The 57,671-nt window shown below is 37.6% G+C and carries 47 protein-coding genes; 18 read left to right on the plus strand and 29 right to left on the minus strand.

The genetic code is table 11. The features are described 5' to 3' along the window. Positions 1-1,151 precede the first annotated feature (1,151 nt). The 3 genes from CRT24_RS04035 to sucC form a co-directional block, all read right to left on the minus strand. Positions 1,152-1,964 carry a hypothetical protein gene (locus CRT24_RS04035; protein WP_099369965.1) on the minus strand — a complete coding sequence of 271 codons (813 nt, stop codon included), beginning with the start codon at positions 1,962-1,964 and terminating at the stop codon, positions 1,152-1,154. Between the two features lie 67 nt (positions 1,965-2,031). Then, on the minus strand, positions 2,032-3,345 hold the full coding sequence (hemL, locus tag CRT24_RS04040; RefSeq protein WP_099369966.1) for a glutamate-1-semialdehyde 2,1-aminomutase: 1,314 nt from the start codon (positions 3,343-3,345) through the stop codon (positions 2,032-2,034). A 327-nt stretch (positions 3,346-3,672) separates the two neighbouring features. After that, positions 3,673-4,872: an ADP-forming succinate--CoA ligase subunit beta gene (gene sucC, locus CRT24_RS04045; RefSeq protein ID WP_099369967.1), complete on the minus strand. Its 1,200-nt coding sequence runs from the start codon at positions 4,870-4,872 to the stop codon at positions 3,673-3,675. A 149-nt stretch (positions 4,873-5,021) separates the two neighbouring features. Here sucC and CRT24_RS04050 point away from each other — a divergent pair, with 149 nt between their 5' ends. The 6 genes from CRT24_RS04050 (at position 5,022) to CRT24_RS04075 (ending at position 10,747) form a co-directional block, all read left to right on the plus strand. Continuing rightward, positions 5,022-5,672 carry an ABC transporter ATP-binding protein gene (locus tag CRT24_RS04050; protein ID WP_373604699.1) on the plus strand — a complete coding sequence of 217 codons (651 nt, stop codon included), beginning with the start codon at positions 5,022-5,024 and terminating at the stop codon, positions 5,670-5,672. 1 nt (position 5,673) lies between these two features. Then, positions 5,674-6,141 carry a hypothetical protein gene (locus CRT24_RS04055; protein ID WP_099369968.1) on the plus strand — a complete coding sequence of 156 codons (468 nt, stop codon included), beginning with the start codon at positions 5,674-5,676 and terminating at the stop codon, positions 6,139-6,141. Position 6,142: 1 nt separating this feature from the next. Further along, entirely contained in the window at positions 6,143-6,691 is a 549-nt protein-coding gene (locus CRT24_RS04060) for an HAD hydrolase-like protein (protein WP_099369969.1), read from the plus strand. A gap of 7 nt (positions 6,692-6,698) precedes the next feature. Next, a complete protein-coding gene (locus CRT24_RS04065; protein ID WP_099369970.1) occupies positions 6,699-8,198 on the plus strand; it encodes a S41 family peptidase in 1,500 nt (499 codons plus the stop codon). Positions 8,199-8,268: 70 nt separating this feature from the next. Beyond that, positions 8,269-9,705 (plus strand): S41 family peptidase, encoded by a 1,437-nt coding sequence (locus CRT24_RS04070; RefSeq protein ID WP_099369971.1) that lies wholly within the window; start codon positions 8,269-8,271, stop codon positions 9,703-9,705. 31 nt (positions 9,706-9,736) lie between these two features. Beyond that, positions 9,737-10,747: a LacI family DNA-binding transcriptional regulator gene (locus CRT24_RS04075; protein ID WP_099369972.1), complete on the plus strand. Its 1,011-nt coding sequence runs from the start codon at positions 9,737-9,739 to the stop codon at positions 10,745-10,747. Between the two features lie 4 nt (positions 10,748-10,751). On the opposite strand, the gene CRT24_RS04080 is transcribed toward CRT24_RS04075, so the two are convergent. From CRT24_RS04080 to CRT24_RS04090, 3 genes are all read right to left on the minus strand, one after another. Continuing rightward, a complete protein-coding gene (locus CRT24_RS04080; protein ID WP_099369973.1) occupies positions 10,752-11,168 on the minus strand; it encodes an OsmC family protein in 417 nt (138 codons plus the stop codon). Positions 11,169-11,337: 169 nt separating this feature from the next. Further along, positions 11,338-12,642, minus strand: a complete 1,305-nt coding sequence (locus CRT24_RS04085) for an SGNH/GDSL hydrolase family protein (protein WP_099370074.1) — start codon at positions 12,640-12,642, stop codon at positions 11,338-11,340. Between the two features lie 19 nt (positions 12,643-12,661). After that, positions 12,662-13,882, minus strand: a complete 1,221-nt coding sequence (locus CRT24_RS04090) for an OmpP1/FadL family transporter (RefSeq protein WP_099369974.1) — start codon at positions 13,880-13,882, stop codon at positions 12,662-12,664. A 173-nt stretch (positions 13,883-14,055) separates the two neighbouring features. Here CRT24_RS04090 and tpx point away from each other — a divergent pair, with 173 nt between their 5' ends. Continuing rightward, positions 14,056-14,553, plus strand: coding sequence for a thiol peroxidase (tpx, locus tag CRT24_RS04095; RefSeq protein WP_099369975.1), 498 nt, complete (start codon positions 14,056-14,058; stop codon positions 14,551-14,553). 111 nt (positions 14,554-14,664) lie between these two features. On the opposite strand, the gene CRT24_RS04100 is transcribed toward tpx, so the two are convergent. Continuing rightward, positions 14,665-15,846, minus strand: a complete 1,182-nt coding sequence (locus tag CRT24_RS04100) for a PLP-dependent aspartate aminotransferase family protein (RefSeq protein WP_099369976.1) — start codon at positions 15,844-15,846, stop codon at positions 14,665-14,667. Between the two features lie 204 nt (positions 15,847-16,050). Between CRT24_RS04100 and CRT24_RS04105 the strand changes: the two genes are divergently transcribed. The 4 genes from CRT24_RS04105 (at position 16,051) to CRT24_RS04120 (ending at position 23,110) form a co-directional block, all read left to right on the plus strand. Next, a complete protein-coding gene (locus CRT24_RS04105; protein WP_099369977.1) occupies positions 16,051-17,955 on the plus strand; it encodes an alpha-L-fucosidase in 1,905 nt (634 codons plus the stop codon). Between the two features lie 2 nt (positions 17,956-17,957). Continuing rightward, positions 17,958-20,279: a glycoside hydrolase N-terminal domain-containing protein gene (locus CRT24_RS04110; RefSeq protein WP_099369978.1), complete on the plus strand. Its 2,322-nt coding sequence runs from the start codon at positions 17,958-17,960 to the stop codon at positions 20,277-20,279. Between the two features lie 158 nt (positions 20,280-20,437). Continuing rightward, positions 20,438-21,922: a hypothetical protein gene (locus CRT24_RS04115; RefSeq protein WP_099369979.1), complete on the plus strand. Its 1,485-nt coding sequence runs from the start codon at positions 20,438-20,440 to the stop codon at positions 21,920-21,922. Positions 21,923-22,090: 168 nt separating this feature from the next. Further along, a complete protein-coding gene (locus tag CRT24_RS04120; RefSeq protein ID WP_144034504.1) occupies positions 22,091-23,110 on the plus strand; it encodes a hypothetical protein in 1,020 nt (339 codons plus the stop codon). A gap of 81 nt (positions 23,111-23,191) precedes the next feature. On the opposite strand, the gene CRT24_RS04125 is transcribed toward CRT24_RS04120, so the two are convergent. The 4 genes from CRT24_RS04125 to CRT24_RS04140 are packed head-to-tail and all read right to left on the minus strand — an operon-like array spanning position 23,192 to position 27,502. Continuing rightward, complete coding sequence (locus CRT24_RS04125) at positions 23,192-24,661, minus strand: glycine--tRNA ligase (protein ID WP_099369981.1); 1,470 nt, start codon at positions 24,659-24,661, stop codon at positions 23,192-23,194. 29 nt (positions 24,662-24,690) lie between these two features. Continuing rightward, complete coding sequence (bcp, locus tag CRT24_RS04130) at positions 24,691-25,155, minus strand: thioredoxin-dependent thiol peroxidase (protein WP_099369982.1); 465 nt, start codon at positions 25,153-25,155, stop codon at positions 24,691-24,693. Between the two features lie 12 nt (positions 25,156-25,167). Continuing rightward, on the minus strand, positions 25,168-26,889 hold the full coding sequence (locus tag CRT24_RS04135; RefSeq protein WP_099369983.1) for a M23 family metallopeptidase: 1,722 nt from the start codon (positions 26,887-26,889) through the stop codon (positions 25,168-25,170). A gap of 1 nt (position 26,890) precedes the next feature. After that, entirely contained in the window at positions 26,891-27,502 is a 612-nt protein-coding gene (locus CRT24_RS04140; RefSeq protein WP_099369984.1) for a fumarylacetoacetate hydrolase family protein, read from the minus strand. A 175-nt stretch (positions 27,503-27,677) separates the two neighbouring features. On the opposite strand from CRT24_RS04140, the gene CRT24_RS04145 reads away from it, so the two are divergent. The 6 genes from CRT24_RS04145 to CRT24_RS04170 all read left to right on the plus strand — a co-directional run bounded on the left by CRT24_RS04145 (position 27,678) and on the right by CRT24_RS04170 (position 36,833). Further along, on the plus strand, positions 27,678-28,337 hold the full coding sequence (locus CRT24_RS04145) for an HAD family phosphatase (protein WP_099369985.1): 660 nt from the start codon (positions 27,678-27,680) through the stop codon (positions 28,335-28,337). Between the two features lie 51 nt (positions 28,338-28,388). Next, positions 28,389-28,868: a gluconate 2-dehydrogenase subunit 3 family protein gene (locus CRT24_RS04150; RefSeq protein ID WP_099369986.1), complete on the plus strand. Its 480-nt coding sequence runs from the start codon at positions 28,389-28,391 to the stop codon at positions 28,866-28,868. Next, positions 28,868-30,583: a GMC oxidoreductase gene (locus CRT24_RS04155; RefSeq protein ID WP_099369987.1), complete on the plus strand. Its 1,716-nt coding sequence runs from the start codon at positions 28,868-28,870 to the stop codon at positions 30,581-30,583. The genes CRT24_RS04150 and CRT24_RS04155 overlap by 1 nt, the downstream gene beginning before the upstream one ends. A 123-nt stretch (positions 30,584-30,706) precedes the next feature. Further along, a complete protein-coding gene (locus tag CRT24_RS04160) occupies positions 30,707-31,885 on the plus strand; it encodes a glycoside hydrolase family 76 protein (protein ID WP_099369988.1) in 1,179 nt (392 codons plus the stop codon). Positions 31,886-32,141: 256 nt separating this feature from the next. Then, positions 32,142-35,186, plus strand: coding sequence for a TonB-dependent receptor (locus CRT24_RS04165; RefSeq protein WP_099369989.1), 3,045 nt, complete (start codon positions 32,142-32,144; stop codon positions 35,184-35,186). 12 nt (positions 35,187-35,198) lie between these two features. After that, on the plus strand, positions 35,199-36,833 hold the full coding sequence (locus tag CRT24_RS04170) for a RagB/SusD family nutrient uptake outer membrane protein (RefSeq protein ID WP_099369990.1): 1,635 nt from the start codon (positions 35,199-35,201) through the stop codon (positions 36,831-36,833). A 145-nt stretch (positions 36,834-36,978) separates the two neighbouring features. Here CRT24_RS04170 and nrdF read toward each other — a convergent pair whose 3' ends face one another. The 4 genes from nrdF to CRT24_RS04190 form a co-directional block, all read right to left on the minus strand. Further along, entirely contained in the window at positions 36,979-37,965 is a 987-nt protein-coding gene (gene nrdF, locus CRT24_RS04175) for a class 1b ribonucleoside-diphosphate reductase subunit beta (protein WP_099369991.1), read from the minus strand. A 101-nt stretch (positions 37,966-38,066) separates the two neighbouring features. Further along, positions 38,067-40,172: a class 1b ribonucleoside-diphosphate reductase subunit alpha gene (nrdE, locus tag CRT24_RS04180; RefSeq protein WP_099369992.1), complete on the minus strand. Its 2,106-nt coding sequence runs from the start codon at positions 40,170-40,172 to the stop codon at positions 38,067-38,069. Continuing rightward, the gene (nrdI, locus tag CRT24_RS04185; protein ID WP_099369993.1) at positions 40,132-40,539 is read right to left on the minus strand and encodes a class Ib ribonucleoside-diphosphate reductase assembly flavoprotein NrdI; all 408 of its coding nucleotides are present in this window, start codon (positions 40,537-40,539) and stop codon (positions 40,132-40,134) included. The genes nrdE and nrdI overlap by 41 nt, the downstream gene beginning before the upstream one ends. Before the next feature lie 23 nt (positions 40,540-40,562). Further along, on the minus strand, positions 40,563-40,796 hold the full coding sequence (locus CRT24_RS04190; RefSeq protein WP_099369994.1) for a glutaredoxin domain-containing protein: 234 nt from the start codon (positions 40,794-40,796) through the stop codon (positions 40,563-40,565). 495 nt (positions 40,797-41,291) lie between these two features. Between CRT24_RS04190 and CRT24_RS04195 the strand changes: the two genes are divergently transcribed. Next, the gene (locus tag CRT24_RS04195) at positions 41,292-41,750 is read left to right on the plus strand and encodes a GNAT family N-acetyltransferase (protein WP_099369995.1); all 459 of its coding nucleotides are present in this window, start codon (positions 41,292-41,294) and stop codon (positions 41,748-41,750) included. 62 nt (positions 41,751-41,812) lie between these two features. On the opposite strand, the gene CRT24_RS04200 is transcribed toward CRT24_RS04195, so the two are convergent. The 14 genes from CRT24_RS04200 to atpC all read right to left on the minus strand — a co-directional run bounded on the left by CRT24_RS04200 (position 41,813) and on the right by atpC (position 57,636). Then, positions 41,813-42,334 carry a DUF2911 domain-containing protein gene (locus CRT24_RS04200; protein ID WP_099369996.1) on the minus strand — a complete coding sequence of 174 codons (522 nt, stop codon included), beginning with the start codon at positions 42,332-42,334 and terminating at the stop codon, positions 41,813-41,815. A 400-nt stretch (positions 42,335-42,734) separates the two neighbouring features. Beyond that, the gene (ilvA, locus tag CRT24_RS04205; protein WP_099369997.1) at positions 42,735-43,988 is read right to left on the minus strand and encodes a threonine ammonia-lyase IlvA; all 1,254 of its coding nucleotides are present in this window, start codon (positions 43,986-43,988) and stop codon (positions 42,735-42,737) included. 57 nt (positions 43,989-44,045) lie between these two features. After that, positions 44,046-45,206, minus strand: coding sequence for a 2-isopropylmalate synthase (locus tag CRT24_RS04210; protein WP_099369998.1), 1,161 nt, complete (start codon positions 45,204-45,206; stop codon positions 44,046-44,048). A 35-nt stretch (positions 45,207-45,241) separates the two neighbouring features. Further along, complete coding sequence (leuB, locus tag CRT24_RS04215; protein ID WP_099369999.1) at positions 45,242-46,315, minus strand: 3-isopropylmalate dehydrogenase; 1,074 nt, start codon at positions 46,313-46,315, stop codon at positions 45,242-45,244. A gap of 3 nt (positions 46,316-46,318) precedes the next feature. Next, complete coding sequence (locus CRT24_RS04220) at positions 46,319-47,782, minus strand: ATP-binding cassette domain-containing protein (protein ID WP_180269063.1); 1,464 nt, start codon at positions 47,780-47,782, stop codon at positions 46,319-46,321. Further along, positions 47,782-48,366, minus strand: coding sequence for a 3-isopropylmalate dehydratase small subunit (gene leuD, locus CRT24_RS04225; RefSeq protein ID WP_099370001.1), 585 nt, complete (start codon positions 48,364-48,366; stop codon positions 47,782-47,784). The genes CRT24_RS04220 and leuD overlap by 1 nt, the downstream gene beginning before the upstream one ends. Before the next feature lie 12 nt (positions 48,367-48,378). Next, on the minus strand, positions 48,379-49,776 hold the full coding sequence (gene leuC / locus CRT24_RS04230) for a 3-isopropylmalate dehydratase large subunit (protein WP_099370002.1): 1,398 nt from the start codon (positions 49,774-49,776) through the stop codon (positions 48,379-48,381). Positions 49,777-49,873: 97 nt separating this feature from the next. Then, positions 49,874-51,355, minus strand: coding sequence for a ketol-acid reductoisomerase (gene ilvC, locus CRT24_RS04235; RefSeq protein WP_099370003.1), 1,482 nt, complete (start codon positions 51,353-51,355; stop codon positions 49,874-49,876). Positions 51,356-51,395: 40 nt separating this feature from the next. Next, a complete protein-coding gene (locus CRT24_RS04240) occupies positions 51,396-51,866 on the minus strand; it encodes a DinB family protein (protein ID WP_099370004.1) in 471 nt (156 codons plus the stop codon). 14 nt (positions 51,867-51,880) lie between these two features. After that, entirely contained in the window at positions 51,881-52,471 is a 591-nt protein-coding gene (gene ilvN, locus CRT24_RS04245) for an acetolactate synthase small subunit (protein ID WP_099370005.1), read from the minus strand. A gap of 2 nt (positions 52,472-52,473) precedes the next feature. Beyond that, complete coding sequence (gene ilvB / locus CRT24_RS04250) at positions 52,474-54,216, minus strand: biosynthetic-type acetolactate synthase large subunit (RefSeq protein ID WP_099370006.1); 1,743 nt, start codon at positions 54,214-54,216, stop codon at positions 52,474-52,476. Between the two features lie 228 nt (positions 54,217-54,444). Continuing rightward, positions 54,445-56,145: a dihydroxy-acid dehydratase gene (gene ilvD / locus CRT24_RS04255; RefSeq protein ID WP_099370007.1), complete on the minus strand. Its 1,701-nt coding sequence runs from the start codon at positions 56,143-56,145 to the stop codon at positions 54,445-54,447. Beyond that, positions 56,129-57,019 (minus strand): branched-chain amino acid transaminase, encoded by an 891-nt coding sequence (locus CRT24_RS04260; RefSeq protein ID WP_099370008.1) that lies wholly within the window; start codon positions 57,017-57,019, stop codon positions 56,129-56,131. Before CRT24_RS04260 ends, ilvD begins: the two co-directional genes overlap by 17 nt. 368 nt (positions 57,020-57,387) lie before the next feature. Continuing rightward, positions 57,388-57,636: an ATP synthase F1 subunit epsilon gene (atpC, locus tag CRT24_RS04265; protein ID WP_099370009.1), complete on the minus strand. Its 249-nt coding sequence runs from the start codon at positions 57,634-57,636 to the stop codon at positions 57,388-57,390. Positions 57,637-57,671: the final 35 nt, after the last annotated feature.

The following is a 57,671-nucleotide window of genomic DNA, read 5'->3' on the forward strand; positions in this document are numbered from 1 at the left end:
TGACGGTACTTGGATAGACACATAAAATGGGTGACCGCTATACACCCCTTGCGGCATTGCGTCCGCTCTCATTGTAGTTTGCGGCACCCATACTTTACAAACTGAAAAAGACACTGCAGCCATAGGTCTGCTCATAGAAGGCTGTTTGAAAAGTAACTGTCATTTGGCTACCGGCGGAAAATCCGTCGGGCGGAAGGTCTATGGCCCAAAGCAAGGGAAAGGGAACGGAAAAACAACCATAGAGGCAAATAATCAAAAAAAAAAATTTGGAATACAACATAGAAGGGGTGTAACTATTACATAGACCAAAATTCCACACATAAAACCCCAGAGGGGTGTAACTATTATAGAAATGGAAATACGGCGTCCGCCAACCCTGTAGGGGTGGCACTATTACATAGACCAAAATTCCACACTATAAAACCCCAGAAGGGTGTAACTATAAATTTATATTTAATAAAGAATCCATCTAAAAGACATAACTTTTTAACAAACATGCCACACCTACGGCGTTGGTTTTAGAGGCGATTTTTAAATCTATAAATATGTCATGCCGATGGCATTTAAGAGATATTTCATGCCTCCGGCATTTAACCCCGATGGGGTTTGTGGGGATTATGGTCTATTATTTTTATAATAGTGTCACCCCTAGCGGGGTTCTGTTTTTTGGTGTAACATTTTTCTATAATAGTTGCACCCCTAGCGGGGTTACATGGATTGAAATTATTGATGGGGTTACATGGATTGAAATTATTGATGGGGTTACATGGATTGAAAATAATTGATGGGGTTACATGGAATGAAAATAATTGATGGGGTAACATGGAGTAAATAATTGGTGGGATTACATGGATTGAAATTATTGATGGGGTTACATGGATTGAAAATAATTGATGGGATTACATGGAATGAAAATAATTTATGGGGTAACATGGAGGAAATAATTGGTGGGATTACATTGTATGGAATGATTGATGGGAAATAATTGATAGAATTACATAGAATGAAAATAATTGATGGGGTAACATGGAGGAAATAATTGGTTGGATTATTTAGGGTAAGGGTTATAGGGCTAAAGATGGGATTAGTTATTAGAGCAATAAAAAGGCGGAATGAAAATTCCGCCTTTTTATTGTGATTTTAAAAGAGCTTTAGTTCTCTAATAAATTAACTTTTCTTTCAACTGATACGTTGTCACCAGTTACAGCGTTTCCGTCTTTGTCTACAAGTGTTAATTTCACTGTAGCTTCACCAAGCGGAAGGTTAAGTACTTCGTAAGGCACCCATTGGTCTAGAGTGAATTCTTGACCGTTGATGTTTGCTTTTACTTTGTATGAGTCAGCACCTAAAGTTGCGTTTGATACGAAGAAGTCTAACAATAAAGTTTTTGTTTCATCGCCTTTGTAATCACCTTTTGGTCTACTGTAGAAGATTGATGGTTCCGTAGGAGCTGGAAGCTCAGTGATTTTTCCATCACCTTCAACTTTGAACTTGATTAATTTTGAAGCATCTGCTGTTTTCAATGACTCGTGGAAAGAACGAGAAAGGAAAGACATCAGGTAATGCTCAGAATTAACTGGTACAGTGAAAGTATGCTCTGGTTTGTATAGCGCTACATAAGGAGTGTTATCCAAGATAAAGTGGATATGCTGTCCATCATGAGAGTTTGCCATATGGTGAGTATGTTCAGTTTGTTCAGTTAATTTGAAGTTCTGAACGTCATATTTTACCGTGATTTTAGCTGAGTCAGTTCCAAGTTTTTCTGAAGTTATAGAAGATACTTTCAGAGTTGCACCTGGGAAGTCCTTAGCATGAGAAAGTGGGTTTACTGCGATTGCACCAACAGAATCTGCTAATGCAGTTGAGTCTTTCACTTCACCTTCTTGATTTTTAGTTGGGGTATTGCAAGAAGCAAGTACCGCTGTTGCAGCTAATACTGCTAATGCTGATTTGATTGTTCTCATCTTTTAATTAATATTTAGTCGAAATATGTTAATACTTAAACAAATATAAGCCTTAATTGTTTGATTTTTATTGAAAAACGATATCTAAGGCTTCTTTTATCGCATTTAATGTTATTTTAAGGTCTTCAGGAGTATGAGCGGCGGAAATAAATCCTACTTCATACCCTGATGGGCCAAAATAAATTCCTCTATTCAACAATTCTCTATGCATTACTTTGTATTTGTCCATTGATGCTGGATCGATTTCATCCGCTCTTTGGATTTTTTCTTTCGTTGTAAATGCAAACCAGAAAATAGAACCTATTGTGGTCAATGTTACCTCGTAACCTTTTTCTTGAATGTATGAACGTAATTCTTGAACAAACTGTTGGGTTGTTTGTTCTAATTTTTCGTAAAAATCTGGTTGTGCTAAGATTTGTAATGCTGCGATTCCTGCAGCCATTGCCACTGGGTTTCCAGACAATGTTCCTGCTTGGTATACTGCACCATCAGGGGAGATGCAAGCCATTAATTCTTTTGAAGCCCCGTAAGCACCTACAGGCATTCCGCCACCAATGATCTTTCCATAGGTTAAGATATCAGGTTGGATATCGTAATATTTTGAAGCACCTTCAAATCCCAATCTAAAGCCTGTTATGACTTCGTCCATGATCAGTAGAGCTCCATTTTGTTTTGTGATGTCTCTAAGGAAGTGTATGTAATCTTTATCTTGAATTAGAAGGCCATTATTTGCAGGGACTCCTTCGATAATTACTGCAGCAATTTGATCTTTAAAATCTGCGAACACTTTTTCGAGTGCTTCTTTATCATTTAAAGCGATGACTATTGTTTCATCAGCAAATGCTTTAGGTACACCTGCGGATGATGTTTCACCGAAAGTTACCAATCCTGATCCTGCTTTTACTAGTAGTGAATCAGAGTGTCCATGATAGCATCCTTCGAATTTTACAATCTTATCTCTTTTTGTATATCCTCTTGCCAAACGAATTGCTGACATGACAGCTTCAGTTCCTGAGCTAACGAATCGAATTTTTTCGATTTTTTTGTTGTTTTTCAGGATTAATTCCGCCAATTCATTTTCCAAGGCAGTTGGTGCTCCAAAGCTTAATCCTTTTCCCAATTGATCTTGAACTGCTTGTCGAATTTCTGGGGTATTGTGTCCCAAAATCAATGGGCCCCAAGAACAGCAATAATCAATAAATTCATTTCCATCAGCATCCCAAAGGTGAGCTTTATCACCACGTTCAATAAATAAAGGAGTTCCGTATACTGATTTGAATGCACGAACAGGGGAGTTTACACCGCCAGGGAAATATTCCTTAGCTTTCTCAAATAACTTCGCTGACTTCTCACGTGAAATATCCGAAGTAGATGTTGTCATAGTCTTTAAAATTTGTGTTTATACAAAAGTAGTATAATTATAGACATTAGACATAAGACACAAGACATAAGAATTGGAATGGGGGAAATTTATTTCATATTATAGACATTAGACATAAGACATTAGACACAAGACATAAGACATTAGACATTAGACACAAGACATCAGAATTGGTATGGGGGTAAATTTATTTCAGAACAATCAAGATAACAAGCGTTAAGAATTGTGCTAATAGCGGAACATTCAATTTGTCTAATGTCTGGTGTCTATTGTCTACAAAAAAAGCCGGGCTTCTTTTGAAAGCCCGGCTTTTTTTTGTGTTTAATTTTATTTTCCTTCTTCTAGTACTTTAGTTACTAGTTCAGCAGCTTCTTTTAAAAGGATTGCTGAGTAAACTTTAAGTCCTGAATTGTCGATTAATTCTTTAGCTTCTTTAGCGTTAGTACCTTGTAGGCGTACGATAATTGGCACTGGGATGTTTCCAATTTCGTTGTATGCATCGATTACACCTTGCGCAACACGGTCACAACGAACGATACCACCGAAGATATTGATTAAGATAGCTTTAACGTTAGGGTCTTTTAAGATGATATTGAAACCAGCTTTTACAGTTTCCGCATTAGCAGTACCACCTACGTCTAGGAAGTTTGCAGGTTCACCACCAGCGATTTTAATGATGTCCATAGTTGCCATTGCAAGTCCGGCACCATTCACCATACATCCTACGTTTCCATCTAATTTCACATAGTTCAAGTTGAATTCACCTGCTTCTACTTCCGTAGGATCTTCTTCAGTAATATCGCGTAAAGCTGCGATTTCTGGGTGACGGTAAAGTGCGTTCTCATCTAAGTTAACTTTAGCGTCTACGGCAAGAATTTTGTCGTCAGAAGTTTTCAATACTGGGTTAATTTCAAACATAGAAGCATCGATAGAATCGTAAGCTTTGTAAAGCGCTGCTACGAATTTCACCATGTCTTTGTGAGCTGCACCAGACAGTCCTAAGTTGAAAGCAATTTTACGAGCTTGGAAACCTTGAAGACCTACTTTAGGGTCGATTTCTTCTTTGAAAATTAAGTGTGGAGTTTTTTCTGCAACTTCTTCGATATCCATACCACCTTCTGTAGAGTACATAATGATGTTACGACCAGTAGCACGGTCTAATAATACGGACATATAGAATTCTTTGGTTTCGCTATCACCTGGATAATATACATCTTGGGCGATTAAAACCTTGTTAACTTTTTTACCTTCTGGACCAGTTTGTGGAGTTACTAGTTGCATTCCGATGATGTCAGTAGAGCGTTGCAATACTTCGTCATGGTTTTTAGCTAATTTTACGCCACCACCTTTACCACGGCCACCCGCATGGATTTGTGCTTTTACCACAACCCAATCCGAGTTGAATTCTTCTTTCATTCTCTTAGCAGCTTCAACAGCCTGCTCTGGGGTTTCAGCAACAATACCTTCTTGTACTCTTACTCCGAAACTCTTAAGTATTTCTTTTCCTTGATATTCGTGAATGTTCATTGATAAAAAAATTTGCAGTAAAAATAGCGTATTTATTCGGAAGGGACAAGTTATTATTACGATAAAATTGAGTCTCCGTGTTCGTCATCATATTTATAATCTCAGGTATGGGATTGGATGTTTTTGTTTTTTATTATTTTCGCAATATGATATTGAAAGCAAATAATGTTTTTAAGTCCTATGGAGACCTTGAAATCTTAAAAGGAGTTAGTATTTCAGTTAAAAAGGGAGAGATTGTATCTATCGTTGGTGCTTCTGGTGCTGGTAAAAGTACGCTACTTCATATCATCGGAACTTTGGATAAGCCTGATAAAGGTACGGTTTTGATAGAGGGTGAGGATGTTTTTGCGTTGAATGAAAAGCAACTTAGTGATTTCAGGAACAGACATATTGGATTTGTCTTTCAATTTCATCATTTATTGCCTGAGTTTACAGCCTTGGAGAATGTTTGTATTCCAGGATTTATCGCTGGTCAGGACAAGAAATCTGTTGAGAAGCGCGCTTTGGATTTACTAGATATTTTAGGAGTTTCACATCGTGCCAACCATAAGCCATCCGCGATGTCTGGTGGTGAACAACAACGCGTTTCGGTAGCTCGAGCACTGATCAACAATCCTACTTTGATTTTGGCGGATGAGCCATCAGGTAACCTTGACTCTGAAAATGCAACTGCGCTGCATCAGTTGTTTTTCGACCTACGCGAGAAGATGCAACAAACCTTTATCATAGTTACTCACAACGAGGAGTTGGCAAGAATATCTGATCGTACTATTCATATGCGAGACGGCTTAATCTATTAATATGCAAAAGCTTTTAATAACCTTTGGTACCAGGCCTTTGGCGCAGAGGATTTCCAAAATGCTCCAGGACAAATTTGAGATTCTTTTTTCTACTTCTGAGGAAGTGCCTAGTTTTTTGGCTTCCAATTATCTTAAGATTCCGACAGGAGTAAATCCTACATATGCCCATGAGATATTGAAATTGAGCCTTGACAGGCAGGTTGATCATGTGCTACCTTTAGGTATTTCGGAAATTCAAACTATTTCAGAGGCAAAGATTTTATTTGAGGAATATGGGATTCAATTGCTCTGTCCAGATAGGGAAACCTTAGAAGAGGTTGTTGTCTTGGAAAACCCGAATTCTTCTGTTGAGCTTTCCTTATTCTTTAATGGAAAAAGCTTGAATAATACAAAAGATTTTGATGGTGGTATTAGTGGATTGTATGCTGTTTCAGATGAAGGCGATGATGTAGCTTTATGTACGATTTAATATGATTGATATTTCTAAAATTCCATTAGATAAGAAACTTTATTTATTCGAAGTCGATGATGTCCTAATTCCTAAGAAGGATTATCTGTTACAAATCTATTATTTGTTTGCTCAATTTGTTGAGTTTACTGAAGGTAAGACAATGGCTACAGATATGGTTTCTTTTATGAAGAATGTTTATCTTGAGAAGGGTGAGGATGCGGTCTATGAATTGACTTCGGAGCGGTTCGGATTTAGCAATGATTATAAGGAGAATTTTGAGCGTTTGATGGTAAATGGGCATCTTCCACTAAAGCTTTACCTTTTCAACGAAATAAAATTATTGTTTGCATCTATATTGGAAAGAGGTTCTTCAATTGCGATTTTAACAAAAGGCAACCCTGCTTTGCAATTGAATAAAGTAAAACATATTGACTGGCAAGGATTTGATAAGAATGTTAAAATCTATTTTATCGATGAGTTAAGTTTTCGAAATATTGAGCCATTTAGCTATATTGCTTCAGAAAATCAAATAACCGAGAGTGATTTGATTTTCATTCAAGACAACTAGCTAAATTATGATGAAAAGATTTATTGCCTTTGCCTTTCTTGCTACACTTATCTTTTGTGTAGGCTGTAAAAAAGATTCTGTAAAACCAGAAGAAGATGATGGTCGCGACCCTGCTAAAGAGATTTTGTTGAGGGATTCCACGTATTTTTATTCTCTTTTATTTTCGCTTTGGGAGGATAAATTGCCTCAGCCAAAGGCTGGTAGTGATAATAAGGCAGATCTTAAAGCATTTACGGGTTCCTTTCAGTCTTCCGAGGAAGTATTTGCGGCCTTAAGAAAATATGCACCTGATGACCGTTTCAGTTTTGTGGATCGAGCAGGAACTGTGAGTGAAGAAATACAGCAAGGAGTTTATAAGGAAACTGGTATTACCCCGATTTATATTTCTGTAACAGATCAGAACAACAACACTCAGACGAATCTTTACGTTAAGGTAGTTCAGAAGGGTTCACCAGCAGAGAAAGCTGGTTTAATTCGTGGGATGAAGATTTTAAGTATCAATGGTGATTCCAAGATTGACTACGATACCGACGAAAAACAAGATTTCAAGAACTTTTATAAAGTTATGACTGGCGAGGGTGCTCTTGAATTAGTTGTACAAGCACCTGGAGAAACTGCCACTAAAAAAATAACAGTATCGGCAGCAGCATACAACATCGATCCAATATTGATCAAAAAAATCTTTACTGTCAATGGCAAAAAAGTGGGATACCTATTTTATACCTCTTTTGTCAATGTTTTCAGTAACTCTAAACCAAATGCTTATTATGATGCGATGTTGGATGCTTTCAAAGAGTTTGAAACGGCAAACATCAATGAATTGGTTGTAGACTTAAGGTACAATGGTGGTGGCTCTACAAGTTCAGCAGAGTTTATGGCGAATTTAATTGCGCCTGTTTCAGCCGGGAAAGGTAAGATGTATGACTATAAGGTAAATAAAAACCTTGCTGAGGCTGGTTGGAATGATAATTCGAATCCTGAAGCGCCGTTTCAATCTGTGAACTTTAATAAGACCAATAGCTTGAATTTATCGAGAGTTTATTTCTTGGGTACGACTAGTACGGCATCCGCGAGTGAATTGGTGATCAATGTTCTGAAACCTTATATGACTGTAGAACTAATTACGACTAATGGAAGAGGAACATACGGTAAACCTGTTGGCTTTTTTGGATGGCCAACTGTCAATGGGTATGCTGATTTATATATTACTTCTTTCCAAATGAACAATAAGGATGGTTATGGTGATTATTTCAGTGGATTGACTGGTCAGAAGAAAGATGCTAGAGATGGTTTCTTGACTCAACTGGGTGATGAAAGCGAGAGTTTGCTTGCTGCAGCATTAGATCATATTGCTACAGGTTCATATTCTGCAAGGGCTTCTGCACGGAGGTCAAAAACAGGTTTAGATGTTATTCAAACGCCACAACAACCTGAGATGAAATCTTACAGAAACAACATGTACAAGTTTTCTAAAGATAAGATGCCATCATTGCCCATTAAGGATTAATCTTTTTGTTCAATTTTGAGTCAATTATTGGAATCAAATTTGTATAATTCGAGATTACTTAATAATTCAGATGAAAAACATATTACTGGGAAAGATAATAATCCTTGCAACCGTTATCTTATTTGTTGGTTGTAAAAAGGACCTTAAAGATATAGACCCACCACCGAGACCCGGTGGTGATGGGACTAGGACTGCTGCTCAACAAGTTCTGGACAGTGTATATTCCAAATACAAGTATTTGTCTTATTGGGAATCATCCATTGAGGTGGCTAATCCAATTTCGACCTTGACAGATAAATATGATGATGCAGATGCGTTATTGGGATATTTAATGAGTCAGACTCCGAAGAAGACAAATTATATCTATCATCTAGATTATAATGGTCCAATGGATAGGTTTTCATGGATTGAAGATTTGAGTTCAGGCTCTGATGCTTCATCACGTGCAGATGTGGCGGATGGTTATGGTCTTTATATGGCCTTTGATGGTGATAGGCAGGATAGCTTATTTGTGATGTTTGTTGAGGGTGGTTCACCTGGGGAGCGAGCTGGCATAAAAAGAGGGGATAGGGTATTAGAGATGGAAGGTGATAAAAATATGGTTTATGCTAATCAATCGAAAGTGGATGAATACATCGAAAGAAAAACCTTAAATATTACTGTCCAAAGTATAAATGGCACAAAGAAAACTCATAACCTTAATTATGAGACCTACGACATTCAACCCTTTATGTTAGGAAAGGTTTTCACTGATAATAGCACTAAAGTAGGTTATATTGCATTGTCATCCTTTGAAGAGCTGAGGTCTGGTGGTTCGGACTCCAAGATGAAAAAAGGAATTGATTCTACATTCACTGTATTTGGAGCTCAACAGGTCAAAAAGCTCATTGTAGATTTACGCTATAATGGTGGTGGTTATGTAAGTTCAGCGATCTATCTATTGAATAAAATCATCAACAGCAGTGGTGATAAAAAAGTCATGTTCAAATATGATGTGAATAAAAACCTGGAGAGAGAGCGGAATGAAGGTAGTACAGAATTTGTCAATGAGATCTTTGAAAGGAATAATAATGGTCTAGAAGTGACCGATGTTGTTTTTCTAGTAAGCGACTATACCGCCTCTGCGAGTGAGATCGTTATCTCAGCATTAATGCCATATATGAAAGTTCAGTTGGTAGGATATGAGAAATCGACCTATGGCAAGCCAGTGGGTTTCTTTAGGGAGGATATTTCAGATGATGTTGGTCTATGGGCAGCCTCATTTAAGATCATCAATGCGCAAGGTTTTACGGATTATTGGGATGGTATTACCGCTAATTTCCAGGCTAACGACAATATTCATAAGCTACTTGGAGATCCTTCAGAAGATATGACACAAAAAGGACTTTCGTTGTTGGGTGCATCAAATGCGAAGGCATCTGCAAGGGTTACGTCAAGCGTGAAAACAAATCGGAGCCAGATTCGGGAATTGAATAAAATCCCTCGCCGCAATATGATAAAGGATTAATAAATCATTTTATAATTATTAACTTTGATGCATGGCAGGCAATAAACCCACGACTATCAAGGAAATCGCAAGGAAGCTTAAAATTTCCCCTTCTACTGTTTCACGAGCATTGAATGACCATCCAAGTATTGGTTTGGTTACGACGATGCGTGTTAAGAAAATGGCGGAGGAGATGGCTTATGAGCCTAACCAAACTGCCATATTTTTTAAACAGCGGAAGACATTTACCATTGGGGTAATTTTGCCAAAATTATCTGAGCCATTTTTCTCGGAAGCAATTTCTGCTATTGAAAATGTGGCTGAAGAGAGAAAATATACGGTACTATTGGGTCAATCCCTGGATGACGAAAATAGGGAGCTGAATATTATCCAAACTTTTAAAAAACATCGTGTCGATGGTATCTTAATTTCTATGAGCAAGAATACCGGCGATACGGACTTTTTAGATATCCTTGCCAAAACAGAAATTCCTATTGTGTTTTTTGACTGTGTGCCGGATATGCCCAATGTGCATAAAGTCTACAGTGATCTAGCGTCAGGAATGATCGAAGCGATTGATGCTTTTGTGGACCGAGGTCATCAAAAGATAGCCTTGATCAATGGTCCTGAATCTCTATTGGCTTCGAAGGAAAGAGCTGAGGCTTTTAAAGTAGCTATGGACAAAAATGGGATAGAATATGATGCTAGTTATGTTGTGAATACTGATTTAACAGAAGCAGGGAACGAGGAAGCCATGGAAAAGATTTGCACCTTGGTAGACCGTCCATCAGCATTGATTTCATTCAATGATTTTGTGACTTTGGATTTAATCCGTTATGCGAAACAACGTGGCATTATTCTAAATCAAGATATGTTTTTTATCAGTTATGCCAACTATCCTTTGTGGAAGTATATGGATAATCCGCCTATGGGTAGTATCGAACAATATCCAGAAAAACAAGCACATAAAGCTGCTGAAATATTGTTCGATATTATAGATAAGAAAGAATATACCGATACTGCACAAGAAGTGGTATATCCCTCAAAATTAGTCCTTAAATAATTCTCTAGTTGATTTGTAGGCTATAGGTAATTTCAATTCCGCCATTAGCCAACATATCATGCACTGAGCAATATTTCTTTACAGCCAATTCAGCTGCTCTTTCTGCTTTTGCAGGATCGATTTCACCTTTTAATTTAAAAGCTATGTGAATCTTAGTGAAGATATTTGGGATCTCTTCACGACGTTCTCCCTGTACCTCTACATCAATATCTTGTATATCCTGGCGTTGCTTTTGCAAGATTGTAGTTAAGTCGAATACACTGCAGGAACCCAATGCCATCAATACCAATTCCATAGGTCTCACACCCTTTCCTTCGCCACCAATGGATTCCGGTCCATCAATATTCACCTTTACTGAAGACAACTCGCTAGATGCTTCAAAATGTACTCCTTGATTCTGTCTTTTTAAATGAACTTTCATGTTTTTTGATTTATGGTGTAAAGGTAGGGAATAGACATTAGACAAAAGACAAAAGACAATAGAAATGGTATGTCTTTTATAAATAACCCCTGTCTTTAAGTCTGTTGTCTTATGTCTTATGTCTAATAAAAAAGAAAACCCTCTTAGAGGGTTTTCTTTTTTATTAATATTAATTCGGAAACTTAACTCCTCGGTATTGACTGACGTCAATTTTGCCGATTTTGGAGTTGTATTTAGCGTTTATAGCGTCGATAAATACGTTAGCTACGATTGCATTTCCCATTGGGGTTAGGTGGACGCCATCTAGTGAGAAGGCATTACCAGTTATAAATGCTGCTGAGATATGTACACCATTATAGTTGTATCCTGATTTTACTTTGTTTAAGAACGTATATACGTCAGCTACAGCTAGGTCATTTGCTCCAGCAATTGCTTTGATTTTTTCGTTGAAAGCTTTTACTCTGTTCGATACTTCTACCACTTCATCTTTGTCCAATACATAGTTATCGGCAATTGGATTCCTAGGATCAATACCGTATGGAAATCCGGCTTCATTTGGTTGTCCCAATAGGGCAGTCGGGAAAGTCAACATAAATAAATCAGCATCTGTTGCTACTCTTGGTCCTTTTTTCGTTGCGATATATACATTTTTTGCTTGACCTTGAGTTGCAGCTTCAACGGCAGCATTTAAGCGAGCTGTTGTTAAGGTATTCAACACTGGGATGGCGGTAACATCAGGGATTGTTGCTACGACACCTTTAGCTCCAGTTCCAACAAGTGCTTTCACAAATGCATTATACGCAGATTCGAATGTTGGGAGATCTAATAATTTTTTTGTTGGATCCTCAGTTGCGGCAGCACCATTTGTAGCATAACCAAGCACATCGTTATTTCCTAACCAAAAGGTAAAGAAGGTATGCTCGTGACTGGCAGCATATTCTACATATTTCAAGGTTGCTGGTGTTCCTTCAGGTAAAAGACGTTCGAAATATGGGTTTCCCATAACTGTTCCGACATAAGGAGCCATAGACATATCAAGGCGCATTCCAGGTACACCTAAGTTTTGGATAGGATCTGTGTATTTGGTGTACAATGGTTTTCCCTCAGGATTTAGTCCTCTTACGGCTAATTTATCTGTAACAGGTTCCATCACTGGGTTGCCATTTGTATCAAATCCACCGAATTTAATGTAACCAGAACCATTTTCTTGGTCTTGGCTAAAGAATGGGGAAGTAAATTCTCCACCACCAACTTCTTTTAACTGTTCAGCGATTAAATTTGGGAATGCTACTTTTTGTCCTTCAAGGTATAATCCATTATCTGCATATCCAGAAGTCAAGGAGTTACCTACTGCGATAAATTTTGAGAAGTCGGCAGTACCTTTACTTGGTTCAAATTCATCCAATGAGGGAGCACATGAGCTTGCAAGTCCTATTAATGCAAGTCCAATATATAGTTTGAAATTCTTTTTCATTGTTTTCATAATTTAAGTCCTACCAATAATAAGATACAGAAATACCTGGTGCATGTATATTAGTTTCATACGCACCTCTTAATTGCGTTTCAGCATTTGTGGTTGTTCTCTTCAATATTTTTTGGAATACATATGCTGCGGACATTTGCCAATTAGGGTTGAATTTATAGGTTAAACCACCAGCGGCCATTACACGGTTATTATCTGGAGTTTCAGGATATACATATTTTGCTTGCACAGGAGTATAAACATAACCAGCACCTAATCGAAGATCTAATTTATCATTTACTTCGTAGTTGATACCTGCTTTTCCAGAGAATGCATTTTGATATCTTTTTTCAGAACGGGTATCCTGTAACACTGGCGTGTTGTTTTCATAATCGAACACCAATTCTTTGTAAATGCTGTAATTGATTAAAGATCCATCAATAGCTGCATCGACTTTTTCAGAAAGTGGGAATGTGATACCTACGTTGAATGAAGATGGCAAAGGCAATTCAGCGTCAAATTTACCATTCGGGAAATTCGCTGCCAAAGAAGATGGCACTTCAAAAGTAGCGTCACCACCTTCTAGTTTAGTAACGACCTTCGAACGGTAATTTACAGAAAGAGCAAATGTTTCATCCAAAGTATAGTGTACACCTAAGTTGTATCCCATTCCAGTTCCAGTACCTTTAAGAGTTGCTTGTCCATTTCTTCCATCTGGATAAAAAACAGGCAATGCTCTTCCAAGATCTACAAGACCGATGTTGTATACAAATCCACCACCGACGCTGAACTGTTCTGTTAATTTAAAACTAACTGTTGGTTGGATATAGATTGCTCGCATGGAAAGGTGAGTCAAGGAAAATCTTCCTGGCCATTCAGTTCCCCAATCCACAGATCCTCCAAAAGGGGTATATACTCCGATCCCTGCTTTCCACCAAGAGCCTTTAGGTCCGAAAGTGGCATAAGCTCCGAAGGGGGGAGAGATTTGAAATCTGGTGTTATGTACGTCTGGACTTCCTGCTTCTTGGAATTGAGATCTGTACATGATGGCGCTACCACCTATTTGTACCCCATTGTTTTCCATTTTTACCAAAGCGCCCGGGTTGTATACGATTGAAGTTTCATCGATAAAAAGTGCGGACCCTGCGCCCGCCATACCCACTGCTTTTTGGCTTTGGGTATTAACTTGAGAACCCTGAGCAAATAAAAGGGAAGGGGAAGCTAATAACAAACTGAGTAATAATCGTTTCATAGTAATTATTGATTAGCGTTTTTCAAAAACTATTTGATATGCTAACATAGTAAAATTTTGTTAATTAATATAAAATTTTTGTCAATTATTAATAAATAAAGGACAATTGTTTTTAATCAAAACATAAATGAGGTATATTGGTTTTGAATATAAACATATATAAAAAACTATTTATGGCTCAAGTATCATTTAAAGGTAATGCAGTGCATACCAGCGGAGAATTACCTAAAGTAGGTGAGACAGCTCCAGATTTTACACTTACAGCTGGCGATTTGTCACAAAAATCATTGAAAGATTTTGCAGGAAAGAAAGTTATCCTAAATATATTTCCAAGTATTGATACCGGAACATGTGCCATGTCAGTACGTCAATTTAACGAGAAGGCTTCAGGCTTAGACAATACAGTTGTATTGTGTATTTCTAAGGATCTTCCATTTGCTCAAAGTCGTTTTTGTGCGGCCGAAGGTTTAGAAAACGTGATTACTTTATCGGATTTTAAAGATGAATCCTTCGCGAATGCTTATGGTGTGAAATTCACTGATGGACCATTGACAGGATTGTTAAGCCGTTCAGTGGTGGTGGTTGACGAAAATGGCAAAGTGAAATATACAGAGCAAATCGCAGAAACTACAGAAGAACCTAACTATGAAGCAGCTTTAGCGGCGGTTTAGAGGAATTAGATTTGGGATTTGAGATGTGAGATATGAGATATATATAGTTTAATACCTATATCCTCACATGTCATTTCCCAAATCCCATATCTCATATCTCATATCTGATATCTATTTATATTTTGCAGAAGCATCCAATGCTTGTAAGATATCTTGAATGATATCATTTTGGTCTTCAATACCTATAGACAGTCTAATAGTTCCAGGTCTGATTCCTAATTTTTCTCTTTCTTCTTCTGTAAGTTTTGAGTGTGTTGTAGAAGCAGGATGGGTTGCAATACTGCGGGAATCACCAAGGTTTGAAGTATATAAAATCATTTTTAGGGCATCCAAAAATTGGAATGCTCTTTCTTTTCCGCCTTTAACTTCAATTGTAACAATACCACCTCCAGCTTTCATTTGTTTTTTAGCTAATTCATATTGAGGGTGGGAAGGAAGAAAAGGATATTTTACATCTAGTATTTCTTTATTTTTTTCTAATTCTTGAGCTAGTGCTAACGCATTTGAACAGTGTCTGTCCATTCTCAATCCTAGTGTTTCTATACTTTTTGAAAGCACCCAAGCATTGAATGGTGACATTGCTGGACCTGTATGACGAATCAAGAACATCATTTTTTCAATCAGTTCTTCTTTTCCAACTACTACACCGCCTAATACACGGCCTTGACCATCCATGTATTTTGTTGCTGAATGGATTGATAGGTCAAAACCATAAGGTAATGGTTTCTGCAGATAAGGTGTTGCGAAACAATTGTCTATGGCAAAAATGATGTTCGGATATTTTTTCTTCAATCCACCTAACCATTCTAGATCTACTAGTTCCAGGCCTGGGTTTGAAGGAGATTCTAAAAAGATGAACTTGGTATTAGGTTGTATTGCTTTTTCCCATTCTTCTTGATTAATAGCATCGACATAAGTTGTCGTGACGCCCCAACGAGGGAATAGCTGAGTAAACAATTGATGTGTTGATCCAAATATTGCCCTTGAAGATACGATATGGTCACCTTGTTGCATAAAAGCGGCGAAAGTAGCAAATATAGCTCCCATTCCAGAGGCGAAAGCAAGACCTGCTTCAGCATCCTCTAGAAGGCAAACTTTGTTGATAAATTCTGTGGTATTCGGGTTTGCATAGCGCGAGTAAACCATTGCTTCCTCTTCGTCTGCAAATACAGCGCGTCCTTGTTCGGCACTGTCAAAGATGAAACTTGAAGTCAGGTATAATGGAACCGAATGTTCTCTAAGTGAAGAACGTTGGGCTTGTTCACGTATTATTTTGGATTGTTCGTTATTCATGATCAGCAAATTTATTCACTTTTCAATAAAAAGCACTAAGTCAACCAGATAATTTTCGGGTTTTTCGTATTTATCTATAAAATTAAATGATTTTTCTACGTGGGATGAATTTTTCGAATGTTGTAAAGAAAATGGTGAAATGTTGGATTTTCTTGTTGAATCTTTACATATTTCTGTATCTTGAGAATTTATTAAGCTCAATTTATGAAAAGATCTAAACTTCTATCTTTAGCATTATTATGCCCTTTACTAACAATTGCACAGACAGAACCTGCTCCATATGGAGTTTTACCTAGCGAACGCCAATTAAAATGGCATGAGATGGAAATGTACACTTTAATTCACTTCACTCCGACGACCTTCCAAAATAAGGAATGGGGTTTTGGAGATGCAGATCCTAAGATTTTCAATCCTGGCAAATTCGATCCGAATCAGATTGCGAAAGCTGCTGCTTCAGGAGGATTTAAAGGTTTGATTTCAGTTGCCAAACATCATGATGGATTTTGTTTATGGCCAACTAAAACTACTACATACAGCGTTGCCAGTTCACCATGGAAAGATGGGAAGGGTGATATGGTAAAAGATTTTATGCAAGCTTCCCACGATCATGGTCTTGAATTTGGAGTTTATCTATCTGCTTGGGATAGAAATGACACGAGATATGGTACTAAAGCATATGCTGACGCCTATAGAGAGCAATTGACCGAATTGATGACGAATTATGGGGAGTTATTCACCTCTTGGCATGATGGGGCCAATGGTGGTGATGGCTATTACGGTGGCAAAAACGAAAAACGTACTATTGACCGTTCGACTTATTATGAGTGGCATGAAAAGACATGGCCGATCGTTCGGAAGTTACAGCCGATGGCAATGATTTTTTCTGATGTTGGTCCGGATATGAGATGGGTAGGCAATGAGCATGGTTTTGCGGCAGAGACCAGTTGGGCGACACTTACGCCAAAGAGCATTGAACCTGGAAAACCGCCAGTACCTGGAGAGGTTGACAATTCTAATTTACCAACCGGCACTAGGGGTGGGGAGTTTTGGATTCCTGCAGAATGTGATGTTCCTCAACGTCCAGGATGGTTTTACCATGAGGACCAAAATGATAAAGTTAAGACACCAAATCAATTGTTTGAAATCTACTTGAAATCAGTAGGTCGAGGTGGTAACATGAACCTTGGTTTGGCACCTATGCCAAATGGTATGCTACATGACAATGATGTGAAATCGTTAGCGGCATTTGGAGAGAAGGTCAAAGCAACATTTTCGGACAATTTAGCAGCAGGTGCTACCGCGAAAGCAAGTAATGTACGAGAAAACAATGCATTGTTCTCAGAAAAAAACCTTTTTGACAATGACCGTTATAGCTATTATGCTTCAGATGACAATGTTTTAAATCCAAGTATTGAAATTACTTTGGCACATGATCAAGAATTCGATTTGATCAGGTTAAGGGAAAACATCAAATTGGGTCAGCGAATTGACAGTGTTCAAGTGGATGTTTGGGCAAATGGATTGTGGAAACCATTGGCATCAGCAACAAGTATTGGTGCTAATAGGTTGATCAAATTAGCAGAGCCAGTTCGGGCAACAAAACTGAGAGTTCATCTTTATGCACCTGTTGCTCCAACATTGAGTGATTTTGCATTGTTTAAAGAAGCAAAATCAGATTTTAAATTTGACCAATCAGACCGCAAGAAAATAGCAAAAGATCAGCTTAACATAATTAGTGGAGATAAACATTCGAAAAAAGCAGTAGATAACGATGATAAAACTGTTTGGGAGACAATTCTCAGCAGTCAGAAATTCGTAGAAATTAGGTTGCCAAAAACGGAGTTGATTACAGGTATGAGTTATATGCCTAGACAGGACCGCAAGATTAAAGGTGTTCCATCGAAATATGAAATTCAAACTAGTATTGATGGTAAAGAATGGAAAACCGTTGCATCTGGGGAATTTTCGAATATTAGAGCGAATGCTACTGAGCAAAGTATAACTTTTGATACTGCACAGGAAGCTCACTACATCAGATTTATTCCTAATGAAGTACTAAGCGAGGACAAGGAGTTTTCGGTGGCAGAGTTTGATGTTTATTTAAAATAATAATGAGAAAGATTTTAGGGATATTTTGTTGCCTACTCGTTGGGAAGTTACAAGGTCAGGATTTGAAGTTGTGGTATGATCGTCCCGGAGAAAAATGGGAAGAAACCCTTCCATTGGGAAATGGACTGATTGGTATGATGCCTAATGGTAGTATTAACGATGAGTCTATTGTGTTAAATGAAATCTCGATGTGGTCTGGATCACCTCAAGATGCTAATAACTACAACGCGAAGAATTCTGTTTTGGATATTCAGCGCTTGTTGTTTGAAGGAAAGAATGATGAGGCTGAAGCACTGGTCAATAAGAATTTTGTTTGTGTAGGAGCTGGTTCAGGTCAAGGTGACGGGGCGAATGTTCCTTATGGAAGCTTTCAAAACTTTGGGTTTATGAACTTTTTGTTTTTTCATGAAGGCGAAACCAAAGACTACAAGCGGTGGCTAGACATAAGTAATGCAACTGCTGGAACAAGTTTTACCAACAATGGCACAAAGTTTTTAAGGGAATATTTTACTTCTTTTGACAATAATGTAGGAGTTGTTAGGCTATCTGCTGATAAGAAAAAGTCTATTGAATTTGCGATGCATTTCTATCGTGAAGAGAACATCGAAGAGTATAAAGTCAATGGAAATGAAATCACGATTTCAGGTTCACTCCCTGATGGCAAGGGCGGAAAAGGCATTCAATTTGCGGCCAAATTTAAGGTTCTTACGAAAGGGGGGACCTTAATGGATCATGACAATGAAATAATCGTGAAAGGTGCAAATGAAGCTATTGTATTATTTTCAGCCTCTACGAGCTACTATGGGCATGATCCTAAAGAAGTAGTTTCAACAGAAATTAAAAAGGTGGAAAAGATGAATTTTTCTGCTTTGAAACAATCCCATCATCGTAAATATAAACCATTATTTGAGCGAGTTTCCCTAGAAATTACGGATTCATTATCTAAGTCTGATATTCCTACGGATAAGCGTTTATCTGCATTTTATAATGATCCAGGACAGGACAATGGTTTGGCAACATTATATTACCAATTCGGGAGATACTTAACTCTTTCAAGTTCAGCGCCAGGTGTTTCAAAAGCTTTGCCACCCAATTTACAAGGGCTATGGGCACACCAAATACAAACTCCTTGGAATGGAGATTATCATTTGAACATCAATGCTCAAATGAACCATTGGGGAGTTGAGGTGAATAATCTATCCGAATATCATAAACCTTTTATAGAGATGATAAAAAACATTTCCAAGGAAGGTGTTAAAACTGCCAAGGCATATTACGATGCTCCAGGATGGGTAGTTTATATGATGAATAATATTTGGGGATATACGGCACCAGGCGAGCATGCTTCATGGGGATCCAGTACTGCTTCTGGATGGTTGTGCAATCATCTTTGGGAGCATTACCAATTTACTAAGGATGAAAATTACCTGAAGGAAATTTATCCCGTACTCAAGGATGCTGCGGTATTTTATAAGGCTACCATGGTGAAGGATCCTAAGACAGGTTGGTTAGTTACCTCGCCTTCTGTATCACCAGAAAACGGATTTAAACTACCAAATGGAAAAAGAGCAGCAGTAGTAATGGGACCTACAATCGATAATCAGATTGTGCGAGAGTTATACGGATCTGTTATTGCGGCAAATGAAATCTTAAGTTTAAATGATGACTTTGCGAAGCAATTAGAAGTTGATCTTACCTCTTTGCCTCCTGCAGTAGTGGTTAGTAAATCAGGTAGAGTGATGGAATGGCTCGAAGACTATGAGGAAACAGAACCTCAGCATAGACATGTTTCACATTTATATGGATTGTATCCGGCGAATTTCATTTCACCAGTTACGAGTCCGGAATGGGCTGATGCGGCAAAGAAAACGTTGGCAATAAGGGGTGATGAGGGAACAGGATGGTCTAGGGCATGGAAGATTTTGTTTTGGGCAAGATTACATGATGGCGATCATTCTCTTGAAATCTTAAGGCAGTTGTTGCAGCCTGCATTTGAACAAAGCACTACTTATGGGGGAGCTGGAGCAGGAACTTATCCAAATCTTTTTTGTGCTCATCCACCATTTCAGATTGATGGAAATTTTGGGGGTTCAGCGGGTATAGCGGAGATGCTAATTCAGAGTCATGATGGTTATATTCACTTACTGCCAGCTTTGCCTCAAGCTTGGAAGGATGGAAATGTAAAGGGTCTCAAAGCTAGAGGAAATTACACCGTAGATTTTGAATGGAAAAATGGAAAAGTTACAAAGTACAGTGTAATTGGAAAAAAAGGAGAAAAGGTAAATTTATTAGTCAATGGTGAAAAAAAAGTCCAGACACTTTAGAACCTAAAGGCATTTAAAATTAGTACGTTATCAATTGGATAGGTTTGTATCTGATTGATTTATAAGGAGATAATTAACTTTAAGATTATCTCCTTTTTATTTTTAATTCATTCATAAATATTAATTTATTATAAATTATTTTAACTAAATAAATATTTATGAACACTTTAAATTTTGTTTCCAGATGCTTACTGTTATTAATCAGTATTTCATTTTCACTTATTTCTTGCAAAAAAAATCATTCCATTGTTGACCGTGGCGAGGGTCCTGTGAGACAAGTTATCTTTAATTTTGAAGATTTTAAAAAAGAGATCAAACCTTTTAATTCTCCTATCATTACCAAATCCACTTCAACTTCGGGAGCTGTGACTGAAAATCCTGAGCGTCTTGAACTCCTTATGTTTGGGGATTTTAATGGACCGGGAATTTTTCCGAACTATTTGCGTGAAGGCATAAAATTCAGATGGGGAACTCACTTTTTGCCATTAATAAAGAAAGTTAATAGGCCATTGTCCTTAAACGCATTCGGCGATAGTGTTTTGACCTTTAAGGGTACTAATTTAGGATTTTTCTTTTTTTTGGATACTACGTCAATTGGGAAATTAGGCAGGATTGAATTTGATGTATCCACGAATAAAATAGGCAAGGATACGATTTATTTTGTACTGGGAGAGAACAAACCAAATAGTTATTATAAAGGAAGAGATCACTTTGAGTTAATAGTTAATTCAGATGATGTTCCTAAAAATGGATTGCGAACTTTTTCTTTAGATATTCAAGGAAGAAATGATATACTAAGATCGAACCTTGTTAAAGGAGAATTTCAATTTACATTATATCGAGATAATTTTGAATATTTTTATTTCTTAGATAATTTTAGATTTTATGGGAGAACAAATAATTCTATTAACCCCAATAAACCCAAAAACTTCAATCTGAATTATTTTATTTTTAATCAGGAGAATGGTAATCTTGTGAATTTAGGCCATTTTATTCCAAACAGCTCTACTAATAACCTATTGCTTGATTTACCAGAAGGCAAGTATTATTCGACTTTGTTTTACAGTGAATTAAATGAACCCTTATCCTATCCGAGAGAAGTTAAGCATATTCGAGATTTTTATATTGGAACCTCATTCAAAGATAAGTTTGCTCGGACATTTGCTGTGCTAGACTCCTTTGAATTGAAGGAAAGTATAGAGAAAAAAGTCAATTTTCAACGCGCCTATAGTATGGTTACCTTGGATTTTACAGATCTAAAGGATTTATCTGAAATCAAAAAAATTATTGTTAAACCTATGATGGCGCCGATTAGATGGAGTCCCTTTAACCCAAATCTGGAAATTTTCATCCCCAAATCGGAAGATAATGTCATTGAATTCGTTCAAAATTTTCACATCCATAAAGAAATATCATTTAATCAATTTATAGGCATGAGGTCTGATGAAATGCCTTTGCATTATGAATTTGAAGTTTGGGATGATACCAAAATGGTTAGGAAGTTTAGGCTAAATGCTGCGGTGAAAAATAATGTCAAGTTAATTTTCAAAGGTGATCTCTATCCGAGTGGAATGGTTAACAAAATATTTGAGATCATAATAGATGAGGAATGGGATGATACTAAGATTGTTGAATTTAAATAATGCTGGATGAGGTTTAAAAAAAGTTAAACTTAACGACACCTTTTTAATTTCTTAATACTAGTATTTTATTATTGTTATATGGCTTATTTGCTGGCACTAACTGTCACCCAGGTATTAATAGTGATTCTATATCTAAAGATTAGAACCATCCGCGATGAAAGAGGAGAGATGATAAGATTTCTCTTGTTGACAGGGGCAGTTATCTTAATGGTTAAATATTTTGTTCCGGTATTGAATTCACACATCGGGATTTTATTTACTGCTACAAGTAGTTTGTGTTTGGTTTCCATAACCTCTTTATATCTTAGGAATATAGCGCTAGAAACCCGAACATCAATCTATCTATTTTTATTAGCTCTTTTCCCTTTTATATTATTTTATGTGTTCTATCTGTTGTTCAATATCTATTCTTCTCAAATTACTGATGGGATGATTTATGATTATTTGGACTTTTTTTATCAGAAGTCAAGAACAATTTTGTTTTTCATATCCGTAGTATATGATTTATTTATACTATGGCCTTGGAGAAGGAAGGTTGGGAATTTAGTAAATTCTATTGATGGACAGTTAGCATTTTACTTCTTTTCAGCTAAGATCTTAACATTAGGTATTATTCTCAGCCGTGGTCTTTTCATCGATTCAGATCTATTTTTTGAGTTTCTTGATGGTCTATTTACAGTAATGATATTTTTGGGGATCATATATTACCGATATTATCATGTCCTCAATATTTATTTTGGATACTTGTTCAAGACAAATGCTATGGTAAAGCAGTATGAAGAAGAACAATCTCAATTGAAACAGACTGAGCTGATATTTTATATCAGTGCGATAGACCAATTAATTGATCAAGAAAATCTCTTTAAAAATCCGGATTTAAAGCTTTCAGATTTTAAGAAATTCATGCCGATATCTGAGCTTGACTTTAAAAATTTGTCGAAAAAATATTTAAACGGAAGTTTTGAAAACTATCTGAACAACAAGCGGATAAATTATTTTTTAGACCGTTTAAATAGTGTAAATCATGATTCTGAACGAATAATTAGCCTCTTACATGATGCTGGGTTTAGGAATGACCACGAATTCAACAAGTTTTTCAAAAAACAGATGGGATGTAGCGTTTGGAAATATGCTGAGACCAAAAGGATGTTAATGTATGAATCTGGTTTAAGTTCAACATTAAAATAATTATATTAAACTAACCCTCCATTTATAAAAAAACCTGTCTTGATTTCTCAAGGCAGGTTATCTTTTTATTTAAAAAATGAGTTATACTAATTCCTTCAACAAATTTGTCATACTGACTAAATTTCCGATAATATTTTCTAGCTCACTAATATTTACTCTTTCTTGTTGCATACTGTCGCGATGACGAATGGTCACCATGTTATCTTCCAATGTTTGATGATCCACAGTAATACAGAATGGAGTACCTATTGCATCTTGACGGCGATAGCGTTTTCCGATTGAATCTTTTTCATCATATTGGATATTGTAATCCAATTTTAATTTAGCCATGATTTCTCTTGCTTTCTCTGGAAGACCATCTTTCTTAGTTAAAGGAAGAATTGCTGCTTTTACTGGAGCAATTGCAGGATGGAATTTTAATACAACACGAGAATCTTGTTTTTCATCAGTCGACAAATCCTCTTGAACCAAGCTATTGGCTAAAACTGTTAAGAAGAGACGGTCTAAACCAATTGAAGTTTCGATTACGTAAGGAATATAGCTTTGATTGATTTCAGGGTCAAAATATTGCATTTTCTTACCTGAAAATTCCTGATGTTGTTTCAAGTCAAAATCTGTACGTGAATGGATTCCTTCGACTTCTTTAAATCCGAATGGGAATTCGTATTCAATATCCACAGCTGCATTTGCATAGTGAGCTAATTTAACGTGGTCATGATAACGATATTTATTTTGGTCAGCTCCTAATGCCAAGTGCCATTTCAAACGGTTTTCTTTCCATTTTTGGTACCATTCTAAATCAGTTCCAGGACGTACAAAGAATTGCATTTCCATTTGTTCAAATTCGCGCATACGCATGATAAATTGACGTGCTATCACTTCATTACGGAATGCTTTACCAATTTGAGCAATACCAAAAGGGATTTTCATTCTTCCAGTTTTTTGAACATTCAAGAAGTTCACGAAAATACCTTGAGCTGTTTCAGGACGAAGGTACACTTGCTCAGCACCATCTGCCATTGCTCCCATTTGGGTAGCAAACATCAAATTGAATTGACGGACATCAGTCCAGTTCTTTGTTCCTGAAATTGGACAAACGATATTATGCTCTTCGATGATTGTTTTTAAGCGTACAAGGTCATCTGCATTCAAAGCATCATCAAGGTCCTTTTGTAATTGTGCTGCTTTTTCAGTTTTGCCATCTTTTTCATAGCGGTCAATCTTATCTTCAATTAATTGATCTGCACGGTATCTTTTTTTAGAATCCTTGTTGTCAATCATTGGGTCATTGAAACCATCTACGTGGCCTGATGCTTTCCATGTTGTTGGATGCATAAATATTGCTGCATCAATCCCAACAATATTTTCATTTAATTGAACCATGGATTTCCACCAATATGTTTTTAGGTTCATTTTCAATTCAGAACCTAATTGACCATAATCATAGACGGCGCTTAATCCGTCGTAAATTTCACTTGAAGGGAAAACAAATCCATACTCCTTTGCATGTGAAATAATATTCTTGAAAAAATCGTCTGTTTGCTTGCTCATAGGGGGCAAATATAATGTATTCGGGCGACTTATTTCGCCATTAAGTCTCTAATTTGTTGACTGGCGTTTTTATTGTCTACTTTTTTAATAATGTGCTGAATTATACCATTCTCATCAATGATAAAAGTTGTTCTGGCGGTTCCCATATACTTCTTTCCATACATGTTCTTTTCCACCCAAACTCCATAGTCTTCCACGATCTTTTTATCCTCATCGGAAAGTAGAGTAAATGGAAGTTCAAATTTCGAGATGAATTTTTGATGGGACTGCTCACTGTCGATACTTACACCAATCACTTCGTATCCATCTTTCAAAAGACTTTGGTAATTATCTCTGAAATTACAAGCCTCAGTGGTACAACCAGGAGTATTATCCTTTGGATAAAAATATAGAATGATCTTTTTTCCTTTGAAGTCTGAAAGTTTTACCTCTTCACCATGTTGATTTTTCCCTTTGAACTGTGGGGCTTTATCCCCAACCTTTAATTCTGCCATAATATTCCAATTTTATCTAGTGAATGTTGCTTGATAGACTTTCTCATTGTCTTTCCAGTCTTTTACAACAAATTTAAATGTATGTTGGCCTTTACTCAATGATGGTTCAAACCTATGCCATACATGTCGGTTTTTGGAATCATATTCCATCAAAACCCACTTATCATCAATATAGGCATTAAATGACTGTATCCCTGAGAAATTGTCTGAAATTGTAAAGTCGATTTTTGATTGTCCGCTAACGTTTTTGCCATTACTGAAATTCCTAGGTGTAATCGTAGGAGCAACAGTATCTACTGTGACATAAAATGAACCGAATATTTTCGTATTTACCATAACCCATCCATTTTCAAATTTGCCTCCTACCGAACCACCTTGAACCGAAGCTAATAGAGCCTTGCTTTCCAAATGACTCGGTAAAATTGTTGGTTTTATACTTAATTTATAGGTCGAGAACAAAGGAGTCAGATTGTTTTGAACATGATGCACCGATGAATAACTGTTTGGTCTTGCAGCACTTTTGGAGTAAATAAAGTCTACATCGCTATACAAAGAACCTTTTGGAATTTCGACTTTAACCTCATCAGCGCTAAATGAATTGTCTTTTGCATATTGGAAAAGCTCTCCTTTAATTGGGTTTTTCTTTGCTGCATATGATGGGTTGTTCCTTACTTTAAAGTCCAGCTCACTACAATTACCATGAACATCTTTGACAACATATTTTACATCGTGAATTTTGTCATCATTAAGTTCCATTATTCCTTGATTATTTAGATTTTTGAAAATCTGAATTGGATTTCCTGGATCCTTAAAGCTTTTTTGGACCTTCGCTTTTGATCTTTTAAAATGAGGAAAATCTATATAAGAATGGATTGCACTAGAAGTGTTGAAGTCCAATTCTTCAAATAATACAGTAGATACCGATTTGCCATCTAAGAATAGCTCGATTGAATACACTCCATTCTGAAATCCTCCAGCACGATGTCTGTCAATTGTGTTTATTCCCAGGCCAAATTTCCCATTTACAGAAATTGGCGCTCCGGAAGCTAATGCATATCTTCCGGATTCCAATGCCTTCAATTGTTGATACCTTCTGCCGGTATTCTCATTGAACAAGGGTTCTTCGAGATCATAAACCATTATGCCGTTTATTGTTGGAGCAAATTTATCGGTAAAATGAAGACCGAATAATTGAGGGTTTAATGGATGTTGTGATTTTGTGTCACGGATTTCAAAATGTAAATGTGGGCCTGCAGAACCTCCTGTATTCCCTGCATTTCCAATAAATTGGCCTTTAGTCAGTTTTACCTGACCCTGTTTTAATTCCATGTCAACATCAAATCTCTGTTGTTTATATTGTTCAGCCCTAATGATTTTCGTCAATACATCATTAAAGCTGTCCATGTGCAAATAAACACTGGTAAATCCATTAGGATGATTGATGTATACTGAGTTTCCACCGCCTCCAATTTGTACTCTAACACGTGAAACATATCCTTCAGCAGCGGCATGCAGAGGAAGCCCAATCTTTTGCTGAGTTCTGTAGTCATCGCCAGCATGAAAATGGGTAGAACGTAATTCTCCAAATGTTCCTGAAGCATCAGGTGCTATATTTAATGGATTGCGAAAATATCCTTGTGGATAGTTTCTTGATGTTATGATGTCTTTATTTTGGGCATATAGGTTGCCTATTAGGGAAGCAGCAATTAATATTGAAAGTGATATTTTCTTCATTTTATTTTATTTGGCAAGTAAACATGGATTTTTCCTCCAAAAATCCTTCCAATTTATCCCCAATTTTTACCGGCCCGACACCTGCTGGTGTACCTGTAAAGATCAGGTCGCCCTTTCTCAAAGTAATGTACTGTGAAACAAAGGTGATTAAGCTGTCAAAATCAAAAATCATGTCTTTCGTATTCCCTATTTGAACTGTTTCATTATTTTTTTGTAATGAAAAGTTTAAGTTTTGTAGATCATCAAATTCTTCTTTGAAAATCATATTGCTGATTATAGCAGAGTGGTCGAATGCTTTTGCCAATTCCCAAGGCAAGCCTTTCGATTTAAGATCCGATTGGAGGTCCCTTGCCGTAAAATCAATTCCTAACCCGATGGAATCATAATACTTGTGAGCGAATTTTTTAGAAACATGTTTACCTTCATTACAAATTCTTAATACCACCTCTACTTCATAGTGAATATCCTTACTGAACTCTGGATAATAAAAGTCTTTATTGTCTTTCAAAACCGCTGTGTCTGGTTTTAAAAAGATAACAGGTTTTTCGGGTACAGGGTTGTTTAGTTCCTTGGCGTGGTCAATATAATTTCTGCCTACAGCAATTATTTTCATAAATATTGAGTTTTTGTGCTCACAGCAATTTTATGAGCATAGCAAACTTAAGAAAAGAGCCATTGTATATCAAGTTATGGCAAATAAACCACAATGAAATTACAAGTTACGTCTACTAATGTTAAGTATTTCGGATTTAACATAGGCTTAATATTAATATGGTTAATTTTGCATTATGAATAATGTAAATGCGGTTCTATTTGATTTGGATGGAACATTAATTGATTCTGAATATTTTTATTTCAGTAATTGGGCGCCGATTTTAGAAAATGATTACGGTCTAAAGATTGACTTCGATGAATGGATATCTAATTTTGCTGGACATACCCTAAGTAGAAATGTTCAGATGCTGAACAATGACTATAAGTTGAATGTTGATGAGGAAGATATGTGGTTTGCTACTCGTTCAAGATATGCCAAAGCCAATATGAAAAATATCCGATTGATGCCACATGCAAAGGACATCCTTGATGCAGTAAAAGATTCTGGAAAAGAACTGGGATTAGTGACATCAAGTTTTCAATCAACCGTCGAAACTGTATTGGGCGAACATAAACTTTTGAAATATTTTAAGTTCTTTGTTACTCGTGAACTTGTAGAAAATCCAAAGCCAAATCCTGAGCCTTATTTGTTGGCTGTTAATAAATTGATGATTCCGAAGGAAGAAATCGTAGTGGTTGAAGATACGAGTACTGGCTGTACAGCTGCTAAAGAGGCGGGTCTATATTGTATTGCAGTAACCAAGCAAGAAGTAGAAAAGAAGAGGTTGACGCATGCTGACCAAGTTTTAAACGATTTAGCAGAAGTAAAAAAATCGTTGCTTTCTATGAATTAAGCTAATATCTATCTGTTAAATTTGTAATTTAGGAAACTAGATTATAAACCTATGGACAGACGGACAGCTTTAAAGCAAATGTTTATAATCGCGGGCGGTATGATGATTGCTACTTCCTGCGATTTTAGTTCAAAAGCAACCAGTATACAATTAAACAACGTTAAACTTGATTCAGATGATGAACTTTTCTTGTCTGAACTTGTCGAAACTATCATTCCCAAAACGGATAGTTCTGGTGGAAAGGACCTGAACCTGCACTTATTTGTGATGAAAATGCTGGATGATTGCACCAGTCCAGAAGATCAAAAGAAATTTCTAGAGGGCCTCAAGACGGCCGAAAAAATAAAAGGAAAATCTGCCGCTGAGCAAATTGCTTATTTGAAAGCTCTTCCTCAAGATGATGTTTTCTTTAATATTCTGAAAAGAAGAACAATTCAGGGCTATAAAAACTCTGAATATGTCATGAAGAATAAATTAGTTTATGAATTAGTGCCAGGAAGATACAATGGTGCTTTTAAGATAGTAGGATAATGGCAAATTTGAATATTGATTCTGAGAAAAATCGCACGTATGATGCCATTGTCATTGGCTCAGGAATTTCTGGAGGCTGGTCTGCAAAAGAACTCTGTGAAAAAGGATTAAAAACGCTCGTTCTTGAACGAGGTAGAGATGTAAAACATATCAAAGATTATCCCACTACCAATCTTTATCCTTGGGAATTTGAACATCGCAATGAATTGCCCTATGCTGTAAAGCAAGAAAATCCTATTGTAACCAGGTGCTATGCTTTCCATGAAGATGCGGCACATTTTTTTGTGAAGGACAAAGAACATCCCTATGTGCAAGAAAAACCATTTGATTGGATCAGGGGATATCAGGTGGGTGGTAAGTCATTATTGTGGGCAAGACAGACTCAACGCTGGTCAGATTTTGATTTTGAAGGTCCTGCACGCGATGGATTTGCAGTCGATTGGCCCATCCGTTATAAAGATATCAAACCGTGGTATGATCACGTAGAACGTTTCGCTGGAATCTCAGGCAATAAAGATGGTCTGCCTGAGTTGCCTGACGGAGAATTTCTGCCTGGCTACCCTTTGAATATTGTCGAGAAATATTTTAAAGAACAAGTGGAAACTAAATTCCCGGGGCGGAAAGTTATCTCGGCGAGATGTGCACATCTTTCAAAACCCAATCAAATCCACTTAGACCAAGGAAGGGTTCAATGTCAAAACAGAACGTTGTGCCAGAGAGGTTGTCCGTTTGGGGGATATTTCAGTTCAAATGCCTCAACCTTGCCTTGGGCAGCAAAAACCGGAAATCTAACCATGAGACCGAATTCTGTTGTTCATTCAGTTTTATATGATGAAGACAAAGGAAAAGCAGTGGGAGTGAAGGTAATCGACAGGGAAACTAAAGAAGAAATTGATTTCTATGCTAAGGTTATCTTTGTTAATGCTGCAGCATTGAATTCTACCTTAATTCTTTTGAATTCTAAGTCCAATAGGTTTCAAAATGGGCTAGGAAATGATTCTGGCACCTTGGGTAAATATGTTGCTTTCCACAATTATAGCGCAAGGATAAGTGCTGAGTACGAAGGCTTCTTGGATTATAAAACCGATGGTAGAAATCCTGCCGGAGGAGGTTATATTCCAAGATTTAGAAATCTTCATAAACAAGAGACCGATTTCTTGAGAGGTTATGCAGCTGGGTTCGGCGCTTATCGTTCTTCGTGGGCAGATGAATCTGGCTTAGGGGAGGATCTTAAAAATTCTATTCTATCTCCAAAATTTGGAAATTGGGGCGTAGGCTCGCACATGATGGGAGAAACAATTCCTAAGGAGTCAAATTTTGTTGCTCTTGATGCCACTCAAAAAGATGAATGGGGCATACCTCTATTAAAGATTTCGGTGGATTATGACGACAATGATGCCAAGATGAAAAAGGACTATCTGGATACTATGGAAGAGATGTTCACACAGGCTGGATTCAAAAATATCCGTCGAAATGAAAGCTCTCAAGCTCCTGGATTGGATATCCATGAAATGGGTGGGGCAAGAATGGGGCTGGACCCAAAAACCTCGGTTCTGAATAGTTGGAATCAAATTCATGCATGTCCTAATGTTTTCGTGACGGATGGAGCAAGTATGACATCCACATCAACTCAAAATCCTTCTTTGACCTATATGGCATTCTCGGCAAGAGCTGTAGACCATGCTGTAAATGAGCTGAAAAAAGGAAATATTTAATATGAAATAATAGTCCATTGAATAAATTATTTTATTCAATGGATTTTAATAATAAGAACCATCCTAGGTTCTGTCAACCTGCTGGAACCCTGTTCCTTTTATAATTATCAAAAAACCGTGATCATGAAAAGACTTTTCATCTTTATATTCTTTTGTATTTTATGTACAACTCAGTTATTTTCCCAATCACTAAAATCCGAGAAAGGATTTGCTGACAAGGCAAAAATAACATTGGATTCCATCTATAAACATTTTGGAATTAAGGGAGAGAAGTTGCTACGTGAGAATTATCCATATGATGAAAGTTACAAAGCCAGTTATTTAGCAGGACCTGAACAGGCTTCAAAAGGAAATGCTTATTCATACCTATGGCCATTCTCAGGTTCATTATCTGCCCAAGTTGCACGGTACGAAATCAATATGGATAAATCTATTTTGAAAGATATTAGGTCTACTGTATTGCCTGGCCTCCAACATTATTACGATAAAAGATCTCCATACGGATATGCTTCATATGTAAGTTCGGCTCCGCAATCAGATCGCTTTTATGATGATAATGTTTGGTTAGGTATAGATTTCGCAGATCTTTACCTAAATACCAAAGACAAATCTTTCTTAGCAAAATCCGAAGAGATATGGAAATTTGTGGAAAGTGGTATGGATGATAAATTAGGTGGTGGCATCTATTGGTGTGAACAGAAGAAAGAATCCAAAAATACTTGTTCCAATGCTCCTGCAGTAGTTTATCTATTGAAGCTCTACCAAGCGACCAACAAAAAAGAATATTTGGACAAAGCTATTTCTCTTTACCAATGGACAAAGGAAAATTTGGAAGACAAAGAAGATCATCTGTATTACGATAATATCAGTTTATCTGGAAAGGTGAACAAAACAAAGTTTCCTTATAATTCGGGTCAAATGTTACAATCTGCAGTTTTGCTGCACAAAATTACTAATGAACAAAAATACCTAAATGATGCGCTAGCCATTGCTGCATCAGGATATAATTATTTCTTTCATTCTTCTGAAAATTCATCTAAAGATTTCAAGTTACTGAAGAATTCAGATGCATGGTTCATAGCAGTGATGTTACGGGGATATGTGGAGCTATTTCATGTTGACAAAAATCCACTTTATCTGAATAATTTCATTGATAATCTGAACTATGCGTGGACGGATTTAAGAGATGAAAATGGTCTATTTCAAAAGGACTGGTCTGGTCAAAAAACGACTAATAAGAAATGGTTATTAGATCAGCTTGCAATGGTTGAGATGTATGCTCGAATAGCTTCGGTTTTATAACATAATTAGCTTAATTGTTTTAGCTACACTTCTAATAATTTTTACTAAACTTTCTCACTTAGCTAAAGTTTTTTAACATATTTTTTCTAATTTACATCAATCTAGTTGTAAACGGGATAATATTTGCTTTAATTTTTCGTTATGTAATTTGTGTTATTGCAGAATAATTCTGTTTTCACATCTAGCTAAAACGTTTTATTGTAAAATATTAGTTTATAGACCTTTTAAAATTATTTATTCATTAACGTTAATTAACATGCCAAACATTTACAGTTCAAAAATGTATCGGAAAGGCTTTGTCAGAGGGAGTATTTTATGCTTTGCTCTGATGGCTTGCAGCTATGGATATGCTGCTTCGGTACCTTACTCTGAAGAGACGTCAATTGAGAGGGTTGAGTTTCAGCAAACAGTTACGGGGACGGTGAAAAATGGTGCTACTGGAGAAGCTCTTTCCGGAGTAACCATTCGTGTAAAAGGAAAAGATGCAGCAGCACAAACCGACGATGCTGGTAACTTCAGCATTGCTGCCGAAAATGGGGACGTGCTACAAGTGAGTTTCATCGGTTTTACAGCACAAGAATTCCCGGTAACTTCAGCAACAGCTAATGTGGTTTTGACACCCGATTCAGAATCACTTGATGAGGTCGTAGTTGTAGGATACGGTACGCAAAAGCGTAAAGAAATTACTTCTGCAGTAGCTTCAGTAAAAGAAAAAGATTTCAACCGTGGGGGAATGAGAAACCCAATGGAATTAGTACAAGGTAAAGTGGCTGGTTTGAATATTACCAGAGCTCAAGGTAGTAACCCAAACTCTGGAACTAATATCCAATTGCGTGGTATGGCTTCTTTAAAAGGAACTAATAGTCCTTTGGTCGTAATCGACGGTATACCAGGTGGTAGCCTAGATCTAATCAAACAAGGTGATATCGAATCGATTGATGTATTGAAGGATGGTTCTGCAGCAGCTATTTATGGTACCCGTGGTAATGGTGGTGTAATTTTGGTAACTACCAAAAAAGGAAAAGCCGGAAAACCACAGTTTGAATATTTAACCTATGGCCAAACAGAGATTGTAAATAGAAGGCCAACAATGTTGGATGCTGCACAATTCCGTGAAAAGGTTGTCCAAGGAATGAACAGACCTAAATTGGATCTCGGAGCCACAACAGATTTGTATGATGAACTAATCAATAAAGATAATTTCTCTCACTTCCATAATTTTATTGCAAGTGGTGGTGGAGAAAACTCGACCTACCGTGCTTCCTTTAATTATGAACAAGCAAAAGGTATAGCTAAAGAAAACGGCAGAGATCAATTTGGTGGTCGTATTAATTTTACACAAACTGGTTTCAATGATAAATTGACCATGTCAGCAAACATTGCTGCAAACTTTAATAAGGCAAATTTATTAGGTGGTAAAAAAGCGGATGATAGTGAGAACGTTCCGGATTTTGAGCAAGCAGTTCAAAGAAATCCAACGGCTCCAATCATGAATCCTGATGGAACCTACTACCAAACTCAAGAATTTAACAACTACAATCCAATCAGTCGTTTTGCTTACCGCTTGGATGATAGAAATCAACAGACTTTCTCCGGTGATGCACGTTTGAAATATCAAATCATCGATGAATTAAGCGTTTCAGCGTTCGGTTCCTACGTACGTGATAACTGGAATGGCCGTCAATACCGTTCAAGGTTAGATTGGGATCAAAGACCTGAATCAAATTATCAAGGTACAGGGTATGCCTACAAAAGAAATGAACTGAGCTGGACCAAGACTTTTGAAAGTACCATTGACTACAACAAAACTTTTAATGACAACCATACGATTACAGGATTACTAGGTTATAGTTACCAATACTCAACCTTAGAATATTTTGATATGTCAAATAGTGGTTTTACCACTGATGGATTTTTGGATTGGAATTTTGGGTCAGGTACGGCAATCACCAATGATAAATTACCTAGACCAGGGTTGAACTCATTTAAAGATGATAATACATTAGTTGCATTTTTTGGACGTGTAAATTATAACTATGCTGACAAATACTTTTTGACAGCGATTTTACGTCGTGAGGGTTCATCAAGGTTTGGTGCTAATAACAAATGGGGTAACTTCCCAGCGGTTTCTGCAGGTTGGACCATCACCAATGAAGACTTCTTCACCAATAAAGAAGTTGTCAATGATTTAAAACTTCGTGTGGGTTACGGTGTTACTGGTAACCAGGGTATCCCTAACTACCTATCATTAATTACATTAGGTACAGGTGGTGTTTATCCTCAAGATGGTGTTTATTACCAAACATATGGTGTGAATACAAACCCGAACCCTGATTTGAAATGGGAGCAAAAAGCAGAAACAAACATTGGTTTGGACTTTGGCTTGTTCAACAACAGATTAACTGGTGCGATTGACGTTTATCAAAGGAACACCAAAGATTTACTTTATCAATACAACGCACAGTTACCTTCATACGTTCAATCAAGTATTTGGTACAATGTAGGTTCAGTAGTAAACAAAGGGGTTGAAATTCAATTAACAGGTACTCCGATTGTTAAAGATGACTTTACTTGGCAAGTTGATTTCACAGCTAACTACCAAAAAAATAAGTTGACGAAACTTTCAAGTGATATTTTCCAAAGTAACTGGTTAGAATTTGGAGGTCTTCCTTCACCAGGAAACTTAGGTAATGCAGTAAGACTTGAAGAAGGTGGTGAAGTGGGTTCATTCTATGGTAAGCGCTATGCTGGATTGGATGAAGAAGGCAAGTGGTTATTCTACAAAGCGGATGGTTCAACAGCGCCAGCAAGTGAAATCAACAATGATGACCTAACTTATATCGGGAATGGTATTCCTAAATACCAAGCATCATTAGGAAATAGATTCAGCTACAAAGGACTTGATTTAACGGTATTCCTGAGAGGTAAATTTAAATACGACATCTTGAACACTGCGGATATGTTCTTTGGAAATCAAAAATGGTTGCCAAACAACGTTTTGGAATCTGCCTTCGGAAAGCATGCTGATCTAAAAGATGATCCTCAATACTCTGACTATTACCTTGAAAATGGATCTTTCGTGAAAATTGACAATGTGACTTTAGGTTACAACTTCAATATGAAGAATGATTACTTAAGAAATATGTATGTGTATCTAACGGTTCGAAACTTAGCAACATTTACTAAGTATTCAGGAATTGATCCGGAATTGCAAGATACAGGATTTAATGGTGCAATTGATTCAAGAGGGTTCTATCCAAGAACGCAATCTTGGTCTTTAGGACTTAATATTGGTTTTTAAGGGAGAAGAAACATGAAATTATTTAATAAAAAAGCAATACGATTTACAGTAGCAACGATGATTGCTACGGCAAGTCTTTCCAGCTGTACCAATTTGGATGAGAATCTGTACAGCACCTTAGAGAAAGATAGTTTCTATAAGAATAAACTGGAAGTCATGCAGGCTGCCTTGCGCCCAATGACTCATATGCAGGCATGGTTGGCTCCAACTGGTAACTCAGGTTTTTATTATCATTCTGAACTGTCAGCAGACCAAGTTGCTTGGCCTCAAAAAGGACGCCATGGTTATGATGGGGGAGACCACTTCCGCATGCATTACCATACCTGGACAGCTACAGAAAACAGAGGGAAAACTTCTTGGGATTTAATGTGGACTGGTATAGGATATATCAATGGTGCTATTGCAGATATCGAATCCTTGGACATCAATGCTATTGATATGACTGAGGAAGAAAGAAATCAAGTTATTGCCCAGTTAAAGGTACTCCGTGCTTATCATTATATGAGAGCAATTGATCTTTGGGGAAATATTCCGATTTCAGTGGAAGTGGCCGATAAACCTTTAAACCCTGAAACAAAACCTCGAAAAGAAGTTTTTGAATTTATTAAAACAGAATTGGAGGCTGAGGTTCCTAAATTACCTAACCTAGATGCTCAAACAATAGGTCAAGTAAATAAAGCTGCGGGCTATGCTATGCTTTCAGAGCTTTATCTGAACGCTCAGAAATGGGCTGGGACCCCAATGTGGGATCAAGCAATCGCTGCCGCTGACAATGTTATCAAAGGTACTGGTGGGGGTATTGGTGGAGCACCTAAACTGTCAGCTGATATTAATTCAGTTTTTAGTAATACAAACAGTGCAAATCCTGAATCTCTATTCCAATTTCAATTTAGTAGAAAAGGTGGTTTCACATTTGACTGGGGTGGTTTCTATATGGGATATGACTATATGAAAGAAACCTTGGACGTTGGGTATGGAGGTTGGAATGCATTTGTAGTAATACCTACCGCATTCGATGCCTTTGGTGCAAAAGATCTTCGTAAAAAAGATTGGTTTCTATTTGGTCCTCAATATAAATATGGAACTAAAACTCCAGTGTTAGGAACAGAAGAATATGCGAAACAACCATTAGTTTTTGTTAACTCTATCCGTAGAGAAAGTGAAGGTGATAAAACTTCACAAGGATCTATGGCTCAAGGTGAAGAAAACTCAGGTGCTCGCTTTAATAAATACAAGTCGGGACGTCTTTCAGATGATAATTACCAAGAGAATGATTATATCATCTATCGTTTGACTGAAGTAATTTTCAATAAAGCAGAAGCCATTATGCGTAAAAACGGTGGCTCAGCGAACCAAGAAGCTGTTGACTTGATCAATTCCTCAAGAAAACGCTCGTTTGCAGCTGCTGATTGGGAAGCTAATAAATACACCACAGCAAAATTGACGCTGGATGAACTATTAGCAGAACGTGGTCGCGAGTTTATCTTTGAAGGTAAACGTAGAACAGACCTTATTCGCTTTGGAAAATTCACTACAGCGGCTTGGTGGGATCATAAACCTACCGGAGATCCGAATAAAGAATTGTTCCCAATTCCTCAACAACAGATTGCAATTAATCCAAACCTGCAGCAAAACCCAGGATACTAAGGATTTATCTTTGTTATATTTTACGGGTGTGTGCATTTATGTACATGCCCGTTTTTATTATTTAGACCATGTACTAATGGATAGATATTAAAAAAGCCCTCCAAGATTTATCCTGGAAGGCTTTCTATAACAAAGAGTATTTTTATTAGATCTCTACTGTAGCATCCAATAGGAAATCTTCATTTTTCAAATGAACGATCTCTGTTGCTTTTTCGTAGTTCGTAGATTTTTTCGAGAAGAAATCGTGTTGAGTAGTTTCTGTATTCAAACCATTCAATACGATAGGATTCACTTGTTTTACTTCAAAGATTGGCTCAAAACCTAGGTTCATCAAAGCCTTGTTGCCGTTATAACGAACGTATTCTTTTACCTCAGCTGTTAAACCAACCACAGTGTACAATTCTTCTGTGTACTTGATTTCGTTCTCGTACAGGTCATTTAATAGCTCCAGGAAGCGTTGTTTTACTTCTGCTTTGTTGGACAGTCTAGCAAACACTTCTTGGCCGATAAGCCCTACAAATACACCATGGATAGATTCATCTGCAATGATCTTTTTGATAATATCAGCCGAAGCTACCATTTGTCCTTGACCACACAACCATAAAGGCAAGAAAAATCCAGAATAGAATAAGAATGACTCTAACAATACAGATGCACCCAAAGCCATGAATAATTCTTCATCAGATACATTTTCTTTATCAATAGCACGGTAGTACTTATCGATTGTAGAGGCTTTGTATTGAAGGAATTTATTTTGTGATACCCATCCGAATACATCGTTGATTTCATTTGTTGTTGAAACGGTTGTAAAGATGGTTGAATATGATTTAGCGTGGATAGCTTCCATCATACACATGTATGAAAGAACTGCTTTGTTTTGCAAAGAGCTGATATGATCGATGATCTTTGGCATCCCTGTATGGCTTTGTAGGGTATCCAAAAGTGTCAGTCCACCTAAAGCTTTTTTATAACACTCTTTCATGTCCCAGCTCAAGCCTTTCCAGCTGTCAATATCTTTTGAAGGAATATATTCCGTATCGATCCAGAATTGTCTGATATTCTGTTCCCAGAACATCAACGCATAATCGTTGTCTGGAGTGTTCCAGTTTACCGCTGTAAATTGTTTACTCATTGCTATTCTTTGTTTCTTTTAGTTAAAGAAGCTGAACTGGATATTTCTCAATTCCCAGTTCAGCTTCTCTGAATTATATGTCTTTTTCTAAAGGTTCTGTATTATGCAGAGCATGAAATACATTCCTCAATTGTGGATTTACGAGTACGGGTATAGTATAGGGATTTCAATCCTAACTTATGTGCGTAAATGTAGTACTTCGCAAGATCGCGTGTTGAATCTTTTGAGTTGGTGTGAAGGATAGTTGATACACCTTGGTCAATGTGACGTTGGATAACAGAAACTAATTTCAACACTTTCATCTGATCCATGTCGTATGCAGATTTGAAGTAGAAGTAGTTGTCATTTGTCAAGTATGGCATAGGGTAGTAGGTAGTACTATCACCATATTCTCTAACTTCGATAATGTCTACGATTGGCATTACAGATGCAGTTGCATTCATAATGTAAGAAGTAGATTGATTTGGAGCAATTGCCAAACGGTATGCATGGTAAACGCCATGCTCAGCTACTTGTGCTTTCAAGTTTTCCCAATCTTGAACAGTAGGGATATGGATTCCTTCGAATAGTTCTTTTACTTTTTCAGTTTTAGGAGCATATTCTTGTAAGATATACTTGTCGAAGTAAGTTCCATCAGCGTAAGCTGATTTTTCGAATCCTACGAAAGTTTTTTGGCGTTCTTTTGCAATTTCCATGGAAGCTTCTATTGAATAGTAGTTCATGGTCATGAAGAAGATGTTTGCAAAATCCAATGCCTCAGTAGATTCGTACATGATAAAGCTTTTCGCTAAATAACCATGTAAGTTCATTGCTCCCAAACCTACCGAATGTAATTCACGGTTAGCTTTAGCAATAGAAGGAACCATTTCAATGTTCGTTACATCAGAAACAACAGTAAGGGCTCTCATTGCAGTTTTCACTGTTTCTTTGATGCGTTTGTTGTCCATCACTGTAGCGATGTTCAATGAACCTAAGTTACAAGAGATACCGTAACGGATAGTGTCTTCTTTACCGTAAATGTTGATGTCAGATACTTCTGATACTTGCATGATCTCTGTACATAGGTTAGAGAATTTTACTTTACCTATTCCATTCAATGCATGCGCACGGTTTGTGTTTTCTTTAAAGAAGATATAAGGATACCCTGACTCTTTTTGTGTTTGAGCGATTTTCACCAATAGGTGACGGGCATTGATTTTTTTCTTTTTAACGTTCGGGTTGGTGATCAATTCATCGTACATCACGTCCATGTCTATCTCATCCAAGTATTGACCATACTCTTGCATTACGGTGTGAGGGTAAATCAAATAACATGGTTCATCTTTCTCTGCCAATTCCATGAATTTATCAGGAACGATAATACCGATAGATAACGATTTGATACGAACTTTCTCATCCACGTTGATTTTTTTACAATCCAAGAATTCTTCGATATCAGAGTGGAATATGTTTAAGTATACTGCACCAGCACCAGGGCGTTGACCTAATTGATTTGCATAGGAGAATGTGTCTTCCATGATCTTCATGATAGGCAATACCCCACCAGCACGGCCATCTACACCTTTAATTGCTTCACCACGAGCACGGATTTTCGAGATATTGAATGAAACACCACCACCAATGGAGGATAGCTTCATCGCTGAATCAACAGCATAGCCAATACCATTCAAGTTATCACCAATTTCATCCAAGAAACAAGAAACTAATTCACCGGAACGTTTTTTTCCAGCGTTCAAGAAAGTCGGGGTAGCGGGCTGATATTCTTGATTAATCATGATCTCGGCATATTCGATAGCTTTCTGTACGCCTTCTTCTCTTGCCAAGAACAAGGCAACAGCAACAACGCGGTCTTCATAGCGTTCCAAGAATTTCTCGCCAGAGTCATCACGCAATGCGTAGCTCTGGAAAAACTTGAAAGCAGCCATGAACGATTGGAAACGGAACTTCTTGGCAAATACATAGTTGTATACCTCTTCCATTTGCTCAAAAGTAAACCATTGATAGAAATCGATGTAATAATCGTTTTCAATCAAATAGTCAACTTTCTCCTTCAATGTGTAGAAGAAGACAGTGTTCTTGTTTACATATTCAAGGAAATAAGCCCTTACAGCTTCCTTATCCTTGTGCAAGCTGAACTCGTCATCATGTTTGATCATGATTTCGTTGTTAAGCAATATCCAGTTTTTCGCTACCTCGTTTGCTATCATAGTACTGATTTTTTATGATGTCAATAAATTGATTAATATCTTCCATTGTTCCTGAAAGTTCGAATTTCATCGCCGTTGGGATGTCGAATATTTCAGATAATTTGTCCGCTGCCACCGCGAAATTTCTTCCCCAGTTGCGGTTTCCACTTGATGTAACCGAATGGATAAGATGGCTCTGCTCTCTCATGAAAGCATCAGTTTTTTCAGAAACCTTACCAAAATTGGTCGTATAGGTCACTAAATGGCCCGACTCTTGAATCTCCATTCCTTCTTGGATACGGATAGCAGTCCAGCCTGTAATCTGAACAACTTTATTGATAAAGCGCTCAACATTACCTGTTCGTGAATCATAGTATAAATAAATCATAATTTATCTAGTTTATGATTGTCTTACAATGCGATTTGATCCAACTCCGCAGGATTGAATCCTATGATACGATTTTTGATTTCATCGTTCTCCAATACGATAACGGTAGGTACTGTGCGAACTTTAAACCTAACAGCTAATTCCGGCTCATCGAAAGGATTAACTGTTTCGTAAGAGATGCCCTTGTTGTCAAGGTATGCCGATACTTGTGCGCATGGTGCACAGTCATTTTTTTCGAATTTAATGATTCTTGCCATGGTATGTTATGTTTAAAAAGAATTATAGCTTATTTAAGCCTTGGTCTTTATGATAATTAAAAAAACGTTCTGAAATGAGAAGGTTATTTTCTCAAGTAGAACAAATATCCCTTATTTTTCTTCCAGGCGGTAACGATACTTTTCCACATCGATTCACAAAATCAACCTAAAACACCCGTGGCACTATTCGATATTTAGTAAAGCGCTGTTTTACAGGTTGGTAACTATGTTGATAACTTTGACTACTGCTTTTAATAGTAAATTTTGACACGTAATTCGATCCTGTTTTTATTGTAAAATTAACCGCTTTTTTTTGTTATTCTTAACCAAAAACGTTATATAGTTTTTAACGTATTGATAAATAAAATTTTAATCTGTTCTTTGAACAAAAATTGATGCAACTTTATCAACAATTGTTAAGAACGCAATAAGAATCAACCCTTAAAACCACCGTTTTTAAAATCGAAAATTAAAAATAAATCTTATCGAAATCATATGGAACTGCAAATCAGGAAAGCGCGAGAATCTGAAATTAATACACTTCTCGAATTCGAACAAGGCATCGTTGAGGCTGAAAGACCATTTGATAATTCCCTAAAGGCAGGAGAAATTCACTATTATGACTTAATTGAACTGATTAGATCAGATAAAGCAGAGGTATTGCTGGCAGTCATTAATGATGAAATTGTAGGCTCAGTTTATGCCAAAATCCTAAAAGCAAAACCATATCAGAAATTTGAAGAATATTCGTATTTAGGATTTATGTACGTCAAACCAGCATACCGTGGACATGGAATCAATCAAAAGATTTTAAACAATCTGATTGAGTGGTCCAAAGAAAAAGGATTGACAGAAGTTAAATTGGATGTATACGACGAAAACGAAATTGCTAAAAAAGCATATTTGAAAGCTGGGTTTAAACCAAACTTATTGGAAATGCGATTCGAGATTTAAAAAAATGGGTGCCGTAAAAACACGGTCACCCATTTTTAATCTCTTATGTTTACGGATTCTTTCTACTTATCCGCTTTCACATCCATTGCCAAGCCATAGTTGCCCCATACTAAATGGATTTTACCATTCTTATCGGCAGTGATTTTCATTCGCTCAACATTGTCTGAATTTTGTTCATTGTCAACAACCACCCTTAAGGCATCTTCTTTTTCATCATACTTGGTTCCCCATTGTTTCCAAGTCTTGTTGAAAATCATGGTTGTTTGGTTTTCACCAGGAATCGAATATAAGCTGTATTTTCCTGCTGGAAGTTTTTGCCCATTCACCGTAACGTTTTTATCAAACTCTACTGTAGTAGCCTCATTAGCTCCTGTTCTCCAAACTTTCCCTACTTCTGCTAAATCAACACCCAGTTGTCTCCCCCTAAGCGAAGGGCTGCTGTAGTGAATATCAATAGTCACTCCATCGTCGGTAGTAACCTTTGAACTGTCCGCTGGGCTAGGTTTCTGTTTCTGGTCTTGCGCCTGAGCAAATGAAAAAGTCAATATCATGGTCAAGGCCAATAGAATTGTAGTTGCTTTCATAGTGTCTAAAATTTTGGTTTATAACTTATTAATAAACTGAAAATAATGAAAATTGTTGTGTTTTTTATTTTTAATTGTTCCATAACTGAAAAGTATCTAACTGAAATGAACATAATTTTAAGAGAACATTATCATTTATTTACACTTCTTAACACAACAAACAATTAATTTAGACAATAAGATCTTTTGATAAAAAAGGCAAAGTTATTTAGTTTAGGAATCTAGGACAACTATTGAAGCGGATGGCGGGAAACATCTACCTTAATGATAGCTGTCCTTTTTTTATTTGTTTTGTAACAAAATGGTCAAAAAAGAGTTAATATCCGTTAAATAAAAAAGCAACGACCATATGATATAATAGCCGTTGCATCTACTTTATTTTGGAGGGTTAGTTGCGTTTTTATACTAAATACTCAAATAAAGTCTGGTCTTTATTCACTTCGATGAAGTCAAATTTATAAGACTTTAATCTTTCTATAAATGTAATATAGTCATTTGGATCGTTTAATTCAATTCCAATTAATGCTGGACCTCTTTCACGCTCAGTCTTTTTGATGTATTCAAACCTTGTGATATCATCTTTGGGGCCTAAAACCTCGGTTACCAAAAGCTTCAATGCTCCCGGTCTTTGTGGAAAACGAACAATGAAATAATGTTTAAACCCTTCATACAATAATGATAGCTCTTTGATTTCGCTCATGCGATCAATATCATTGTTTCCTCCAGACACTACGCAAACTACTTTTTTACCTTTGATCTCCTCCTTGTGAAAATCCAAAGCAGCAATAGACAATGCCCCAGCAGGTTCCGCAACTATAGCATCCTTATTGTACAATTCTAAAATCGTCGTACAGATTTTCCCTTCAGGGATTGACTTTACACTATCTAATAATTGAGAACTGATATCATAGGTCAATGCACCGATCTTCTTGACAGCTGCACCATCTACAAACTTGTTGATATGCTCTAGTTCAATAGGACCACCATTCTGTAATGCCGCTTGCATCGAAGGAGCCCCTTCAGGTTCAACTCCATAACACTTGACATTTGGAGCGTGCTTCTTCATATGGTAACTTAGACCAGAAGATAGACCACCACCACCAATAGGGATAAAGACTGCATCTACATCAGGCAGGTCTTCCAAGATCTCTACCGCAACTGTGCCTTGACCCTCAATAACTTTGAGGTCATCAAATGGTGGAATGAAGGTCATACCATGATCTTTAGCATATTCCAAAGCACCTTTCTGGCAATCATCAAATGTATCGCCAACTAAGATGATTTCAATATTGCCATTCCCCCACATCTCAGTTTGGGTAATTTTCTGTCTTGGAGTTGGACCAGGCATAAAGATTACGCCGTGGATGTTTAGTTTTTTGCAAGATAGGGCAACACCCTGCGCATGATTCCCTGCGCTCGCACATACAACTCCTTTTGACCTCTCTTCCTCAGATAAGCTCAATATCTTATTGAATGCTCCGCGTAGTTTGTAAGATCTTACAACTTGCAGATCTTCTCTCTTTAAGTAAACATCAGCTCCGTATTTCTCCGAGAGATGTAAATTATATTGTAATGGTGTACGAGTAACCACATCCTTGATGCGCTCTTTTGCAGCAACAGAATCTATGGTTATCGTTGATAGGTCCAAACTCATTCTTTTTCCATTCGGTGTTTAGGTGATTTAAAAAAGGCTGGAAAACCAGCCTTTATCTTAGTTTTCTTGTACCAATATCAACAGATCCGCATCTACAATTTCTTTCTTGGCATCTGCCATAACTAAAAATCTTTGATAGCAATCTGCTAATTTATCTTTGTCTAGGTTATAGCCCAAACGTTCTAAGTGATGTTTCAAAGCATGACGTCCTGAACGAGCAGTCAAAATAATATCTGCTTCAGCTAATCCAACATCCTCAGGACGTATAATCTCATAGTTTTCTCGGTGTTTCAAGAAACCGTCTTGATGGATACCAGAACTATGTGCAAAAGCATTGCGTCCTACGATTGCTTTATTTGGTTGGACCGGCATATTCATCATCTCGCTTACTTTTCTCGAAAGATAAGTGAACATTTTACTGTCGATGTTCGATGATAAACCTCCAAAAGCTTGATTGTGAACTTTTAGAATCATAGCTACCTCTTCCAAAGAAGTGTTACCAGCACGTTCACCAATTCCGTTGATCGTACATTCAACTTGACGAGCACCATTTTGTACTGCAGCAATAGAGTTGGCTGTTGCCAAACCTAAATCATTGTGGCAATGCGCCGAAATAATAGCTTGGTCTATATTGCTGACATTCTCTTTTAGATATTTGATTTTAGCGCCATATTGGTCAGGTAAGCAATATCCATTGGTGTCAGGAATATTGACTACTGTAGCACCAGCTGCGATAACTGCTTCAATCATCTGTGCTAAGAAAGCTAGATCAGCACGACCAGCATCTTCAGCATAAAACTCTACATCTTCAACGTATTTCTTAGCATGTTTAACAGCAGCAACTGCACGCTCAAGAATCTCCTCACGTGTACTGTTGAATTTATATTTGATATGCATATCCGAAGAACCAATTCCAGTATGGATACGGGGTCTCTTAGCATGTTTTAATGCATCTGCAGCAACATCGATATCATTCATGTTAGCACGGGTCAGTGCACAGATGATCACATCATTTACAGCTTTGGATAGCTCAACTACTGATTGGAAATCTCCAGGACTAGATACAGGAAATCCTGCTTCAATAATATCTACCCCTAAGCGTTCCAAATCTTTAGCAATTTCGATTTTCTCTGGAGTTGTCAATTGACAACCTGGCACTTGTTCACCGTCACGTAATGTTGTATCGAATATGTATAAGTGATTAGGATCGTGTAACATATTGTCTCAATTTATGTTTAAACCTTGATTAATTTCTACTTTAAAAACTCTAATACCTTAGCACCCATTTCTTTGGTACCCAATATTTTGTCTGCTGGAGTTTCCGCATTGGCAATATCGCCAGTTCTCCAACCTGCTTTCAGTGTATCTGCAACTGCCTGAGTAACCTCTTTTGCTTCTTCCTGTAGTCCGAAAGCAATATCTAACATCAATGCCGCTGACAAAATAGAAGCCAAAGGATTAGCTTTGTTCTGACCGGCGATATCATGTGCTGAACCATGGATAGGTTCAAAGAAACCTGTACCATCACCAACCGAGGCAGATGCTAGCATACCCATTGATCCCGCGATCTGCGAAGCTTCATCTGTTAAGATATCTCCAAAAAGGTTCGCTGTCAATACCACATCAAATTTCTTAGGGTTCTTAACCAATTGCATCGCTGCATTGTCGATGAACATATGCTCAGTCTCCACATCAGGGTATTCTTTGGCTATTTCCTGAACTACTTCTCTCCACAACCTTGATGTCTCCAATACATTTGCTTTATCAACAGAACAAAGTTTTTTGTTCCTCGTCCTTGCTGCATCAAATGCCTTACGAGCAATACGATCAACCTCGTAACGGTTGTAGTTCATCAAATCTGAAGCAAATGTGTTGTCTTCATTACGTTTTTTCTCACCAAAGTAAACATCGCCTGTCAATTCTCTGAAGAATAAAATGTCTGTTCCACGTAGAACTTCAGGCTTTAAACTGGATGCATCCAAAAGTTCATCAAACAACAAAATAGGACGAAGATTAGCATATAAGCCTAATTCCTTGCGGATTTTTAATAACCCTTGTTCAGGACGAACCTTCGCAGATGGATCATTGTCATATTTAGCATGGCCTATCGCTCCAAATAATATCGCATCAGAAGCCTTTGCTTTCTCCAACGTTTCGTCGGGTAGAGGGTTACCTGTTGCTTCAATGGCAGTATGACCCATGATTGCCTCATCAAAAATAAATTCATGATGATATTTCTCGGCAATTTTATTTAGAACTTCTTTTCCCCAAGTGGTAACTTCTTGTCCGATACCATCTCCAGGAATAATAAGAATGTTTTTCTTCATGTTTTATAAAACGTTTTCAACTTTATTTTCCAAGGCTACAACTTCGCCTTTTTCTAATACTATTCTTTTTTCAATACAGCTTGGGAGCTGACTTTCATAATGACCAACATAAATCAAAGTCTTGCCGTGTTCGCATAACTCATCGACAACATCATTGAAATATTTAGCTTGCTGTGTGTCCAATCCCTGACAAGGCTCATCCAATACCAACAAAGGTGGGTTTTTGATAATGCTCCTCGCCAACATAGCCAAACGTTGTTTGCCCAATGGCAATGTATGCAATAACTGGTCTTTATGTTCAGTCAAATCAAAAAACGACATTAACTCTTCAATCTGTTTCTTCTCATGGAATTTTACATCAATAAACCAACCAATACTGTCGTAAAACCCCGAAGCAAGAGTATGCCAGACCGTAGCGTTTTGATCAAAGTACCAATGCATCTCCGGCGAAATCATGCCGATTTTTTGTTTGATGTCCCAGATACTTTCACCAGAGCCCCTCTTTTTTCCAAATAAGGAGATATCCAAGCCATAGGACTGAGGATGATCTCCATTGATTAAACTCAATAGAGTCGATTTCCCCGAGCCATTCGGACCCTGCAATAACCACTTCTCACCAACATCAACCCTCCAGCTTACATCCTTTAAGACAACTTTGTCACCGTATCGGATGATAATGTGCTTTAAATCTGCAATGTTTTCAAAATTAATGTTGGGAGCCTGTTGCAAAAATGAAGGCAAGTTCTTCCGAACTCTTCGCTCATCCTGAAGAATCTCATCAAATGAAGAGACAATTTCTAATTGACCATCCACAACATGTGCATAGCTATTGATAGAATTAGGTAACTGTTTATCATTTGAAATGATGATCAATTGAACACCTTCACTCACCAATTCATCTAGCCATATGTTCAACTCTGCACGTGATTGTTTGTCCAGACCCGTATAAGGCTCATCAATTATCAAAAGCTGTGGTTTTAACCAAAGGGATTTGATAAGCTGAAGCTTCTTATGCTCACCACTAGAAAGCTCAATCAACTGAGAATCCATGGTGTGTCCGAAACCCATGGCAACAATCTTATCTTGAATATCCTCAAGATTTAAATTTTCTTTCTTTGCAAAATGAAGGAATTCAGCCTTTACCGTTAAGGTATCATTGCCTTGATGTCTATTATAGCGTTGTTGATAATAGAAATTTCTATCTCCTTCCAAATTGGTAAATTGATACCAATTAGACACATAAATTACTTGAGGTAGGAGAGAGCTGCTTTTATCAAATTCAACCTTTACATCTCCACTGCCTGTAACAAGACCTGCTATGGCTTTTGCAAGAGTCGTTTTCCCTGAACCACTCTTTCCTCCCAATATGTAATTTTGATGTGGTTCAATAGTCCATGTCAGATTGCTCAAAACTGTGGTTGCACCGTATGAGATCGTTAAATCTGAAATTTGGACTCTTGTCGCCATTATCTATGTTGTTCGAAAGATTCGATATCTGCTTTTTGGCTTAAGATATAGTCAATATCATCATAACCATTGATCAAGCAAGATTTTTTGTAAGGATTGATTTCAAATGTAAATTGGTCCCCTGTTTCGGCAATTGTAATCGTTTGAGCCTCTAGATCAACCAAAAGCTCTGTATCAGGGTTGGCAAATACTTTTTCAAAGATCTTCTCCAAAAATTGTTCAGGAACTGTAATCGGTAATACGCCGTTATTCAATGCATTACCTTTAAAGATATCTGCAAAAAAGGAGCTCACAACGACATCAAATCCATAATCTTGGATAGCCCAAGCAGCGTGTTCACGTGATGACCCACAGCCAAAGTTTTTACCTGCAACTAGGATTTTTCCTTGATAAGTAGGATTGTTCATCACAAAATCAGCCTTGGGCTGGTCTTGGCTGTCAAACCGCCAGTCACGGAACAAATTATTCCCAAATCCCTCACGGGTCGTTGCTTTTAAGAAACGAGCAGGAATGATTTGGTCTGTATCAATATTTTCTATCGGTAGTGGAACTACACGAGAGGATAATTTTTCAAATTTTTTCATGATTCTAATTCTTTACACCAATTCTCTAACGTCAACAATTTTACCAGTAACCGCTGCAGCCGCTGCGGTAAGTGGGCTTACCAGCATCGTGCGAGCGTTTGGTCCTTGTCTACCTTCAAAGTTTCTGTTCGAAGTAGAAACACAGTATTTTCCAGCAGGAATTTTGTCCTCATTCATCCCTAAACAAGCTGAACAGCCTGGTTCGCGTAATACAAACCCAGCCTCTTCAAAAATCTTGTCTATTCCTTCAAGCTTCGCTTGCGCCTCCACTTGCTTTGAACCCGGAACAATCCATACCTCAACATTGTCAGCTTTGTGCTTACCCTGTACAAAGGCAGCAACCTGACGTAAATCTTCAATACGAGAATTGGTACAGCTTCCGATGAATACATAGTCTACCGGCTTGCCGATAACTTGCTCGCCATCATCAAAACCCATATAATTTAATGCTTTTTGATACGATAGGCGCTCGTTTTCAGGTTGTGAACCCGTAGTAGGAATAGCCTCGGTAATGCCAATACCCATTCCAGGATTGGTACCATATGTGATCATCGGTTGAATATCTGCAGCATCAAATGTCAATACCTCATCAAATTGAGCATCTTCATCTGAGTATAATGTTTTCCAATAAGCCAACGCTTTGTCCCATTCTTCACCCTTAGGAGCAAACTCTCTACCATTGATATAATCGTATGTCGTTTGATCCGGAGCAATCAGTCCACCGCGTGCACCCATTTCAATACTCATGTTACAGATGGTCATTCTACCTTCCATGCTCAATGAACGGATAGCTTCTCCCGCATATTCAACGAAATAACCAGTACCTCCAGCAGCAGAAATTTTAGAAATGATATATAGAATGATATCTTTCGCACCAACTCCTTTACCCAATTCTCCATTCACCTCTATTTTCATGGTCTTAGGTTTTTGCTGTAACAAACATTGTGTAGCAAATACCTGCTCTACCTGTGATGTACCGATACCAAATGCAATAGCACCAAATGCACCATGCGTAGAAGTGTGGCTATCACCACATACCATCGTCTTGCCAGGAAGGGTAATACCCAATTCTGGACCTATCACGTGAACAATTCCTTGGTATGGATGACCCAAACCATATAGCTCAATGCCAAATTCCTTACAGTTTTTGGTCAGCATGTCTACTTGGTAGCGAGAAAGTTCTTCTTTGATTGGCAAGTGCTGATCTAATGTTGGGACATTGTGGTCTGCAGTTGCAACTGTTTGATTTGGACGGAATACAGGCAATCCTCTTTTGCGTAATCCATCGAACGCCTGTGGAGACGTTACTTCGTGGATCAAGTGGGTATCGATATACAAGATATCAGGAAAACCCTCTTGGCGCTTGACGACATGAGCATCCCAAATTTTTTCTACTAATGTTTTTCCCATTTTACTCTTTTATCTCTTATTGGTTTGAAATTTTAAATGGGGTAAAATATGAATTTGACAATTTTACCCCCTTTAAAGCTATCTAATTTACGAAAAATTAAACAGTTTGAATAGCTTTCATTGCAGTCATCGCTTTACGTAGTTTTCTACCAACGATTTCAACCTCATGATTTCTTAAAATTTCGTTAACCTGTACTAATTTGATGTTGTCAACCGAACCATCTTTTCCTTCATTGTAGTTTTTACCAACAACATCAGTGTCGATTTTCTTCATGAAGTCCGCCAATAATGGCTTACATGCTTGGTCAAATAAATAACATCCGTATTCTGCAGTATCAGAAATTACACGGTTCATTTCGAATAATTTCTTGCGTGCAATCGTATTTGCAATCAATGGTGTTTCGTGCAATGATTCATAATAAGCTGATTCTGGCTTAATACCTGCCTCAACCATAGTTTCAAATGCCAATTCTACACCAGCTCTCACAAAAGCAACCATCAATAAATAGTTGTCAAAATATTCTTGCTCCGAGATTTTAACATCCCCAGCCGGAGTTTTCTCAAATGCTGTCTCTCCGGTTTCTGCTCTCCATTTCAATAGATTGGCATCGCCGTTAGCCCAGTCTTCCATCATTGTTTTACTGAACTCACCAGACATGATATCATCTTGGTGCTTTTGAAACAATGGACGCATAATGTCCTTCAATTCTTCTGACAATTCAAATGCTTTGATTTTGGCAGGATTGCTCAATCGGTCCATCATGCCACTAACACCACCGTGCTTCAATGCTTCTGTAATTACTTCTACTCCGTATTGAACTAATTTTGAAGCGTAGCCTGCATCGATGCCTTTTTCTACCATTTTATCAAATGAAAGAATAGAACCCGTTTGTAACAAACCACATAGGATAGTTTGCTCACCCATCAAGTCAGATTTTACTTCTGCAACAAATGATGATTTCAATACCCCGGCACGGTCACCACCTGTTCCTGCACAGTAAGCTTTTGCTTCTGCCCATCCCTTGCCTTGAGGGTCGTTCTCTGGATGTACAGCAATTAGCGTAGGTACACCAAAACCTCTTAAGTACTCAGCGCGAACCTCAGAACCTGGACATTTTGGAGCTACCATGATGACAGTAAGGTCAGGACGGATTTGCATCCCTTCCTCAACAATGTTGAACCCGTGTGAGTAGGATAGGGTAGCACCTTGTTTCATCAATGGCATTACTGCATTGATTACTGATGTATGTTGTTTATCTGGTGTCAAGTTGATAACTAAATCAGCCGTTGGAATCAATTCTTCGTAAGTTCCAACTTTGAAATTGTTATCTGTTGCATTTTTCCATGAATCTCTTTTTTGTTCAATAGCTTCTTTACGTAATGCATAAGATACGTCAAGTCCGCTATCTCTCAAGTTTAAACCTTGGTTCAAGCCCTGAGCTCCACAACCTACGATTACGATTTTTTTACCCTTTAAAGCTTCAACTCCTTCATTGAACTCTGCATTGTCCATGAATTCCGCAACTCCTAACTGATCCAATTGCTCTCTAAGTGGTAATGTGTTGAAATAATTTGCCATTGTAATATTGATTAAATACTTTTTCGATTAAGGTTTCTTACTATTTGTTGTTGATTATTCTTTTTTGTGCCGTCGCATAGCCATAGTGAAGGTTGTCATGACCAACTGAAGTGATCAATACATCCTCAATACTATTTAAGCTTGCGCCGTAGGTTGCCGTTTCGTATGCGGTGACATGCTTGAAAACCCCTGCGTTATAATCTGCCTCAATTGCGGCAATTGAACGCAATGCAATCTCCTTTAAGTCATCCACTTCTTCTTGGCTAACATAATATGTGGGCTTTGTGCCTTTTGCATAGGCATCTACATATTTCACCCAATTTACTCCTTCGCGAATACCAGTTCGGGTATAGCTCAGGGTTTGTGTACTCACCACGATGTGACCGAAGTTCCAAATGATGTTGTTGTTGAACCCTTCGGGAATCTCATTCAGTTGATCTAATGTAAGTTCATCAATCAAACGAATGAACGCCTTACGGCCATCGATAATGAATTTAAATACTTTATCCATTTTTAATATTATGATTACATCGTGAAGACGTCGTCCCTTTGATCCAGATATTCGTTCTCAACGATATCAGTTCCTGGTTCGTTGATCTCAAATTGCTTAAGTTTGGTATGGAATCCAGCGCTGTCTTTTATGATAGCAATACGAGCTCCTCTTACAAATTCAATCAAACTGTATTTTCCAAGTTCCTCAGTCAATCTGTCGATTTCCTCACGGTGACCCGCAGTTTCAAAAACGATATAATCATTACGGATAACAACGACATTTGCTCCATATTGACGCAATAAACGCTCAACCAATACTTTCTCAGCAATTGCTTCCGCAGGGACTTTATATAAAGCTTGCTCTTGCCAAATCAATTCATCATTCGTGTTGAAATACGCCTTCAAAACCTCAACTTGCTTCTCAATTTGACGGCATAATTTGCGTACTACTTCTTCCGACTCTGTAATTAAGATCGTAAAACGATGGATCCCATCAACCTCAGAAGGTGAAGTATTCAAACTCTCGATATTTATTTTACGTCTTGAAAATATCCCAGATATACGACCTATCATCCCGATAGAGTTTTCCGTATAGATGGTTATGGTATATTCTTGTTTTTCCATGATTACTTCAATCTAATTTCTGACACACTCGTACCTTGCGCTACCATAGGGAATACATTGTTTTCTTTACCTACCATTACTTCTAATAGGTAAGAACCATCATGATCCAACATGGTCTTTAAGGCATCCTTAAGATCCTTACGCTCACAAATTTTATTTCCATCGATATAATACCCTTTGGCTACCGCAACGAAATCTGGACTGGTGATATTCACAAAGGAATATCTCTTATCATGGAACAACTGCTGCCATTGACGTACCATTCCCAAGAACTCGTTGTTTAAGATCAAAATTTTAACCTTTGCGCCAAATTGCATAATGGTTCCCAACTCTTGGATCGTCATTTGAATTCCTCCATCACCAATAATCGCTACAACATCACGCTCAGGAGCACCATACCAAGCACCAATTGCCGCTGGTAACCCGAATCCCATTGTTCCTAAACCTCCAGATGTCACACTTGATTTGGATGAATTATATTTAGCATATCGACATGCAACCATTTGATGTTGACCAACGTCGGTTACAATAACCGCATCTCCGCCAGATAATTCATTCAAAACTTTGATTACTTCACCCATCGTCAAAATATCTGAGGTAGGGTTCAGTTCATCATGAATGACTTCTTTGATCTCATCTTTTTCCAATTCTCTAAACTGATTCAACCATTCTGCATGATCTCCTTTGTTTATCAATTCTGTCAATAACGGAAGAGTTTCTTTACAGTCACCCCAAACAGGAACATGTGCTTTCACATTCTTGTCAATCTCTGCAGGGTCAATATCTAAATGGATTACTTTTGCTTGTTTCGCATACTTATCCAAACGACCCGTAACGCGGTCATCAAAACGCATCCCTATTGCTATTAAAACATCACACTCATTGGTCATGACGTTTGGAGCATAATTTCCATGCATCCCCAACATACCCACATGCAATGGATGATCTGTAGGCAATGCACTCAAACCCATCACGGTTGCTGCTGAAGGTATACCAGCCTTTTCAATAAATTCTTTGAATTCTTGTTCTGCTTTACCCAAAATAACACCTTGCCCAAATAAAACGAATGGTTTTTTGGCCTCGTTTATTGCTTTTGCAGCTTCCTCAACATATTCCTTGCGAACGATAGGGGCAGGTCGGTAACTACGAACATGGTTACAAGACTCATATCCTAAATAATCGAATAATTGAAGCTGAGCATTTTTAGTGATATCAATCAATACCGGTCCTGGCCTTCCTGTTTTTGCAATATAAAATGCCTTAGCCAATACACTAGGGATCTCATTTGCATCTGTAACTTGGTAGTTCCATTTGGTTACCGGCGTAGTAATATTAATGACATCAGTTTCTTGAAAAGCATCGGTTCCGAGCAGTGATGCAAAGACCTGTCCTGTGATACAGACAATAGGATTACTGTCGATCATTGCGTCCGCCAAACCTGTGACCAGGTTAGTTGCTCCAGGACCGCTGGTTGCAAAAGCTACACCTACACGCCCTGACGTACGTGCATATCCTTGCGCAGCATGAATTCCACCCTGTTCGTGACGTACCAAAATATGCTTTAATTGATCAGTGTAATCATACAATGCATCATAGATCGGCATAATAGCACCCCCTGGATACCCGAATACGGTATCCACCCCCTCGTGGATTAAGGCCTCCATAACAGCTTGTGACCCGCTAATCTGCGTTCCCGCCGCTTTCTTTGTGGCTTCCTTTGTTTCCGTTTTTTCAAGTGTACTCATCTTCTTAGATTTTAGACATAAGACATAAGACATAAGAATTTAATAATTCTAATAATTCTAATAATCAGTGTCTTATCTTTATGCTTTATTTGTTTTTCTTCCTATTCTCTTAATCAATATTTGAACAATAAACTGGATTAAATGAACCCCAGATTTATTTTAAATAGTAATCTTTCCGATTACACCTAAACTTATTCTGTTGTCTGTTGTCTACTGTCTATTGTCTTCCTACAAATCCGTCACACAACCCTGTGATGCGTTGGCAACTGATTTTGCGTACTTGTATAGAACTCCTTTTTTAACCTTTAAGGCTGGTTGTTGCCATGCCGCTTTGCGGTTAGCGATTTCTTCGTCAGATACTTTCAGGTTGATGCTGTTGTTGACAGCGTCAATCTCGATGATATCATCATCCTGTACCAATCCGATCAATCCTCCTTCATAAGCTTCTGGAGTAATGTGTCCGACTACGAAGCCATGCGTCCCCCCTGAAAAACGACCATCCGTGATAAGGGCTACCGAGCTTCCTAAGCCAGCACCAATGATCAAAGAAGTAGGCTTCAACATCTCAGGCATCCCCGGAGCTCCCTTAGGACCTTCGTTCTTGATCACAACAACATCACCTTTCTTGATTCTGCCAGTTTCTAGTCCTTTTACCAAATCATGCTCACCATCGAAAACCCTAGCTGGACCAGTGAATTTTTCACCTTCTTTACCTGAAATCTTAGCAACTGAACCTTGCTCAGCAAGGTTACCATATAGGATCTGTAGGTGACCCGTAGCTTTGATAGGATCATCCAACTTGTGGATGATAGGTTGATTGTACTCAATGATCGATTTTACGTTTTCCAAGTTTTCAGCAACAGTTTTTCCAGTTACTGTTAAACAATCTCCATGCAATAAGCCTTCATCCAATAAATATTTCATTACTGCAGGGATTCCACCATATTGGTGTAGGTCTTGCATCAAGAATTTACCAGATGGCTTAAAGTCAGCCAAAACAGGAGTCTCATCAGACATGCGTTGGAAATCATCAGGTGTAATGTCAACATCAACAGATTTTCCCATTGCAATAAAATGCAAAACAGCATTGGTAGAACCGCCAAGGATGACAATCACACGCATGGCATTCTCAAATGCTTTACGTGTCATCACATCAGATGGCTTAATGTCTTTCTCAAGGATAATGCGCATGTATTTGCCCACATCCAGACATTCTTGTTTTTTCTCCTCCGATACCGCAGGATTTGATGATGAATAAGGTAAACTCATACCCATAGCTTCAATTGCTGAAGCCATTGTATTTGCAGTATACATACCACCACATGCGCCAGCCCCTGGACATGTATGACGGATTACACCATCATAGTCCTCATCGGAGATTGTTCCCGCTATCTTCTTGCCCAAAGCTTCAAATGCAGAAACGATATTCAATTCTTCACCTTTATAATGTCCCGGAGCAATAGTTCCACCATAAACCATAATAGATGGTCTATTCAATCTTCCCATCGCCATAATCGCTCCTGGCATATTTTTGTCACATCCCGGAATAGCAACAACACCGTCATAATATTGACCGCCGCAGATCGTTTCGATACTGTCAGCAATAACATCACGAGAAACCAAAGAATAACGCATTCCGTCAGTTCCGTTGCTCATCCCATCACTCACACCAATAGTCCCAAAAGTTAATCCGACCAGCTCATTGTCCCAAATACCTTTCTTGACCACTTGTGCCAAGTCATTAAGGTGCATGTTACACGTGTTACCGTCGTAGCCCATACTCGCAATTCCCACTTGCGCCTTTTCCATATCTGCATCGGTCAGACCGATACCATATAACATGGCTTTCGCAGCTGGTTGTGTCTCATCTTGTGTAAAGATGCGGCTGTACTTGTTGATTCCCTTTTGGTTATCAGATGATGACTTCATAATTCTCTTGCTCTAATACTAAGTTTTTATATTTTCGTTGGATAGATGCGCCGATGCTGTCTTCCCATTCTTCGGCAAATACAACATCGTCTACTTGTTTAATTCCTATTATTCCTGCAGCTGTACCACTTAAAAATGCACTGTCTGCCTCATAAATATCTTTAATGGTAATTCGCTTCTCGATAATGTCAAAATTCAAATCCTTGCAGATATCGATGACCGTATTTCTTGTAATCCCTGGGAATATATTGCCCAATGGAGGAGTGTAGATCTTGAAATCCTTTTCAATAAATAGATTCTCTGAAGAAGCTTGAGCTATGAAACCGTCCTGGTCTAATAGCAATGCTTCGTCATATCCTTTTTGAATGGCGTCACTCGTCGCCAAGATAGAATTGATATATTGACCCGATACTTTCGCTTCAATAGGAAAGGATTTAGGATTAGGTCGCTCAATTCTTGAAATATTAACCTTTAATAAGTTCTGCCCCAAGTATGGACCCCACTCCCAAGCTGCAATCATAATATTAGCTTTGTCGGAAGCAGTCAAGTGCATATTCGACCCAGAATAAATCAAAGGACGGATATAAGCAGCCCTTAAATTGTTGGCCTCTAAAAGTTCATAAGATTTCTCAATCAACTCTCGGTTGTCCCATTGATAAGGAAGGCCGATAGCCTTACATGATTCTTTCAATCGTTCGAAATGCTCCTCTGCTTTAAAGATTCGGGTACCATTATGTGTACTATATGCACGCAGTCCTTCGAAAGCGCCATACCCATAATGCAAAGACTGACCGAACATATCAACTCCGGCATTGTTCGCCTTTACAAATTCCCCATTCAAATAGATTAGCGTGTCTTGATTATAATACTCCATAATGCCCTGATGAATTTTGTATAATACTCCCTCAAAAAAATCCCACTAGGGAATCCCTTTTTTCTGTTTTGTTAAGTTAGCTCGAAATAAAATTCTTTACAATAGCCAGTAAAATTTTTTTAATAAAGTTTTTTATTTCGATAAATCTATTTTCAAAAAATAATATTTTATCAAATAGCTGTATTTTGGTCTTTTAATTTTGTTGTCTGTAGACTAAAATTAAAATTGGTATATTTTCACTTTTTTAAATTTTTTCGTTAAGAGTCCGAAATTCTTCCTGAAATGGCCTTTGTAACAAAAAAAGTTGCAAAAAAATAGCCCTTAGAACTTGAAGTTTTAAGGGCTACATTATCTTTTATTTTATCTATCTATTCTTCGGCAATTCCTTCTGCTAAAACGATGATATTGTTGTCCTTTACTTCTACGACACCACCTTTAATAATAATGACTTGCTCGTCATTATTATTCTTAATAATGACTTTACCATCTTCTAGCGTAGACACAATAGCCGCGTGGTCCTTCAGAATCTGAAAAGAACCCGCCGATCCAGGAACTGTAACAGCTGTTACATCACCCTCGTATGCTAATTTGTCTGGAGTTATGATTGTTAATTTCATTTGAATTGAGATGTGGGATGTGAGATTTGAGATTT

The organism is Sphingobacterium sp. 1.A.5, assembly GCF_002734235.1.
Taxonomy (GTDB): Bacteria; Bacteroidota; Bacteroidia; order Sphingobacteriales; family Sphingobacteriaceae; genus Sphingobacterium; species Sphingobacterium daejeonense.

Excerpts from the sequence above, each read along its gene's own strand:
- tpx (WP_099369975.1), top strand. The coding sequence starts at position 14,056 with ATGGCTCAAGTATCATTTAAAGGTAATGCAGTGCATACCAGCGGAGAA.
- CRT24_RS04065 (WP_099369970.1), top strand. The coding sequence starts at position 6,699 with ATGATGAAAAGATTTATTGCCTTTGCCTTTCTTGCTACACTTATCTTT.
- CRT24_RS04060 (WP_099369969.1), top strand. The coding sequence starts at position 6,143 with ATGATTGATATTTCTAAAATTCCATTAGATAAGAAACTTTATTTATTC.
- CRT24_RS04190 (WP_099369994.1), bottom strand. The coding sequence starts at position 40,796 with ATGGCAAGAATCATTAAATTCGAAAAAAATGACTGTGCACCATGCGCA.
- CRT24_RS04055 (WP_099369968.1), top strand. The coding sequence starts at position 5,674 with ATGCAAAAGCTTTTAATAACCTTTGGTACCAGGCCTTTGGCGCAGAGG.
- CRT24_RS04165 (WP_099369989.1), top strand. The coding sequence starts at position 32,142 with ATGCCAAACATTTACAGTTCAAAAATGTATCGGAAAGGCTTTGTCAGA.
- CRT24_RS04085 (WP_099370074.1), bottom strand. The coding sequence starts at position 12,642 with ATGAAAAAGAATTTCAAACTATATATTGGACTTGCATTAATAGGACTT.
- CRT24_RS04155 (WP_099369987.1), top strand. The coding sequence starts at position 28,868 with ATGGCAAATTTGAATATTGATTCTGAGAAAAATCGCACGTATGATGCC.
- ilvA (WP_099369997.1), bottom strand. The coding sequence starts at position 43,988 with ATGAGTTTGGACCTATCAACGATAACCATAGATTCTGTTGCTGCAAAA.
- CRT24_RS04105 (WP_099369977.1), top strand. The coding sequence starts at position 16,051 with ATGAAAAGATCTAAACTTCTATCTTTAGCATTATTATGCCCTTTACTA.
- CRT24_RS04135 (WP_099369983.1), bottom strand. The coding sequence starts at position 26,889 with ATGAAGAAAATATCACTTTCAATATTAATTGCTGCTTCCCTAATAGGC.
- CRT24_RS04150 (WP_099369986.1), top strand. The coding sequence starts at position 28,389 with ATGGACAGACGGACAGCTTTAAAGCAAATGTTTATAATCGCGGGCGGT.
- CRT24_RS04220 (WP_180269063.1), bottom strand. The coding sequence starts at position 47,782 with ATGGCGACAAGAGTCCAAATTTCAGATTTAACGATCTCATACGGTGCA.
- CRT24_RS04170 (WP_099369990.1), top strand. The coding sequence starts at position 35,199 with ATGAAATTATTTAATAAAAAAGCAATACGATTTACAGTAGCAACGATG.
- atpC (WP_099370009.1), bottom strand. The coding sequence starts at position 57,636 with ATGAAATTAACAATCATAACTCCAGACAAATTAGCATACGAGGGTGAT.
- leuB (WP_099369999.1), bottom strand. The coding sequence starts at position 46,315 with ATGAAGAAAAACATTCTTATTATTCCTGGAGATGGTATCGGACAAGAA.
- nrdE (WP_099369992.1), bottom strand. The coding sequence starts at position 40,172 with ATGATAGCAAACGAGGTAGCGAAAAACTGGATATTGCTTAACAACGAA.
- bcp (WP_099369982.1), bottom strand. The coding sequence starts at position 25,155 with ATGGCAGAATTAAAGGTTGGGGATAAAGCCCCACAGTTCAAAGGGAAA.
- CRT24_RS04110 (WP_099369978.1), top strand. The coding sequence starts at position 17,958 with ATGAGAAAGATTTTAGGGATATTTTGTTGCCTACTCGTTGGGAAGTTA.
- CRT24_RS04080 (WP_099369973.1), bottom strand. The coding sequence starts at position 11,168 with ATGAAAGTTCATTTAAAAAGACAGAATCAAGGAGTACATTTTGAAGCA.
- CRT24_RS04090 (WP_099369974.1), bottom strand. The coding sequence starts at position 13,882 with ATGAAACGATTATTACTCAGTTTGTTATTAGCTTCCCCTTCCCTTTTA.
- sucC (WP_099369967.1), bottom strand. The coding sequence starts at position 4,872 with ATGAACATTCACGAATATCAAGGAAAAGAAATACTTAAGAGTTTCGGA.
- CRT24_RS04120 (WP_144034504.1), top strand. The coding sequence starts at position 22,091 with ATGATAAGATTTCTCTTGTTGACAGGGGCAGTTATCTTAATGGTTAAA.
- ilvC (WP_099370003.1), bottom strand. The coding sequence starts at position 51,355 with ATGGCAAATTATTTCAACACATTACCACTTAGAGAGCAATTGGATCAG.
- CRT24_RS04145 (WP_099369985.1), top strand. The coding sequence starts at position 27,678 with ATGAATAATGTAAATGCGGTTCTATTTGATTTGGATGGAACATTAATT.
- CRT24_RS04140 (WP_099369984.1), bottom strand. The coding sequence starts at position 27,502 with ATGAAAATAATTGCTGTAGGCAGAAATTATATTGACCACGCCAAGGAA.
- CRT24_RS04210 (WP_099369998.1), bottom strand. The coding sequence starts at position 45,206 with ATGTTACACGATCCTAATCACTTATACATATTCGATACAACATTACGT.
- CRT24_RS04075 (WP_099369972.1), top strand. The coding sequence starts at position 9,737 with ATGGCAGGCAATAAACCCACGACTATCAAGGAAATCGCAAGGAAGCTT.
- ilvD (WP_099370007.1), bottom strand. The coding sequence starts at position 56,145 with ATGAAGTCATCATCTGATAACCAAAAGGGAATCAACAAGTACAGCCGC.
- CRT24_RS04160 (WP_099369988.1), top strand. The coding sequence starts at position 30,707 with ATGAAAAGACTTTTCATCTTTATATTCTTTTGTATTTTATGTACAACT.
- CRT24_RS04195 (WP_099369995.1), top strand. The coding sequence starts at position 41,292 with ATGGAACTGCAAATCAGGAAAGCGCGAGAATCTGAAATTAATACACTT.
- CRT24_RS04260 (WP_099370008.1), bottom strand. The coding sequence starts at position 57,019 with ATGGAGTATTATAATCAAGACACGCTAATCTATTTGAATGGGGAATTT.
- leuD (WP_099370001.1), bottom strand. The coding sequence starts at position 48,366 with ATGAAAAAATTTGAAAAATTATCCTCTCGTGTAGTTCCACTACCGATA.
- hemL (WP_099369966.1), bottom strand. The coding sequence starts at position 3,345 with ATGACAACATCTACTTCGGATATTTCACGTGAGAAGTCAGCGAAGTTA.
- nrdF (WP_099369991.1), bottom strand. The coding sequence starts at position 37,965 with ATGAGTAAACAATTTACAGCGGTAAACTGGAACACTCCAGACAACGAT.
- CRT24_RS04115 (WP_099369979.1), top strand. The coding sequence starts at position 20,438 with ATGAACACTTTAAATTTTGTTTCCAGATGCTTACTGTTATTAATCAGT.
- CRT24_RS04125 (WP_099369981.1), bottom strand. The coding sequence starts at position 24,661 with ATGAGCAAGCAAACAGACGATTTTTTCAAGAATATTATTTCACATGCA.
- nrdI (WP_099369993.1), bottom strand. The coding sequence starts at position 40,539 with ATGATTTATTTATACTATGATTCACGAACAGGTAATGTTGAGCGCTTT.
- ilvN (WP_099370005.1), bottom strand. The coding sequence starts at position 52,471 with ATGGAAAAACAAGAATATACCATAACCATCTATACGGAAAACTCTATC.
- CRT24_RS04240 (WP_099370004.1), bottom strand. The coding sequence starts at position 51,866 with ATGGATAAAGTATTTAAATTCATTATCGATGGCCGTAAGGCGTTCATT.
- leuC (WP_099370002.1), bottom strand. The coding sequence starts at position 49,776 with ATGGGAAAAACATTAGTAGAAAAAATTTGGGATGCTCATGTCGTCAAG.
- CRT24_RS04200 (WP_099369996.1), bottom strand. The coding sequence starts at position 42,334 with ATGAAAGCAACTACAATTCTATTGGCCTTGACCATGATATTGACTTTT.
- CRT24_RS04070 (WP_099369971.1), top strand. The coding sequence starts at position 8,269 with ATGAAAAACATATTACTGGGAAAGATAATAATCCTTGCAACCGTTATC.
- CRT24_RS04035 (WP_099369965.1), bottom strand. The coding sequence starts at position 1,964 with ATGAGAACAATCAAATCAGCATTAGCAGTATTAGCTGCAACAGCGGTA.
- ilvB (WP_099370006.1), bottom strand. The coding sequence starts at position 54,216 with ATGAGTACACTTGAAAAAACGGAAACAAAGGAAGCCACAAAGAAAGCG.
- CRT24_RS04100 (WP_099369976.1), bottom strand. The coding sequence starts at position 15,846 with ATGAATAACGAACAATCCAAAATAATACGTGAACAAGCCCAACGTTCT.